Source organism: Lentzea sp. NPDC006480, from assembly GCF_040611995.1.
Taxonomy (GTDB): domain Bacteria; phylum Actinomycetota; class Actinomycetes; order Mycobacteriales; family Pseudonocardiaceae; genus Lentzea.
Map to the genome: position 1 here is coordinate 1 of NZ_JBEXPJ010000019.1, position 56,660 is coordinate 56,660.

The following is a 56,660-nucleotide window of genomic DNA, read 5'->3' on the forward strand; positions in this document are numbered from 1 at the left end:
GATGGACGATACTGGGATTGAACCAGTGACCCCTACCGTGTCAAGGTAGTGCTCTCCCGCTGAGCTAATCGTCCGTGCTTCGGACGAGATTCTAGCTCACGGTTTCGCAGGGCCGCGCACCCAGGGTCAGGTGCCGAACTTCACCCAGTTCACGCTGACGTACGGCGCGGGCTGACCGGACGTGAACGTCACGTACACGTCGTGCACCCCGCTGATGTTGGAGATGTTGGCGGGCACCGTTCTCCACGCGTCCCAGCCACCGGTGTTGCCGACCGCGAACGTGCCCACGGGAGACGCCGTCCGCGAGTCGAGCCGCACCTCGACCAGCCCGCTCACGCCACCGGAAGCGCCCGACGCCACGCGGGCGTAGAACTGCCGGGCCGGACCCGAGCCGAAGTCGACGCCGGAGAACTTCAGGTAGCCGCCGTTCGCGATCTGGTTCACCGCCGAACCGCCGTCACCGGCGCCCACCGAGCCCCCGGACCGTTCCGCCGCGCTCTCCGCCTGCAGTTCGGAGTAGGCCGAGCCGCCACCGCCGGGAGGGTTGGTCGTCGTGGTCGTGGTCGGGGGAGTGGTGGGACCGCCGCCAGCCGAGTAGACGGCCACGTAGTCCACGACCAGTGAATGCCCGGACTGGGTGGCCGCGACAGGGGTCGGCTGGCCTGGGTTCAGCGCGTCGGGGAACGCGCCGCCGATCGCGAGGTTCAGCAGTACGAAGTACCCCGCGTGCGACGTCATCTGGTTCCACACGGTCGTGCCGACGCGCGCCTGGGTGACCTGGTGGAACTGCTGGCCGTCGACGAACCAGGTGAACGTCTTGGCGGCGTCGTCCCACTCGAAGCGGTAGGTGTGGAAGGCCGACTGGCAGGACGCGCCGGGGCACGCCCGCGAGTTGCCGATGCCGGTGAACTCGCCGCAGGCACCGCCGGGAGCGACGTCGCAGTGCAGCACGCCCCACACGGAGTTGATGCCGTTGACGTTCTCCATGATGTCGAACTCGCCGATGCCCGGCCAGTTCCAGTAGTTGCCGCGGTACGGCGAGCCGAGCGCCCAGAACGCGGGCCAGTAGCCCAGCGCGGCCTGGCCGGTCACGTTCGGCATCTGGATGCGGCCCTCGATGGCGAGCTTGCCGCCTGGCGCCGGCTTGAAGTTCGAGCGCTGGGTCTCGATGCGCGACGACGTCCAGTTGCCCGCGCCGTCCTTCAGCGCGGTGATCCGCAGGTTGCCGGACCCGTCGAGCTTGATGTTCTGCGTGCTGTTCGTGTAGTTCTGGATCTCTCCGGTGCCCCAGTTCGCGGGGCCTCCCGGGTACGCGTGACCCAGGTCGAAGATCCAGTTGGAGCTCGACGGCAGCGAGCCGTTCGGGCCGTTGAAGTCGTCACCCCACACCTGCGTCCATCCCGCGGCAGGGGGTGGGATCGAAGCGTTGGCGGACATGGCGGCTATCGCCAGGGGTACCGCGGCAACAAGAGCTGTCGTGGCCGCGAGGATGCGGCGGCGTTGCCTCATGCGCGAGTGACCTCCTTGTCACGGGTGCAGTCCATTTATGAGAGCGCTCTCACGGGGTGCGGGGCAAGCGGCCAATCGGAGCAACGACGTCGAACGGCGCAGGTCGTGCCGCGTCTCGTTTGGACTTATTTCGCGTCGGCGTAGCAGGTCACGGGCACGGCCTTCATCGGGAACCGCACCGCTGTCCCACCGAACAGCAACCGGGTGGCGTGCCGTCCTGCCTCCGCGATCGCCTCGATCACCGCGTCGGCGTCCTCGCGCGGGCAGTGCACGAGCACCTCGTCGTGCTGGAAGAACACCAGGTGGGCGTCGGCCGGCAGCTTGTTCCGCAGCACGCCGAGCAACGCCGCCGTCCAGTCCGCCGCGCTGCCCTGCACCACGAAGTTGCGGGTGAACCTGCCCCAGTTGCGCGCCGCCTGCCGCGACGAGCTCGACACCTCGCCGGAGTCGTTCGCACCGCCGGTCAGCTCCTGCCAGGCCGCGGACGGTGCGGGGGAGGTGCGGCCGAGTCTCGTGCGCACCATCCGGCCCTGCTCGCCGGCCTGCGCGGCGGCTTCCACGTAGCCGATGGCCGTCGGAAACCTCTTGCGCAGCACGGCGAGCAGCGGCCCGGCCTCACCGGAGGTGCCGCCGTAGATCGCCGAGAGCATCCCGATCTTCGCCCGTGGCCGCTCGCCGTTGAACGAGTCCTCGGCCAGGGCGGAGTACAGATCGTCGTCCGTGCACACCTCGATCAACCGCTGATCTCCGGACAGGGCAGCGAGAATCCGCGGTTCGAGCTGCGAGGCGTCGGCCGCCACGAGGCACCAGCCGTCGTCCGCGATCACGGCCTGGCGCATCAACCGGGGAATCTGCAGCGCCGCACCGCCCTGTGACGCCCACCGCCCCGACACCACGCCGCCGACGACGTAGTCAGGCCGGAACCGCCCGTCGCTCACCCACGCGTCGAGCCACGTCCAGCCGTGCGCGACCCACAGCCGGGCGAGCTTCTTGTACTCCAGCAACGGTTCCACGGCCGGGTGGTCGATCTTCTCCAGCACCCACTTGCGCGCTGACGACACGTCGATGCCCTCGCGCGCGAAGGCGCGGACGATGCTCGCGGGCGCGTCCGGGTTGATCTCCTTGCCGCCGAACGCCTCCCGGATCTGGTCCGCCAGTGCCTGCAACAACTTCGGCCGCACGCCAGGTGCCGTTCGCGGCCCGAGCATCTCTTCGAGGATCGCGTTGTGCACGTCCTCCCGCCACGGCAACCCGTGGTGCGTCATCTCCGCCGCCACCAACGCCGACGCCGACTCGGCCGCGATCAGCAGCCCGAGCGCCGGATTCCGTTGCTGTGCCCGGAAAACCATCGACAACGCGGCCAGCTCGTCGGTGCCGCCGGGCAGCGACACGGGTTCCGGTTCGAACAACGTCAGCTCGACGTCCTTCTTGCGCGGCCCCAGATCGGGCGGGGCGGGCAGCCCCAGCTCGCGCGCCACCGCCGCGGCCAGCTCCTTGGGCTCGCGGTGCCTGCCGTCGGCGCCGAGCAGCAGCGACTCGGTCAGGTGCAGGTCCCAGCACCGGTCGACGCGCACCCCGGCGCCGAGCAGCAGCGGGTAGACCTCGGCCGTGTCCGCCCACACCCACCGCGGTCTGTGGGCGCGTTCAAGCGACGCGACGGCGGAGGCCAGTGACGAAGCTGCCATCTCGGGACCCGCGGGCGTCCCGTCGTCGTGCAGCTTCTGCCACCTGCCCGCACCGTCCGCGTCCGGGACGAGAGCAACCAGCACGTCCTGATTGTGCCTGGCGGGTCCGACAGTTTCAGTCCAGGCTGAAACCGAGTTGGGCCGGGAAATGTACCGGGATAATTTGGAAAGGTTTACAACAATCGTTTCTCAGCTGAAATCTATGAATTCACCCGAATTGGATGCACGAAAGGGCATCACCTAGTGGGAGCGCTGCCACAGTGCGGAACCTAAGGAACGCTCACCTTGGGAGAGCCTCATGACCAACGGCAACGCGGCTACCGGCCTGCGCGACCTCAACGCCGGCATCCCCGGCGCTGACCAGATCAAAGGTGCCGTCTCGGCGGTCTACGACGACGTGGCGTCGTGGTCGCGGACAGGCGGCTTCTGGAACTGGGGCATGCACTGCCCGGAACTGCTGAATGAACTGACCGATATTTGCCCGAACTTCAACGCGGGCGTGAGCGACGGTTTCTCCGAGCAGCTCTACTTCCAAACGCTGCGCGGCCTGCCGTACTCGAAAAACGACTTCAAAAGCCTCAACGTGCTGGAGGTCGGCTGCGGCATGGGCGAGGGCCTCAACTTCCTCTCCCGCCTCGTCGACCCTGCCCGAGCGGTCGGCCTCGACCTCTCCGGCGCCGCCATCCGCCGGGCCAACGCGCTGCTCGCCCGCGGCGACAGGCTCAGCTACGTCGAGGGTGACGCGGAGCGGCTGCCGTTCTCCGACGGCGAGTTCGACCTCGTGATCAACGTCGAGAGCTCGCACAACTACCCGGACGTCGAGCGGTTCTTCGGTGAGGTCGTCCGCGTGCTCAAGCCCGGCGGCCACTTCTCGATCATCGACGTGTACGACTCCCGCTCGTACGCGCGGTTCGGCGCGCTCCAGCAGGAGGTCGGCGAACTGACGTGGATCCACGAGCGCGACGTCACGGAGAACGTGAAGAGCTCGATCCGCCAGCGCATGGCACCGGGCAGCTTCTTCCGCAAGGAGTACGCCCGCAAGCAGATGCCCATCAGGGCCCGGATCATCGGCGGGCTCGGCGGCGCGCACTACGCCGGCGCGGACTTCATCGGCCACCGCGACGCGCTGTCCCGAGTCCTCGAACTGGCCAGGGTCCGCCCGAAGTTCGTCGGCCAGTACGAGAGCTACCGCCACCACCTGGCCCGCCGCGCGTAACCGTTGGAGGATCTCCAATCCAGTCAGCAAAGGAGTGAAGGAAAAACGGGAAGACTCCACGATGGTGTGGTCTTCCTACCCCTCGCCTGACCATTTGCCGACTATGAGGCTGTGGACCGAGCACTCAGCGTCGCCGCACTGCTGGACCCCACCCATCAGGTGGTCCCCTTTCACGGCAGAGAATCCGAACTGCAGGCACTCACGCAGTGGCGTGACAGCCCTGCTGCTCAGGCGTCCCTGCTGCTGCACGCACCGGCGGGCGCGGGCAAGACCAGGCTCCTCCAGCGCTTCCAGGAGGAACACGACGAGGAGCACGGCAGGCTGCTGCTCATCGACGACGCGGACCGCCTCACCTGGAACGACATCTTCCTGAGGCTGCAGGACACGCTCCGGCACGGCCCGGAGCGCACGCGGGTGCTGCTGGCGGCGAGGACCACGGGCTGGTGGTGGTCCTCGACCCGCCAGCGCATCGCGGACTTCGACCACGAGGTCACCGACCTGGCGCTCGAACCGACGCTGGCAGACCGCGCGGAGTCGTTCACGCTGGCCTGCCAGCACTTCGCCAAGCAGCTCAACGTCACGGCCCCGGACGAGCCGCCGCCCAACATCGCCCAGGAGACGGTCCTCGACCTGCACCTGGCCGCGTTGACCGCGGTGCACGGCGATCCGTGCGACGTGAACCGCACCCAGCTCGTCCGCCAGCTCCTCAAGCACGACAACGGCCCCAAAACCGGCCGCATCGCCGAGGACCACCTCGCGGTCGCCACCCCGGACACCCCCGACCCGGACCTGCTCGCCCGCGCCGCCCACCGCTGGCCGCACCTGCGTCCGAAGCTCGACGAACTGATCGACGCGAACCCGGAGATCGTGCTGGACATGCAGCGCGACAGCCTCCGGATCGCCGCCGAGATCGGCTCGTTCACGACGCTCGACCACATCGCCCGCCAGGTCTTCCGCGACGAGCGGTTCGCCACCTGCTCGATCCCCTCCATCCTCACCAGGCGCCTCGTCGAGCGCGCCCAGGACACCCTCGAACGCGCCGAGACGTACGGGATGCTCAGCGCCCGCACGTCCCTCTGCGGCCTGCGCGAAGAGGCCGTCGAAGCCTCGGAGGCCGAGGTCGGGTGCTACCGCGAGCTGGTCGAGCAGGACCACGAGAACCGGCCGTTGCTCGCGGACTCGTTGGGAGACCTGGGCCTGCGGCTCCTCGCCGTGCACCGCACCGAAGAAGTCCTGAAGGTCTCCGAGGAAGCCATCCAGCTCTGGCACGAGATCGCGATCGACGACCCGGAGACCGTCCCGCAGCTGGCCTCGGCCCTCGAACAGATCAGCTACCGCTACCAGGCGCTCGGCATGCCCGAGGAGTCGATGGACGCCATCAGCCGAGCCACCCTGATGTACCAGGAGCTCGCGAAGGACCACCCGGCGCTGTTCCGCGTCGACTTCGCCAGGGTCGCCGCCACTCTCGCCCGGCGCCATCACGCGGAGGGCGAGAACACCCGCGCCGCCGAGTCGATGCAGCTCTCGATCGCGAACTGGCGCATCCTCGCGCAGGAAGACCCGCGCTACGAACCGGAACTGGCCCGCAACCTCGCCGACGCGGGCTCCATGCTGGTCGAGCTGCGCCGGTCCGAAGCCGCGAACGAGACCCTCAAGGAAGCCGTCGAGGTCTTCCGCCGGCTCGCCGTGGTGAACCCGCAGACGTTCCGGGCTGAGCTGGCCGACGCGCTGATGCGGCACAGCCGGGCGTTGCGCGACCTGTGCGAGGACCCGGACGCCAAGCTCACCGCGCAGGAAGCCGTGATGCTGTGGCGGGAGACCGAGGACCGCAAGGGGCTCGGCACCGCGCTGCTCAACGTCGTCAAGGTCGCCCACGACTTCGACGCGGAGCTGCTCGCGGCACAGGAAGCCGTTGAGGTGTACCGGGAACTGGCCGCCGAGAACACCGTCTGGCACCAGGTCGACCTCGCGGTCGCCCTGGCCACGTTGACCGAGCAGCAGCTCATCCACGACGAGATCGACCTGGCGCTGACCACCGCGGCCGAGGTGTTCGACATCGTGCGGCGGCTGCCGTCCCAGCTCGTCGACTTCTTCGGCACCAAGCTCGCGATCGCCATGCAGCCCATGACGTCCACACTGTCCGAAATGGAGTATCACGCGCACGCGCTGGAAGCGTCCGAGCTGATGGTCGGCATCTGGCGGGCGCACAAGGACAAGGCGCCGGCCTCGTACATCAGTGCCGTGCAGCACCACGCGTGCAAACTCCGCGGCGCGGAACGACGCGTCGAGGCCAGGAACACCGCGCACACCGCCGTCGTCCTGTGGCACATGATGGGCAAGGACCTCGACCGCGAGGTCGGGTACGCCGACGCGCTGACGATCTACGCGCGGCTGTGCGCGGAGACGAAGTTCCAGCTGCAGAAAGCACTCCGGCTCACCCACCGCGCGGTGGAGATCATGCGCGCGGCGGATGAGCCGGTGAAGCTGGAGTTCGCCCTCGAAACGGTCGAGGCGCTCAGCTCTTCGTGAGCAGCGACCGCACGAAGAACGCGACGTTGGCCGGACGCTCCGCGAGACGGCGCATGAAGTAGCCGTACCACTCGTCGCCGTACGGCACGTACACGCGCATGCGGTTGCCCTCAGCGGCAATACGACGCTGCTCCTCGGGCCGGATGCCGTACAGCATCTGGAACTCGTAGGAGTCCTTCGAACGCGCGCTTGCCAGGTCGGCGGCGATCGCGATCAGGCGCGGGTCGTGCGATGCCACCATCGGGTAGCCGTCGCCCTCCATGAGCACCTTGAGGCAGCGCACGTACGACAGGTCGACGTCGTGCTTGTCCTGGTACGCAACGGAAGCAGGCTCCTGGTAAGCACCCTTGCACAGCCGCACGCGCGAACCGGAGTACGCGAGGTCGCGGCAGTCCTGCTCGGTGCGCTTCAGGTACGCCTGCAGCACCGCGCCGACCCACGGGAAGTCCACCCGCAGCTCACGCAGGATGCCCAGCGTGGAGTCCGTCGTCGTGTGGTCCTCCATGTCCAGCGTGACGGTCGTGCCGACGACCGCGGCCGCCGAGCAGATGCGCCGGGCGTTCTCCAGCGCGATCTTCTCGCCGTCGATCGCCAGCGACTGGCCGACCGCGGACAGCTTGACCGACACCTCGGCGCCCTCGGTGAGCCCGAACGAGTCCAGGCGCGACAGCAGCGTCAGGTACGCCTCGACGGTGTCGTTGGCCTGCGACTCCTCGAAGGTGTCCTCACCGAGGTGGTCGAGCGTCACGAGCCTGCCGTCGCCGAGCACCTCGGCGGTCGCCCGAATCGCCGCGTCGACGTCGTCCCCCGCCACAAACCGCTCAACCACCGGCCGCGTCAACGGCGTCGACTCGACGAGCTTGCGCGCACCCGCACTCCGGGACGCAGCGAGCAGCACACTACGCATCAAGATCACTTCCTCGGGTGAGTTCCATGAACGGCTCTTCCATGGACTTGTGGTCCACGAAAGAGCCGTTCATGGTTTTCGGGCTCGGTCAGCCCTGGTGCGGGTGGAGGTGGCTGGTGGGCGCCGCGAAGGTCTCCTTGATGGAGCGCGGGCTGACCCAGCGGAGCAGGTTGTGGACCGACCCCGCCTTGTCGTTCGTGCCGGACGCGCGGCCGCCGCCGAACGGCTGCTGGCCCACGACGGCACCGGTCGGCTTGTCGTTGACGTAGAAGTTGCCGGCGGCGAACCGCAGCTCCTCCTGCGCGTGCGCCACGGCGGCACGGTCACGAGAGATGATCGAGCCGGTCAGGCCGTACGGCGCCGCGCTCTCCATCTGCTTCAAGACCTTGAGGTAATCGGCGTCCTCGAACACGTGGATCGCGAGCACCGGGCCGAAGAACTCGGTGGTGAACACGGAGTTCGTCGGGTCCGAACCCAGCAGTACGGTCGGGCGGACGAAGAAGCCGTCGCTGTCGTCCGCGGTGCCACCGGCGGCGATCTCCAGCGAGGAGTCCGCCCGAGCGGCCTGCAGCACGCCCGACAGCTTGTCGAACGAGCGGCGGTCGATCACCGCGCCGCCGAAGTTGGAGAAGTCGGTGACGTCGCCGTAGGTCAGCGCGTCGACCTCGGCCAGGAACTGGTCCTTGATCTTGCTCCACACCGAGCGCGGCACGTAGGCGCGCGACGCGGCGGAGCACTTCTGGCCCTGGTACTCGAAAGCACCGCGGATCAGGGCGACGCGCAGCACGTCCGGGTCGGCCGACGGGTGCGCCAGGATGAAGTCCTTGCCACCGGTCTCGCCGACGATCCGCGGGTACGAGCGGTAGTTGGCGATGTTCGCGCCGACCTGCGCCCACAGCTTCTGGAACGTCGCGGTGGAACCGGTGAAGTGGATGCCCGCGAGGTCGGGGGAGTTGAGCGCGACCTCGGACACGGCCAGGCCGTCGCCGGGCAGCAGGTTGATCACGCCGGGCGGCATGCCCGCCTCTTCCAGCAGCCGCATGGTGAGGTGCGCGGCGAACGACTGGGTCGGCGACGGCTTCCACAGCACCACGTTGCCCATCAGCGCGGGCGCGGTCGGCAGGTTGCCGGCGATCGCGGTGAAGTTGAACGGCGTGATCGCGTAGACGAAGCCCTCGAGCGGGCGGTGGTCCGTGCGGTTCCACACGCCGGGGGAGGAGATCGGCTGCTCGGCCAGCAGGTTGCGGGCGAACTGCACGTTGAAGCGCCAGAAGTCGATCAGCTCGCACGCGGAGTCGATCTCGGCCTGGATCGCGGTCTTCGACTGGCCGAGCATCGTCGCGGCGTTGAGCGTCTGCCGCCACGGGCCGGCGAGCAGGTCGGCCGCGCGCAGGATGATCGCCGCGCGGTCGTCGAACGACATCGCGCGCCACGCCGGGGCAGCCTCGCGGGCCGCGCGCAGGGCGTCGGTGGTGTCCTGCTGGGTCGCGCCGGCGAGCGTGCCGAGGACGGAGCGGTGGTTGTGCGGCTGGACGACGTCGAAGCGCTCGCCACCACCCATGCGCTGCTCGCCACCGATGGTCAGCGTGAGGTCGAGCGGCTCCTTCTGCAGCTCGGCCAGCTTGGCCTGCAGTTCCGCGCGCTCCGGGGTGCCGGGGGCGTACTGCAGCACCGGCTCGTTGACCGGGGCGGGAACCTGGGTGACAGCGTCCACTCGGCAACTCCTCTTCGAGTACTTGGGTTGCCCAAACCGTAAGTCAGCTGCCTGGTCTGCCTGTTGTGCAACTGGCCAATATTCACCTGGTCAGATGTAGAATCGGCCAATGTTCAAAAGTACGCGGGGAGCTTTCGTACGGCAGGAGAGGACGCGGGGGCCCCGCGTGCCGAAAAGCAGCGGGCTATGAGTCTTCGGCACATGCTGATCGCGCTTGGCGATCCGCTCGTTGAGTTGCAGGTCGCGCCCCACGGGCTGGAAGTCGACGTGCGCGATGTCGTGATCATGGATCCGGATGACCCGCCGGACGTGGCCGCGGGTGATCTCGCGTTGCTGATCGGGGCTCGGGGAAGGGCCGCGTTGCCGCTGATCAGGGCGGCTGGACGGGCGAAGGCCACGGCTGTGGCGGTGAAGGAAAGTTCGCAGGCGCTTGAGCAGGCGGCGGTGGACGCGGGTGTGGCGTTGCTGGAGGTGCGGCCCGAGGTCCGGTGGGGGCACCTGGAGTCGTTGGCCAAGGGCGTGCTGAGCACGACGACCGACGACGGCGAGGTGCTCGGCGACCTGTTCGCGTTGGCGCAAACGATTGCGACCCTGACCGGCGGCATCGTCAGCATCGAGGACACCGCGAGCCGGGTGCTGGCGTACTCGCGGTCGTCCGACGAGGTGGACGAACTGCGCAGGTTGTCCATTCTCGGCCGGCAGGGACCCGAGCCGTACCTGAAGATGCTGCGCGAGTGGGGCGTCTACAACCTGCTGCGGTCGTCGGAGGAGGTCGTCCGGATCGACGAACGGCCCGAGCTGGGCATCCGGCGCCGGATCGCCGTCGGCATCCACGCGGGCTCCCAGCCGCTCGGGGCCATCTGGGTGCAGGAGGGTGACCAGCCGCTGACCGAGCAGGCCGAGCGGGCGTTGCTCGGCGCTGCCCGGGTCACCGCGCCGCACCTGATCCAGCAGCGCAACCAGCCGACGTCGAGGTTCCGCGAGAACCTCCTCGCCGCATTGCTCACCGGGCGGATGGACGCCGCGACCGTCGCCGGGCAGATCGGCGCCGACCCGTCGAAGCCTTGCGCCGTCGTGGTTTTCGCGTTGCGCGGTGGCGAGGGCGATCGCAGCGAGCACGAGCTGCGCCGTGCCGAGATGACCGGGTTGATCTCGGTGCACGCGGCCGCGTACCGGCGCAGCGCGCTGGTGAGCGAGTCCGGCGGACGCACCTACGTGTTGCTGCCCGATCTCGCCCCGAACGCCCAACTTCTCAGTCTGACCAAAGAAATCGTCACGACCGCCCGACGGCACCTGCACACTTCCGTCCAGGCCGCGGTCGGTTCGACCGTGTCCACATTGGACGACGCGCAGATCTCCCGGCAGGAAGCCGAACGCGTGCTCGACGCGATGGCCCGCGACCTCGACGCCGAGGTGGCGACGCTGGCCGACGTCCGGTCACAGGTGCTGGTGAGCGAGATCCTGGCTCTGCTGCAGGACAACCCCCGGATCCGCGATCCCCGGATCGACGCACTCGATCCGGAGCTCGCCAAGTCGTTGCTCGCCTACCTGGACGCGCTGGGGGACGTGCGCGCGGCCGCCGACCGGTTGCACGTCCACCCGAACACCTTGCGATACCGGCTGAAGCGGATCGACCTGGATCTGGACGACCCGCTCGTCCGGCTGATCGCGCAGCTTCAGCTCAGGATGCGGTAGAGCAGCGCCCGTTCCGCGATCGTCCACGTCGTCGTGGTGAGCAGGTACAGCCCGGCGGCCAGCGGCAGGTAGGCCGCGACCAGGATCGTCATGAACGGCATCACCTTGACCAGCCCGTTCATGAACCCGGGAGTGGGCGTCGGGGACGGGTTCGCGGCCATCCGGGACTGCTGCCAGCGCACGGTCAGGTAGGCGACCACGGCCAGCAGCCCGAACAGCACGAAGAACACCCACGCGAAAGTGCCCGTGAAATGAGCATTGAGCGAAATCCCGAAAATCGACCCCTCCAGGAGAGGACTGGGGGTCGTGGCCACCTGGTACATGACCATGAAGAACGGCATCGTCGCGAGCATCGGCAACATGCCCGCGAACATCGAGACGCCGTTGCGCTTGTAGACCTTCTGCGACTCCTCCGAGAGCCGCATGATGTCCTTGCCGTACTTCTGCTGCAGCTTCTGGATCTCCGGGGCGAGCTTGGCCTTGGCCTTCTCGCCGCGGACGGCCGCGCGAGCCAGCGGGTGCAGCATCAGCCGCACCGCCATGGTGAACAGGACGATGGCGAGCGCGGGCGCGCCGAAGCTCGCCAGGGCAGCGCCCAGGTCAGCGAACAAGGGATGTTTCTCCGTGTCGAGTTGGGATTTTCAGGGACGTCAGAACGTCCCGCATCCCGGTGCTCGAGGACGGGGTTTGCCCGCGGCGTCAGGGTTTCGCAGACGCAGCTGGGCTGATCGCTGGGCTCGTTCCCTGATCGCGAGCGACCGCGCCGGCGCCACCGAGAGCGGCACCAGCGCGACGACCACGATCAACGCGAGGGCGAGCGCGGTGACGGCCGCGACGACCTCGGTCGGAGACGAGAAGAGCGTGAAGGCGTAGAGGGCAGGCAGGAAGACAGCGAGCATCAACATCGCTCGGTTCCTGGTCTCCGACCGCCACATGCCGCCGAGGTTACTTGATTTCGGCGCTCTCCGTCCCGAGCACTTCGCCACCGCGGCCGTACAGCGTGATCGAGACCGCGCCCGCCCTGCCCGGCCACCACGCGACGATCCACCCGTTGCCGAGCGTCGCGGCCACCTGCTTGCCGTCCTCGGTGTTGACGACCGCCTTGGTCACGTCGGCGCCGACCTCGGCGAGCACCGTCCGGCGCGGCTCGCCGTAGCCGGGCTCGGGGTCGAGCGACTCCATGCCCCGCATGCGGAACCTCGCCGCGCCGAGTGGCGGAATCGGCGTGCTGTTGCGGCCGCCGCCACCCGACTCGATTCCCTTCGGCGACCTCAGGCAGGACTGGTCGCCGTACGGGCCGGTGAACAACACCATGGTGAGATCACCACGCTGGTCGATGAGCGTCAGGTCGGCCGGCATCGGCGGGAAGTCGGGGAAGTCCCTCCGGTTGACCCGGTCGCGCTCGGCCATCTTCTCGCGGCAGGTCGCGATCAGACCGTCCACGTTCTGGCCGGGTGCGCGCGGTTCGGCGGTCCACGACGCGTACGCGGACGGGTTCGTCGGCGTCCACAACACGGTCGTCGCGACAGCCGCCGCGGCCAGCAAGGTCGCGGGCACGGCGATGCGCCACCAGCGACGGCGCGGCTTCGTGCTGATCTCGTTGAGCAGCGCGTGCTTGCGGACCTGCAGGCGCAACGGGTCGAGCTGTGGGATTTCAGGGGTGATGTTCCCAGGGGTGATGTTCACAGTGCCTCCTCAACCAGTGCGCCGCGGACCGTCCGTTGCGCACGAGCGAGTCGGGACTTCACCGTGCCGACCGGGATGCCGAGCAGCTCGGCGATCTGCGCCTGGCTCAGGTCCGACCACGCGGACATCTCCAGCACCTCCCGATCCCCCGCGGGCAGCTTCTCCAGCTGCGCGATCACCGCCTTGGTCCTGGTCTCCGCGTCCACCCGGCGCGCCACGTCATCCGCGTGGTCAGCGTCCGGATCGGGCAGCGGAACCTTGCCGAGTGCGGCCTTGTACCGCGTGCGCGAGCGTTGGTGGTTGCGGGTGACACCCAGTGCGACGCCGTACAGCCACGGCAGCAATGTCCCGTCGACCGTCACGGACGTGCGCTTGCGCCACGTCTCCATGAACACGACGGACATCAGGTCCTCGGCCACCGCCCAGACGCCGGTGCGGCGCAGGCAGTAGGCGAACACGGCTGGGGCGTGGCGTTCGAACAGCTGCCCGAACGCCGCGTCCTCACCGGCCCGTACCCGCCCCCAGAGTTCTTCGTCGGTCACGGACCCTCCTCTCTCCCCGTCTATGTCCGCGACGGGAGAGTTGGTTCACGACTCGACGAGACCTGGCCGATCCGGGTGGTCGTAGCGGACGAAGAGGTCTGCCACCGGCTCGTAGTCGTCGAACGCGGGCAGCGTCCACTGCTCGGTGGTCTTGCGTTTCAAAGCACCGGGGGAGAGCCACAGGTGGACGGTCAGCTCGGCCGGGAGCCAGCGGTCCAGCAGCAGCGTGCCGTCGACGATCACCACGCCGTTCTCGGGCACGTCGACGTACTCGGCGCGGCTGGCCCGGTCCGTCTCCGCGTTCCACAGCGACGGCAGCACCTTGCCGTCGAGCGCCGGGTCGAGCACCTCGCGCTGCAGGCCGTTCAGGTCGAACCAGTCGTGGCGGTAGGAGTACGGGTCGGTGCGGCCGTGTTCGAGCCGCACGGACGCCGGGCGCAGGAAGTCCTCAGTGGACACCCGATGCACCGCGCGACCCAAGGCGCGCAACGGTTCCACGATCGCGTCGGCGAGCTTGCCCGGTTCGGCGGCGGGTGCGCCGTCGATCAGCACCCGCACCCGGCCGGGCTGGTCGGAAATCCGGTCGACGATCTCTGCGACGAGCGTGTCGAACGTGAGGGGGCGAACCTTCACGGGTGCCAGTCCGCCCAGGCCGTGTCCCACCAGATGTCGCCGGACGCCAGCATCTTCTCGATCTTGACGCCCTCCGCCCGGATCGCCTCGGCCTCCTCCGCGGAGTACTTGCCGGACGCGACCTGCTCCTCGAACTCGTCGAGGTCGCGCTGTTCCCACGTGCCGTCGGGCGCCATGGTGTAGTCGAGCGCGTGGTCGAGAGTCTCGAACCCGTCCTCGACGCGGCGGTACGGCGCCTGGAGGTTGAGGTAGTAGTTGCCGAACACCCGGTCGTCGCCCTTCCAGAACAGGTCGACCGAGTAGGCGTCGTCCGGGCGGTGCAGCATGAGCTTGCCGTGGCCGCGCCAGAACCCGCGTTCGGGCTTGTCCCACGGGTGCGGATGGTGGTGGTCGGGGTAGGTGAGCCGGGTGCCCGGTTCCACGAACACCGCGAGCAACCCCGGCTCGTCCACGACCACCCTGGTCGGCATCTCGGACCAGACCTTGCCGTGCAGCACCTCCCGCCGCACGACCACCTCACCCGGCGTGAACAACCTCATGGGCTGAATTTACGTGATCACGGTGGGCGGCGTCGTCGGCCAGCATCTTCCGCTTGAGCGCCGGCACGGCGTTGGTGACGCGCAGGAACGTCCGCAGGAACGCCAGCACGATCCGGCCGATCACGGGCTTGTGGATCGCGCCGTTGCCGTCCATCTGCTCACGCGACGCCAGCACCGCCTCGAAGCCGTACTTGACCATCTCCTGCTCGTACTCGGAGATCGCCTGCACTGTGCCCTTCAACGAGGCTGGGTTGCCGTGGTGGGCCTCGGTCAGCTTGCGGCACAACAGTTCCGCGTCGCGCAGTGCCGTGTTCGCGCCGATGCCGCGGCCCGGTGTCATGAGGTGCACCGAGTCGCCGATCAGCGTCACGTTGCTCGACTCCCACGGCTCCAGGGGCTCCGACGTGCGGACCTTGATCTCGAACACCGTCTCCGGGTCGGCCAGCCGGAAGAGCTCGCGCAGGTTCGGGTGGAACTTCGGGGTCATGCTCAGCACGACCTCCTTGAGCTGCTCCTGGCTCAGGCCCTTCAGGTCCGGGAACTTGTCGTGCGAGGCCGCGTAGCCCCACATGATGTAGTCGTCCTCGACACCCTCGCCGTCGAACCGCATCACGTGGATGATCACGAACGCGCCCTTGGGTCCGTAAAGCAGCGTGACCCCGCCATCGGCGTATGGCGGCAGCAACTGCACGTTCTCCGGCGTGAGCGGCAGCTTGCCCGCGATCGTGGTGATGCCGGTGTCCGCGATCTTGGCGTGCGGCAGGTACTGCCTGCGCACCCTGGACTGCGCGCCGTCCGCGCCGACCAGCACGTCGCCGGTCTCGGACGTGCCGTCGTCGAAGAACGCGGTGACCGAGCCGTCGTCGTTGCGGCTGAAGCGGGTGAACGTCTTGTCGAACTGGACGACGTCCTCCAGGCCACCCAGCAACGCCGTGCGCATCGCGATGCGGCTGACCGACTTCTCGCTGCGGGTCTCGTCGGTGCCTGGCGCGAACTCGCCGACCAGCAGCTCCTTGTACTTCTCGGTGCGCATGTTGATGTAGCGCGGCGGCCTGGCGGTGGTGCGGACGAACTCGGCGAACACGTCCGGGGGTAAGCAGCTGTGCAGTGCCTTGCTGCCGTCCGGGCTGATGCCGACCCGGTAGCCGATCAGCATGCTGCGCGGCGTGCGGTCGCGTTCGAACAACGCCACGTCCACGCCGGCCTTCTTCAGCCCGTGCGCCAGGCACAGGCCGCCGGTCCCTGCTCCGATGATGAGTACGCGCATGAAATCCCCCTCAACTAAGTCTCTTAGCAAGGAAGATATTCAGTGGGTGAGACTCTTGTCAATCGTCTTGGCTGAGTCTCCTGAGTCGTGCCGAGCCGATGGCGCGCCTCACGTCGTCCACCGGAAGCAGCCTCACCAGCTGTTCCAGGGCTTCGACGTCGTGTTCGCCCGAGTCGGTCTGGGTGAACGTCCAGAGGGCGTTCGCGTCGCCGCGGGACAGCACGGCCTTGCGCACGCCAGTTGCGAGGTCGTCCCGTTCGGCCAGCACGACGGGCGCCTCGGAGCGTCTGAGCAAAGAGCCGCGGTAGCGGGAAGCGGCGAGCGGCACGTCGCCGTCCTTGAGCGCGGCCCGCACCGCGAGGAAGTCGGCCTCGACGTCAGCGGTGAGCCGGTACGGCCTGGTCGCGAGCACATCAGTGCCGAGCTGGGCGCGCAGGCGGTGCAGCTCCGCGCGCACGGTCGTGGGATTGCCGCGCTCGCCGTAGAGCCGCAACGCGAGCTGGTCGGCGGACAGCCTGCCGTGCAACGCCAGCGCGAACAGGATCTCCGCGTGTCTGAGCGAGATCGGCACCTCGCGGCCGTCGAGCACGACCTTGGGTTCGGGCAGCAGGAACGACAGCGACAGCACGGATCTGCGCACATGTCGTTGTCTGGGGATGCGCAGCAGGTAGCCCTGGGCGAGGGTTTCCAGCACGGCTTCGCGGCCGTCCGGCAGCAGGATCCGGTCGCTGGACACGTCGACGCGGGACGGCAGCAGCCCGTACGGCTCGACCGCGACGACCCGGCCGGTGGGGCTGAGCAACGCGCCCGGTTCGCCTCGCAACGCGATCAGGTGGCGCATGTTGCGCGCCCGCAGCTCCTCGTCCTGCGCGTGCATCCGGGCGAGCATCTCCGACTCGGCGAGCCTGGCCGAGGCGGACACCAGGGCCACCATCGACGGGTGGACCGTCTCGATCGGGCCGCTCAGGTCGACGACGCCGATCGTCGAGCCGCTGTCGGGGTCGCGGATCGGGCTCGCCGCGCACGTCCAGTGGTGGTAGGTCCGCACGAGGTGCTCGGCCGAGTGCACCGTGACGGGTGAGTTGACCGCCAGCGCGGTGCCCATCCCGTTCGTTCCCGCGGCGTCCTCGGACCAGCGCGTTCCCTCGGCCAGGCCGACGTCTTCAGCGCTGGTACGGGTGTCGTGGGAGCCCTCGCACCACAGGATGTGGCCCTGTGCGTCGGCGACGATCATGATGTGCTTCGCCTCCTGCGCGAAGCCCAGCAGGGTTTCCCGCAGCAGCGGCAGGCTCGGGTGCAGCGGATGCCGTTCGCGCAGGTCTGGGAGCTCGTCCTGGGCGAACACGGTCGGCGCGGTGTGCAGGTCGGGATTCACGTTGGCGGCGAGTGACCGTTGCCACGACGCGGAAATCACCGAGCGTGGCGAATCAGCCGTGCGAGTACCACTCAACACGGCATCTCTGATTCGGCTCAGCAACAGTGCGTGTTGCCCGGGTTCGTGGGTCACTGATCCATCCACGGCTTGCAACGAGCATGCAACGTTCTGCGGCCTACTTTCTCATTTCCTCCACCCATGACTTGCAGCGGGAGTCGAGAATGACGCAGTACGCGGCGCCGGGTCAGCCCGGCAGCGTGGTCGCGTACCGGCCGAGGTACGACCACTTCATCGGCGGCGACTACGTGCCGCCGGTCTCCGGTGAGTACTTCGAGAACGTCACGCCGGTGACCGGTGAGGTCTTCACGGAGGTCGCGCGCGGCACCGACGCCGACCGGGCCCGTGCGCTGCACGCGGCCAGTGGCGCCGCACGCGCGTGGGGGAGCACCACGCCCCGAGAGCGCGCCACGGTCCTGGTCGAGATCGCGGACCGGGTGGAGGAGCACGCGACCGAGCTCGCGGTCGCCGAGACGTGGGACAACGGCAAGCCGGTCCGCGAGGCCCTGGTCGCCGACGTGCCGTTGCTGATCGAGCAGTTCCGCCAGTTCGCCGCCGTCATCCGCACCGAGGTGGGCCAGGTCGAGCAGCTCGGCCGCAACACCTGCGACTACCGGTCGTTCCAGCCGCTCGGCGTCGTGCACGAGCGCGTGCCGTGGACGTTCCCGCTGATGGCCGCCTCCCGCGTGCTGGCGCCTGCGCTGGCCGCCGGCAACGCCGTGGTGCTGGAGCCCGCGCTGCAGACACCGGCGTCGATCCACGTGCTGCTCGGCGTGATCGCCGACCTGCTGCCGCCCGGCGTGGTGAACGTGGTCACCGGCTCCGCTGATCACCGCGTGCCCTCCGGCCGTTGCCCCAACATCTTCTTCTCCGACGTCACGGCCCAGCGCGACAGCTTCCTGGACAAGGCCCTCGAAGGCTTCGCGATGTTCGCGGCCAACCAGGGAGAGGTCTCCACGGCTCCGTCGCGGGCCCTGATCCAGACCGCCGCGTACGAGGAACTGCTGCACCTGGCGACTGTGCGCACGGAACAGCTGCGGCTGGGCGACCCGCTCAACACGGACACGATGGTCGGCGCGGTGGTGTCGCTGGAGCAGCGCGATCGTGTGCTGGCGTACATCTCGCGCGGCAAGGAAGAAGGCGCGCGGCTGGTGACCGGCGGCGAGGCCTCCGGCCACTACGTCCAGCCCACGATCTTCGAAGGTGATCACCGCTCCGCCGTGTTCGCCGACGACGTGCTCGGCCCGATCGTCTCGGTGACCCGCTTCGACGACCGCGACGACGCGGTGAAGATCGCCAACGAGACTGCCCACCAGCTCGGCGCGGGTCTGTGGTGCCGCGACGTGGCGATGGCGCACAACGTCGGGGCTGAGCTTCTTGCCGAGCGCGTGTGGGTCAACAACTACTACGCGTACCCGGCGAACACCGCAGTGCTCGCCGAGTACCGCCGCGTGAAGCACCTGCTGGTCAGCTACTCCGACCGCGCGCAGGGGTATTTCTAGGCCTTACTTCTTCTTCCAGGGCACCTGGGTGGACGCGTAGTAGTTGATGCCCTGGACCTTCCACCGCGGGGCCTGTGCGCCCAGCCGCGGTGCGAACTTGTCCCAGTTGTGGCTCGCGGCCGTCGACCAGCCGAGCTCGGCGGCCACCGGGAGCCTCGGGAACGCCATGTACTCGATGTCGGCGGAGGTCCTGATGGTCTCCGTCCACAGTGGAGCCTCAACGCCGCGGACGCTCGCCTCGCCGACGCCGTTCAGGTACGCGCCGGGGTTCCAGCCGTACGCGGTCTTGACCTCGACCAGCCCGGCCCAGTCCTGGCCCAGCTTGGTGTTCTTGTTGTACTTCATGTCGAGGTAGATCCGGTTCGCCGGCGACATCAGCACCTTGTTGCCGCGCTTGGCGGCCGCGGCCACGTTGGCGTCGGACGTCTCCGTGCCCCAGAACTGCGGCACGAGCGTGGTGTCCGTGGTGGTCTTGATGAACTCGTGCCAGCCGGTCGTGGTCTTGCCGTACTTCTTGACGATCGGCAGCACCCGGTTCATGAACTTCACGAAGTCCGCGTCCGGTGTCGAGAGTGCTTCGTCGCCGCCGATGTGGAAGTACTGGCCGGGCGTGATGGCCGAGACCTCCTTGACGACGTCCTCGATGAACTTGTAGGTGACGTCCTTGCTGATGCAGAGGCTGGAGAAGCCGACGTCGGTGCCGGTGTAGAGCGGGCGCTTCTTGCCGTCGCAGTTGAGCTCGGCGTAGCTCGCCAGGGCGGCATTGGTGTGGCCCGGCATGTCGAACTCGGGGATGACGGTGACGCCGCGGTTTGCCGCGTACGCGACCAGGTCCTTGTACTGGTCCTGGGTGTAGAAGAGGTTGCCCTTGCGGCCGCCCACCTCGGTGCTGCCGCCGATCTTGGTCAGCTCCGGCCAGCTCTTGATCTCCAGTCGCCAGCCCTGGTCGTCGCTGAGGTGGAGGTGGAAGTAGTTGATCTTGAACGCGGCGATCTGGTCGATGTAGCGCTTGACCTGGTCCGGGGTGAAGAAGTGCCGGGCCACGTCGAGCATGGCGCCGCGGTGCTGGTACCTCGGGTAGTCGAGGATGCTCGCGCCGGGGACGGTCCAGGGGCCCGGTTGCTTCGTCTTCGCTTCGGCCTTAGGTGGCAGGAGTTGGCGGAGAGAGGCGATGCCGTTGAAGTGGCCCGCTGCCGAGTTCGCTCGGATGATCACTTGCTTCGGGGTCACGTCGAGCTGGTAGCCCTCGTTGCCGACTTTGGGGTCGGCGTTGTTGAGGAGGACTATGCCGTCGCCGGTCACGCCGTCGGTGATCTGGAGCGGGAAGCCGGTGGAGGGGCGGAGGACTGACGCCAGTGCCTCGGCGGGCTTGCGGGCCGAGTCTGCCGCGATCTGGATCTTGGCGTCTTGGGTGAGGGTGAAGGTGATGTCTGTGCGGGGCTGGATCTGGACTGGCTGGGGGACCAGTTCCTGCAGCGGGGCTGCGGCGTCCGCGGTCGGTCCGGTCACCATGACTCCTGATCCGGCCAGCACCAGGGCTGTGAGTGCGGTGCGCACTCTGTTCGTGTTCACGCCAATCCTCCAAGGGCAAGGGGGGACCTTGTGGTGGCGGCGAAGGGATTACGGTTTCAGCCTCGGTGGTGGGTGTCAAGGTTCAGACCAATGCGCCGCCTGTCGGCGGGCGCGTCGGGTTCTGCCTCACCCGGTGGGGCTAGAGGTGTTCCTTGCTCAGCTTGTTCCACAGGGCGGGGAGCTCTGCCTCGGTCTTGTGGGCCAGCTCCACTTCCCTGCCGTAGAGGAGGCCGAAGGTGAAGCCGTTCTCGTCGCCACGGCCCAGTTCGAGGAGGACGGGGCGGGCCACCACCGAGTCCTGGTGTTCGCCCAGGAGTGTTTGGACGTCCTTGGCCCGCTTGCGGAGGGCCTTGGCGTGCTTGCCGAGTGCCGGTTCGGCTACTTCGGCGGAGTAGCGGAGGCGTTTGGCTGCTTTGCGGGCCTCGTGGAGAGGTTCGTCGCTGTTGTGGGCGTCCAGGGCCGCTTGTACACGGACGTCCAGGCGGTGGCGGGCCTTTTCCACCAGGCGGGGGAGGACCTCGCGTGCCTTGCCTGAGGCCGGCTTGGTCAGAGGAGGCGTGGCCAGCAAGGAGTCGATCGAGTTCAGCAAGGCGAAGTAGCGCCTGTTGTCGAGGGCGGCCACGGAGTCCTTGTGGGCCTTGGCTTCCAGCGGGGCGAAGTGACGGGTCATGCGGGCCGCTACGTCGCCCAGGGCCAGTTCTGGGGGAAGGGAGTGGAGAGCGTCCTCGAAGCGCATGCGGAGGACTTCCAGGTCGCGGGAGGTGCCCAGGACGGCGGCCAGCCACTTGAGTTCGTCGGTCAGTTCGCGGGTGGCGTCGCGGTCGACGATCTTGCCGAAGGCTTGCAGGGCCGAGCGCATGCGGCGGGTGGCCACCCGCATCTGGTGGATGGCGTCGTGTTCGTTGCGGCGGACTCGGGGGTCCTGGTTCTGGAGGGCCGCGCGTTGTTCGTGGAGGTAGGCGAGGACCACTTCGCCCGCGGTGGATTTCTTGCCGACGGACGGGATGGCGTCTCGTTTCACGCCGATCACCTGGGAGAGCTTGGACTTCGAGGCGGAGGGGTGGATGCCCGCGGTGCCCAGGTGTTGTTCGACGGTGTCGAGGAGCTTGCGGTCGCCGCTCGAGCCCAGCTCGACTTCGATCTCGCGCCACGAGGTGGTGGTCGTCGAGGAGCCCATGGTTTGGGCGGTGACCACGTCGTCCACCACTTCGGCGAGGAGTTCGCCGTTGCCGTTGGTGAGTTGCCAGCGGCGGCGGTTGGTGTGGATTTCGGCGATCGGGCCCAGGCCGGAGCCGCGGGTGTGGGCGCGGACGAGGGAGGAGAGGTCTTTCGGGGGCTGTTTCACGGAGCGGCCCAGTGGGGCTCGGACTTCCTGGCGGGAGTCGGCGTCGTCGGCCGGGAGTTTGAGGTGCCAGCCTTCGTCGTCGCCGCCCACTCGGCGGCGGAGTGTCACGCCGGCTCGGGCCAGGCGGTAGTCGTCGGTGTCGAAGTAGGTGGCTGCCAGGTCGAACTCCTCCGGGCCCGTCGCCACACCGGTGATGGTGGAGAGGTCCGGCAGACTCGCGTCCGATGGTGCCTCGTACTTGCGTTCGGTCTCAGTAACAGAGGTCGCCATTTACTAGTAATACCTCGTTTCTGCGCAGTTCACCCACTGTGGTGACGGTGCGTGAGGGGTCGTTGCCACGGCCGGGCGGAATCCCGACCTCGAATGCGTGTAATCAGTGGTGACCGCCTTGGCCGTGGTCGGTGTGTCCGGTTCGCTGGTCGGGTGCCCACGGAGAAGGAACGGCTTGAGGTCGTCGAGCCGCAGGTCGCCACGTTGATCAGTCACGTCGGTCAGCTCGCGGCGGAGCTGGAACGAGTCACAGCCCGGCTGACTGTGCTCGAACGGCGGTTGTCGGGGGCCGGGGACGGGCCGCTGGTGGATCTCGACGCGGTGGCGGGCGACATCGCGCCGCTGGTCGAGGCGTTGCGCAAGGCCTGGGACGCCGAGCAGGAGATCCTCGCCGATCCCGCGCGGGTCGAGCTGAAGCAAGAGGTGCTGGAGTTCGAAGGGCTCAAAGCTCGCCGGGACGACGCCAGGTCCAAGCTGGACGGTGGGAGGGTGCCCCGGTTCGAACGGGATGCGCTGTCGCACGAGGTGCGGCAGATGGAGTGGCTGATCAACGCCAACGAGGCGAGTGCGCGGCGGGCGGCCGAGCGGCTGGAGGCCGACGAGGACGCCGCCGGTGAACAGTGGCGGACCGAGGCGGTGCTCGCCGGGGACAAGGCTCGGGGAGAGATCAAGGACGCGGCCGAGCGGCGCATCTCGGAGGCGCTCTCGCAGTACGCGCGCATGCCCGTGTGGTTCCGGGTGGGGCTCGGGGAGATTCCGACGCCGGATCCGTCGTTCTGGCTGGAGTCGGCGATCGCGGTGCTCGCGTACCGGCTGGAGTACGGGGTGACGGACGCCGTCACGCCGCTCGGGGCGCCGCCGTCGGCCAAGAGCGGGTGTCAGAACTGGGTGCGCCGGACGAACGTCCACTCGGACATCACGGACCGGCTCACGACGCTGGCCGCCACGTTCCACCTGCAGTAGTCTTTCTGCAACCGCTCGGTTGCAGGAGGGCTCGATGGACCGGATCGAACGTGACGTGGTGATCAACGCGTCGCCGCGGCGCGTCTGGAACGCGCTGACCTCGGCCGAGCACCTCGGCACGTGGTTCGGCGACGCGGGTGCGACGGTGTCGGCGCTCGAGCCCGGCGGCGAGATCACGCTGACGTGGGCGGAGCACGGCACCGGGCGTGCGATCATCGAGAAGGTCGAGCCCGAGTCGTTCCTCTCGTGGCGCTGGTCCGGTCCGCTCGGGCCGGAGCCAGTACCGGGCAACGCGACGCTGGTCGAGTTCACGCTCACACCGCAGGACGGCGGCACGTTGCTGCAGGTCGTGGAGAGCGGGTTCACGCGGCTCGACCTGCCGTCGGAGGAGCAGGAGAAGTACGCGTCCGGCAACGTCGACGGCTGGGGCCATGAGCTGGACGAGCTGCGGGAGTACCTGGAGAAGTGAGTCAGGTCGACGATGTCTTGGCCGCGCTCGCCGATCCGATGCGCAGACGGATTCTCGATCTCGTGGCGGCGAGGGGCGCGGTGTCGGCGTCCGCGCTCGCGGGCGAGCTGCCGGTGAGCCGTCAGGCGATCGTGAAGCACCTCGGTGTGCTGGAGAAGGCCGGGCTGGTGGCCTCCGAGCGGGCCGGCCGGGAGAACAACTTCTCCGTGCGGGCCGAGGCGCTGGACGCCACCGCCACCTGGATGGCCTCGCTCGCCTCGCAGTGGGACAAGCGGCTGGCCGCGATCAAGAAGATCGCCGAGAGCTAGTTCAACGCTGAGCCATGAGGTTTCCGCCGACCATCGTCGCGAGCACCGGGATGTCCGCGATGGCGTCGCTCGTGCGCGGGTCGTCGCCGAGCACCACGAGGTCCGCGAGCTTGCCGGGCGTGAGGCTACCCAGCACGTGCTCCTTGCGGCACGCGTAGGCGCTGCCGAGCGTGTACGCACGGATCGCCTCCTCGACGGTGATCGCCTCGTCCGGTCCGACCGCCCGGCCGCCAGAAGATCGCCTGCGCACCATGAACTCGATGGCGCGCAACGGTGATCCGTCCGCCACCGGCCGGTCCGAGCTGCCCGCGACGGTGATCCCGTGGTCGAGGAACGACCTGCCGCGGTACATCCAGGGTGCCCGCTTTTCGCCCATGATCACGCTGTAGTCGTCGCCGTACGCCCAGAGGAACGTCGGCTGGACGACGGGTATCAGCCCTAGGGCCGCGATCCGTTCGAGTTGATCAGGCCGAACGAGACCGCAGTGCTCGATCCGGTGCCGCGCATCGTGGCGTGGTCGTTGCTGCTGCGCTTCGGCCACGGCGTCCAGTGCGAAGTCGATCGCGCGGTCGCCGATCGCGTGGATCGCGAGCTGCCACCCGGCGTGGTGCCCGTCGAGGATCGCCGCCCGCATGAACTCCTCGGTGTCGGCGAGCTGGCCCGCGTTGTCGCTACCGGCATAAGGCTCTGTCAACGCTGCCGTGCGCGCCATCATGCCGCCGTCGGTCCACAGCTTGAGGGCGCCCAACGACAGCATGTCGTCGCCGAATCCGGTGTGCAGACCGAGGTCGATCGCTCGTGAGATGCCATCGGCAGGATCCGCGTCAACGGGGTGAAGCACGTGCGCGGAGACCATCAGCTGCACGCGAATCGGGAGCTGAGCACGTTGGTACGCGGCGGCTTCCAGCGGGCTGCTCGCGATCAGTCCGGCGCCGATGCCCGCCTCGGCGCACATCGTCACGCCCTCGGCCAGCACCTGCCGCGCGCTCTCGTGCAGCTCGGCGACGATCTCGTCGAGCGAGTACGGCAGCCGCAACGAACGGGCGGCCAGCTGCTCGTTCTCGGTGAGCCAGCCGTCGCTCGTGATGCCCGGGAGTTGCTTGAGCACCACGGAGTTCACCACGCACGCGTGCCCGGAGAGGTCCGCGAGGTAGAGGGGCCGGTCGCCCAGGGCGTCCAGGTCCGCTGCCGTCAGCGGCCGGTCCATGATCCGCCGGTCGTAGCCGGACGCCTCGATCCACCCGTTGCCGGGCGCTTGAGCCAGCCGTTCAACGACCTGGGCGACCGTGGTCAGCCCGGTGACGTCGATCGTGCGGCGGCCGTTCCACGCGAGGTGCGTGTGGGCGTCGATGAAACCTGGTAGCACCACGGCGTTGCCGAGATCAACGGTCTCGGCGGCGGGCAGGTCGGCGACCTGCTCGTCCAGCCCGGCGACGCGGCCCTGCCAGATGCCGATCGTGTGCGCGGCGGGGTGTGCCGGGTCCATCGTGAGGGCCCGGCAGCCCGTCAGCTTGAGATCAAGTCTCATGCCGTCGCTAGGACGGGCACAGGAGTGTTGGTCAGCACGGACGCCAGGATCTCACCCGACCGCACCGCGACGTTGGACAGCAACGACGACGTGATGCCGTGCGAGTGCTCGGTGCCGCCCTGCAGGTAGATGCCGCCGCGCAACGACGACTGCACGCGGTAGTCCCGCCCCACGACCAGACGGCCTGCCTCGTCGCGTGCACAGGTGCCGTCCAACGAACCCAGCATCGGCGCGGCCTCGTCGTAGCCGGTCGCGAGCAGCACGAGGTCGGTCTCGATCAGGTCCTGCTCACCGGTGACGAGCGACTGGACCACCGCACGCGCGCCGCTCGAAGACTCCTCGACCGCGACGAGCCGGGTCATCTTCATCATCTTCAAGCGTTCCGTGCCGAGCACCTTCTCCTGGTACACGGTCCGGTAGAGCTGCGCGATGAGGTCGACGTCGACGACCGAGTAGTTCGTGTTGCGGTGGTAGTCCATCAACCGCTGCTTCACCGCGTCCGGTGCGTCGTAGTAGTGGTCGACGGCCTCGGGGTCGAAGATCCGGTTCGCGAACGAGCTGTCGTCGGCGGGGGAGTAGCCGTAGCGGGAGAACACCGAGCACACCTCGGCGTTCGGATACTCGCGGTGCAGGTACGCCACGGCCTCAGCGGCGCTCTGCCCGGCGCCGACGACGACGCAGCGCTTCGGGTCCTGCAGCTCGCTGATGCGGTGCAGGAACTGGCTGTTGTGCCACACGCGGTCCGACAGCTCGACGCCGGCCGGCACGGTGGGCCGCAGTCCGGTGGCGAAGACCAGGTTGCGTGCGTGGTACACGTCACCGGTGGCCGTGATCACCTCGAACAGGTCGTCCTCGATCGCTGCCACGCCAACGGCTTCCGTGCCGTACGCGACCAGGTCGTCGACCTGCGCGGCGGCCCACTCGAAGTAGTCGTGGAACTCGACCCGCAGCGGGAACAGGTTCTTGTGGTTCACGAAGTCGATCAACCGGCCGCGGTCGTCCAGGTAGCAGAGGAACGAGAAACGGCTGGTCGGGTTGCGCATCGTGACCAGGTCCTTGAGGAACGACACCTGCATGGTGGCGTCGTCGAGCAGCATGCCCCGATGCCAGCCGAACGCGTCCTGGCGTTCGAGAAACACCGCGGTGACAGGGGTTTCGGCCTGCTCGTTGTGCTCGGTGAGAGCGATGGCGAGCGCCAGGTTCGAGGGGCCGAACCCGATGCCGACGATGTCGTAGATCGGATGCATGAGCACCTAACTTAGGGAAGCCTAAGCTTGCTTTGCAAGCCCTTGGTTAGGTTAGCCTGACCGTATCGCATCTGAGTAGAGGAGGGCTCCCCCATGAGGGTCGTCATGTTCGGGTTCCAGACCTGGGGTCATCGCACCCTGCAGGCACTTTTGGCGTCCGAGCACGAGGTCGTCCTGGTGGTGACCCATCCCAGGGGTGAAGGTGCGTACGAGAAGATCTGGAGCGATTCGGTCGAGGACCTGGCTGTCGAGCACGGCGTCGAGGTCGTCGTCCGCGAACGCCCGGAGGACCAGGAGCTGCTCGACAAGCTGAAGGCCGCCGAGCCGGACGTGATCGTCGCCTGCAACTGGCGCACCTGGATCCCGCCGCAGGTCTTCGCGTTGCCCAAGCACGGCACGCTGAACGTGCACGACTCGTTGCTGCCGAAGTACGCGGGCTTCTCGCCGTTGATCTGGGCGCTGCTCAACGACGAGAAGGAAGTCGGCGTGACAGCGCACATGATGGACGACACCCTCGACGCGGGCGACATCGTGTTGCAGCGCTCGGTTCCGGTCGGTCCCCGTGACACGACGGCTGACCTGTTCGAGAAGACGCTGGAGCTCTTCGGCCCGATCACGGTCGACGGCCTGGCCGAGATCGCCTCCGGCCGCACGGACTTCACGAAGCAGGACCGTTCGCAGGCCTCGTTCTTCCACAAGCGAGCCGAGGAGGACCTGCGAATCGACTTCACCTGGACCGCCGAGGAGCTGGACCGCCTGGTGCGCGCGCAGTGTGCGCCGTATCCGAGCGCGTTCTGCTTCCACCGCGGTCAGCGCCTGGAGATCATCGAGGCGGAGGTCTCATCCGAGGTCTACGGCGGCACTCCCGGCCGGATCTTCTACCGCGAGGGCGACGGCGTGACGATCGTCTCCGGCGCCGAGGCCCGCCGCGGCCGCAGCAAGGCGTTGCTGGTCAAGAAGGTTCGCACCGCCGACGGGGTCGAGCTCAAGGCGCACGAGTACTTCAAGACGATGGGTGGATATCTCACCTCGCGGCCCTAACTGTGACGTGTCGATCGCGGGTCGGTAGATCGATCCGTGATCGGCATGCCCGATCATGGGCGCATGAATCGCGCGGCGGTGACGTCACTGGTGGTCTTCGTGCTGCTCGTGGCACTGGGCTGGTACCTCACGGAAGTCCAGTCCCGCAAGGAGAATTCACCGTCGACCCCGGTGCCCACCGGGTCCGCTCCTGCCGGTTCGTCCGATCTCGGCGCCCTGCGGATCGCGCCGGAGGGCAAGATGGCCGGCTACAGCCGCGACCGCTTCCCGCACTGGGCCTCGCAGGGAAACTCCTGCGACACCAGGGAGCTCGTGCTGCAGCGCCAGGGCACCGACGTGAAGACGGACAAGGACTGCAAGGCGGTGTCCGGGACCTGGAACAGCGCCTACGACGGCGTGGTGATCAAGGACGGCGGCGAGGTCGACATCGACCACACCGTGCCGCTGGCCGAGGCCTGGCGTTCCGGCGCGGACAAGTGGACCGACGACGAGCGCAAGGCGTTCGCCAACGACCTGGGTGGCATCCAGCTGCTCGCGGTGACCGCGAAGTCCAACCGCTCCAAGGGTGACCAGGACCCGGCGAAGTGGAAGCCGCCGGTCGAGTCGTACTGGTGCACCTACGCGCAGCACTGGATCGCGGTGAAGATCACCTACAAGCTCACCGTCGACCAGGCCGAGCACGACGCGCTGGCCGTGATGCTCAAGGCGTGCTGATCAAGGCGTGCTGATCACGGTCACGGTGACCGGCTCGGCGTAGGTGTCGGCACGCAACGCCTCGCGGAGCTTCTCGCGGAACAGCGGACGATCCGGCGGCGACGGCAGGGTCTCCGGTGACATCGCGGAGAACAGGCTGCCTGCCAGCTCGTCGATCGTGTGCACGTGGGTGTGGCCGACCGTCCACTCGTGCGGTGTGAACCCGGCCGCTGCCAGGGCCTTGGCATACCGGTGGCGGGCAACGGCATCCGTTCCGCAGCCGGCCGTCATCGGGCGGCCGAACCAGTCTTCGAGGACCTCGCGGATCGCCGGGTGCTGGAGCCACAGCGGTGTCCCGTTCGCGACGATCGCGAACTTCGCCGTGTCCGCCTCGCGGAACAGCCGTTCGTGGTCCATCCAGTGCAGCGCCTGCCCGACCACGACCGCGTCGAACCGGCCGAGCTCCGGCACGTCCGCGTCCGAGCCGAGGCGCCACTCGACGTTCGGCCGTCTCGGTCCGTGCGCGAGCATGTCCGGCTCCGGATCGACCGCGACCACTCGCCCGACGTGCTCCGACAGCGGCACGGCGAGCTGACCGGTGCCGCAGCCGAGGTCGAGCACCCGGTGTTCGGAGGTCAGCCCGAGCTTCTGGACGAGCGCGTCGATGACCTGCCTCGGGTAGCCAGGACGGAACCTCGCGTAGTGGTCCGCCACCTCACCGCTGAAGCCCAGCCCCGTCGTGCTCATGGCTTCGACTCTGCCCTGGCCGGCACGGTCGCGCCGGGCACTCTGCCGACAGCGGAACGACACGGCCCGACCCCCCGGACGGGCCGCGTCGCCCATCTCGCTAGACCGCGCGCACCGACTCGAACAGCCCGGACAGCTGCCAGTGCGTCACGTACCCCATCGCCTCAGCCGCGATCAGCACGTCGAGCTTCCCCAAGTTCGTCCGCACCGGCATCTGATAAGCCTTGCCGCGTCGCACGTCCAGCAGCATCGGCGTCGCCCCCGGCAACGTGTCGGAGATCGTGTGCTGCAGGATCCGCAGCCCGACGTTCGCCGCCTCGCGGGTCAGCGGCACCTCCTTGGTGTGCACGAGCACCGCGTAGGCCGAGCCGTCCTTCTTGCGCAGCCCCAGGTGCGGGCGGACCTTCAACGTGAGGTCGCCGACGCGGTAGGTGGCCCCTTCCACCTGCACGCCGGTGGCCTTGAACGACGCGAGCCACGGCAGGAACCCGTCCGCGATCTCCTCGAACGCCCGCGGCTGCCCCGTCCGGTTGGCGTTCAGAACCGCCTTCTTCAGCTCCAGTTCAGGTTCGGTGGAGTTGACCGCTCGTCGCATGGCGTCGCGGATCGGGTTGTAGAACCCGCACACCCTGGGGTCGTCGGTCAGGTACATCCCCCGCTGTTCCGACACGATGTTGATGCGTCCACGCTGGCCGCTCATGACGTACTCGGTGAACGACAGTGCGGTGACGCTGACGTTGTTGTCCGGCAACGCTTTCTCCCCTCGTACCGCGATCTTCACCTGACGTTATCCGAGGGGTCTGACAAAAACGGCGCTGCTCCGAACGGTGTAACGACTACGCAGGGTTGAGCGACTCCCCAACTGGCCGCCACTCAATGTGGTGGTCTGGGCCTCATTCGGTAAACGGAAGGTGACGGACCGGCGGCTGATCACGCGGATGACCGTTCGTCTGCCGTTCGCCGACGCTCACGCAACGCTTACCGCACGACAAGCGGAAGTCACCCTCCGTAGAAGATCAACTCAGGAGAATGGGTCCAGCAGGAGGAATTCCGGAGAGGGAGTGAGATGGCGGTCAAGGCGGAGCGTTCACCCGATAGTGCGGGTGACGTGGAGGTTCCGCAGCCGCGGCAGCCCACGAGGTGGCTCGTCCACCCGGACCAGTGGCCGCACGCCGCGCAGGTGACGGTCATCCTGGTGCTCATCGCCCTGCTGCTGTGGGCCATCGCCCTCACGCTCGGCCCCGACCAGGCGTTCATCGTCGGTTCGGCGGGCGTCGCGGCCAAGCTCATCTGCATGTACCTCGACACCCGCGTCCGCAGCTAACGTCCGTAGCGCTCCGCCGAACGCGCTTTCGCCTTGGCCGCCTCGATCTCGCGGTCCTTGGGCGGCGCCGTCGTCACCAGCGCGTCGAGCAGTTCCTGCGTGGCCGCTGCCACCGCCGCGACAGCGTGGTCGAACGCGGCCTGGTTCGCCACCGACGGCTTCGCCGCCCCGCTCACCTTCCGCACGTACTGCAGCGCCGCGGCCTGCACCTCGCTGGAGGTCGCCGGCGGTTCGAAGTTGTGGAGCACCCGGATGTTTCGGCACATGACTACACTATGACTGCTTCGGCGGCGCCGCGCGGGTGTGGATGCGTTCTCCCTGCTTGCCGAACAGGCTGATGATCTCGGCCGGGTTGCCGTCCGCGCTGCCCAGCGCGTGCGGCTGGCGGCAGTCGAACTCCGCCACCTCGCCCGCGCGCAGCACGACCTCCTTGTCGCCGAGCCGCAGCTTGATCCGCCCGCTGAGCACGTAGAACCACTCGTAGCCCTCGTGCACGCGCGGTTCGTGCAGCCCGGTGTCCTTGATGATCATCTTCCACGCCTGCAACGGCCCGATCGACCTGGTCAGCGGGATGCCGACGCGGCCGTGCCCGACCTCGCGCGGCTTCATCACCACGCGCGGGTCTCCGACCTCGGGTGCGCCGACCAGATCGTCCAGCGTCACCTGGTAGGTCCGCGACAACGGCAGCAGCAGCTCCAGCGTCGGCTTGCGCTGGTCGGTCTCCAGCCGGGACAACGTCGACTTCGAGATGCCTGTCATCTCGGACAACGCCGCCAGCGTCAGGTCGTGCTCGGCTCGCAGCGCGGCAAGCCGCTGCCCCACGGAAGTTGCCATAACAGCAACTTACTTTGCCAAAACTGGACTGTCGACCGCAGGGTTGAGCCATGAGATACGAAGTGGTGATCATCGGAGGAGGAGCGGCCGGGTTGAGTGCCGCCCTGATGCTGACCAGGGCGCGCCGCAGCGTGCTCGTGGTCGACGGTGCCGAGCCGCGCAACAAGCCGGCCGCGCACATGCACAACTACCTCTCTCGCGACGGCCAATCACCGTTGGATCTGCTCAAGCACGGTCGCGCCGAGGTCGAGGGCTACGGCGGAGAGATCGTCAACGACACGGTCCACGGCGTCACGAAGATCGACGACGGGTTCGTGGTCGAGCTTTCCGGCCGCACGGTGCACGCTCAGCGGCTGCTGTTCGCGACCGGCCTGGTCGACGAGGTGCCGGAGATCCTGCGCTCGCGGTGGGGCAGGGACGTCTTCAGCTGCCCGTACTGCCACGGCTACGAGGTCCGCGACCAGAAGCTCGTCGTGTTCGGCGAGGAGATGAAGGTCGCGCTGGTCCGGCAGTGGTCCGGCGACGTCACGCACGTCCCGTCGGTCGACGGCATCGAGGTGGAGGACGACCGGCTGGTCGCGGTGATCTCCGGTGCTGACCGCGTTCCGGCCGACGCGCTCGTGTACTCGGCGCAGGTCAAGCCGCGCGACGAGTTCCTGCTGGCGTTGGGTGCCGAAACAGCGGAAACACCCATGGGCGCGTTCGTGCGCACCGACGACAAGGGGCGCACCAGCGTGCCGGGCGTCTACGCGGCGGGCAACGTCACGGACCCGGCGGCCATCGTGATCGTCGCCGCCGCGCAGGGTGCCCAAGCCGCCGGAATGATCAACATGGACCTCATCCTCGCCGGTACCTGAGCATCACGACGTGGCCGTCGAACACCTTCGACTCGGCCAGCTTCAGGTCGAACCGCTTGGGGTGCTGGAAGACGGGCTTGCCGCCGCCGAGCACGACCGGGTGGACGAAGATCAGGTACTCGTCGATCATGTCCAGCTCGGTCAGGCTCGCGGCCAGCGTCGATCCGCCGAACAGGACCATCCGCGCGTCCGGCAGGTCCGCCGGGTCGGTGTAGACCTGCGTGTTCCAGCCGGGGTCGGTGAGGGTCCGCGACACGACGGCCTTGCGCGCCTCGCGCCAGAGCGGTGCGTACCGCAGCGTGTGCTCGGACTGGTCGAGCTGCTCGGCCTGCGGCCACCAGTACGCCATCATGTCCCAGACCTTGCGCCCGTACAGCAGCAAGTCGGCTTGGCCGGAGAGCTCCAGCGAGTGGTCGGACATCTCCTCGCCCATTCTCGGCCAGTCGAACTCGCCGTTCGGGCCCTCGATGAAGCCGTCGGCGGACTGGTGGACGAAGTGCGTGATCATGACTGCCTCCCGTGGTCGTGCTCAGGTAGACCGTCGTGCTGCGGAGAACTCATCGGCAGGGTGATCCGGAACGTCGAGCCTTCGTTCAGCCGGCTCGTCACCGACACCGTGCCGCCGTGAGCCTCCACCAGGTGCCGCGTGATCGCGAGCCCGAGCCCGCTGCCACCGGTGCGGCGGCTGCGCGACTTGTCTGCGCGCCAGAACCTGTCGAACACGTGCGGGACGTCGTCCGGTGCGATGCCGGAGCCGGTGTCGCGCACCTCCAGGACCGCGTTGTCCTTGTCCCGGAACAGTTTCACCACGACCTCGCCACCGGGAGGCGTGTACCGCACGGCGTTCGCGACGAGGTTGCCGAGCGCTTGCCGCAGCCGCACCGGGTCGGCGGTGAGGTGGAGGGGCGTGGTTTCGGCGCGCAGCAGGATCTCGCGGTTCTGCTGCGCGTTGACGACCTGGTCGACGACGTCTTCGAGCGCGATCGGTTCGGGGTGCAGTCTCAGCGTCCCGGCGTCGGCCTGGGCGAGGTCGTGCAGGTCGTCCACCAGCCGTTGCAGCAGCAGGGATTCCTCCAGCAGCATGTCGATCAGGTGCGGATCGGGTTCGGCCAGCCCGTCCTGCGTCGCCTCCAGCCAGCCGGTGATGTTGCCCAGCGGTGTGCGCAGCTCGTGCGCCACGTCGCTCACCATCGCCTGCCGCTGGCGTTCAGTCTCGGCGAGCTTCTCGGACATCGCGTTGAACGACTTGGCGAGCTCGCCGATCTCGCCCGCGCCGCCGTCCACCCGTGCCGTCCGGTCGCCCTCCGCGGTGCGCTTGGTGGCTGCCGTGAGCGCGCGGATCGGCCGCACCAGCTGCGTCGCGGTGATCCACGACGCGAACCCGGCCAGCGCGAGAATTCCCAGCGCCACCAACGTGATCCGCGTGACGCCCGTCGTCGACAGGTCGATCGTCTGCGGCTCCTGCCCGGTCGGCGAGGTGAGGTAGAGCTGCGCCTGCTCGGCGACGTAGGGCTGCAGCTGCGTTCGGCGCGCGCTGTCCATGCACGCCGCGATCTCGGGTGGGGCGTAGCGAGCGGTGGTGATCTCCCAGTCGAACTGGACGCGGCCGGGCGCCTTGCCGAGGATCTGCTCGTTTCCGGGGATCTTGGCGGTGCACTGCGTGAACAGTCGTTGCAGCTCCTCGTAGGCGACTGTCTCGGTCCTCGTCAGCGTGTAGAGCTGATTGCCGACCTCGCAGCTGTCCCACACCGAGAGGTTGCCCGGCTCATCGGTGGACAGTCGCGGCCGGCCGTTCGGGGCGTCCACGATCTGGATGGAACGGTTGCAGTGCTTGAGATCCGCGGCGAACGCGTGCAGCTTGTCGGACTCGTCCTGGGTGAGCTTGAACGGCCCGACCGCCCTCGGATCGATCTTGCCGTTGACGTTGAGCGGGTCGACGATCGCCTTGGGCGTGATGGGCAACGGCGGTGAGTTCGCGTCGCCGGTGTCCACGAGCTTCTTGCCGTTGTGGTCGGTCAACGCGATGCGCCGGTTGTACTTGCGCGCGATCTTGTCCATTTCGGACTTCCCCTGCGACCAGTTCTGGTGTGTGGCCGCGTACCCCACCACGTCGTCGAAGATCTGCGTCTCCGTGGCGAGCGCTTCTCCTTGCTCCTGCCGGATCGTGCCGGTCGTGGCCTGGCTCGCGAGCCAGGCCGTCACGGCGATCGAGCAGGCCGCGATCACCACGGAGAACAGGAAGAACCGGACCAGCAGGCTTTTCATACGAGCTTGTACCCGATGCCGTAGACGGTGAGGAGTCGTTCGGGTCTGCGCGGATCCTTCTCGATCTTGCGGCGCAGTTTCATCATGTGCACGTCGACCGTGCGCGCGGTGATGAACCCGTCCTCCAGCAGCTGTTCGCGCGTGAACACCCGTTGCGGCTGCGCGGCCATCCTCGCCAGCAACCGGAACTCGGCGGGCGTGAGGCTGACGGTCTCGTCGCTGATGTGGACCTCGTGCCGGATGGGGTCGACGACCAGGTCACCGACCTTGAGCACGGTCGCGTTGGCCTCGCGCGCCCGCCCGGTGCGCCGCAGGATCGTCCGCACCCGCGCCACCATCTGCCGCGGCCGGAACGGTTTGGTGATGTAGTCGTCCGCGCCGAGGTCGAAGCCGAGCAGCACGTCGTCCTCTGTGGACCGTGCGGTGAGCAGCACGATCGGCACGTCCGACTCGGTCCTGATCGCCCGCATCACGTCGATGCCGTCCACCAGCGGCATCATCACGTCGAGCACGAGCAGGTCGGGGTTCCTCCGGCGCGTCTCGTCGATCGCCGCACGCCCGTCGTGCACGACCACCACGGAATGCCCGTCGTGCTCGAGGTACCGGCGCACGAGCTCCGCCTGGTGAACGTTGTCCTCGGCCACGAGGATGTGGGCACACACCACTGCAGTATGCAGTCCTTCACGACAGTCAAGCGGGACGTAAACAGGTTCTTCATCAGTTACGGCGAGCGTTGCCGGCATGAAGGTGCACCTGGTTCTGGGGGCGGTGGCACTGACCGCCCTGATGCTCACGACATCGCAACTAGCAGGTGAAACGTCCCCGGCGGCGGCGCCGACCGTGCCGACCTCCGCGGTTTCGTCCTCGTCGGTCGTGCCACCTCCACCTCCTCCTGCACGTGTGTACACGTCCAGCTCGGACCTGCCCGACGGCCCGGATTTCCCGGCCGCCGGTGCCGGCACGTTCCACGTGGTCCCGGGTTCGGGCCCGGTGGTCGGCACCGGCGGCCCGTTGCGCGCCTATGCCGTCGAGATCGAGGACGGCATCACCGTCGATGAACAGGCGTTCGCGTCCTTCGTGGACGCCACTCTCGCCGACCCGCGCGGCTGGACGGCCCGCGGCAGCTTGTCGGTCCAGCGGGTGTCGGGTCCTGCGTCGATGCGCGTGCGGCTGACCTCACAACAGACCGCGCGTTCCGTCTGCGGCTACGAGATCCCGGTCGACGTCTCGTGCCGCGACGGCAACTTCGTGTTCCTGAGCGCGGCCCGCTGGTTCCGCGGCGCCGTCGCCTACCTGCCCGACCTGACCTCGTACCGCCAGTACATGGTCAACCACGAGACCGGCCACGCCTTCGGTCAGGGCCACCGCCCATGCAGCGCGGCAGGCGGCCCGGCTCCGGTGATGATGCAGCAGACGTTCAGCGTCTCGAACGACGAGATCGTCCGCATCACTCAAGGTGCACCTCAGGGCGTGGTCATCCCGCAGGACGGGAAGGTGTGCACGCCGAATCCCTGGCCGTATCCGTGACCTTCGTGGCCATCACCACGGTCGTCGTTTCCCCTTCTGCCTTGAAGACGGGCTCCACCTGCGCGAACACCTTCCGGAGCTCGTGGACGACATCGGCTCCGCTGAACCCGGCGACCTTCCGGTAGGCCGCCCTCAGGAACCTCGTGGTCCGGGTCTTCTTGGCCAGCCGCACGTCGAACACGAACAACCGCCCGCCCGGCTTGAGCGCGTCGGCAGCGTTGGCGATCGCTCCCGGCACGTCCGGCATCGCGCTGAACGCTCCTAGCGCTGTGGCCGCGTCGAACTGGTCGGCCCCGTGATCGGTGGCGCACGCATCCGCTTGGCGCACCTCGACGTTCGGCCACCGCCTGCCCCGCTTCCTGGCGATGGCAACCATCCGCGGGCTGAAGTCCATCGCGACCACACGTCCTTGTGGCCCAACGGCTTCCGCGAGCGCAGGGATCAACGCCCCGGTCCCGCACCCGATGTCGAGCACCGCGTCTCCTGGCTTCAGCTCAAGCTTCTTGATCGCGAGTGCGTTGAGCGTCCCCGAGAACAGGTCGAGCACGCGGTAGTAGGTGAGCGCGGCAATGTCCCACAGCTGCATGACGTCCCCCTCTGTTTTGCAATGCGATCGCATCGTAAAACACTCGCCGGATATGATGCAATGCGATCGCATTGGAGATGCGCACATGCCGAAGCAGGTAGACCACGACGAACGCCGCCGCGAGATCGGCGAGGCTGTGTGCCGCGTGCTGGCCACCCGCGGCCTGGACGCGGTGTCGCTGCGCCACGTGGCCGCCGAGGCAGGCGTGTCGATGGGCCGCGTGCAGCACTACTTCGCGACCAAGGACGAGATGCTCCTGTTCGCGTTCAACCAGATCAGCGCCCGCGTAGGTGCTCGCATGGGCGCGGTGCACTCGCCCGATCCGCACACGTACCTGCGCGCGTTGTTGCTGGAGCTCCTGCCGCTGAGCACGGCGGCCCGCTCGGAGGCTCCGGTGCTGGCCGCGTTCCTGGCCCAAGCTGTCGTCGAACCCCGCCTCGCGGCACCGTTGCGCGAGGGCGCTCCGCAGATGGTGGCCTTCGTGGCGAGCCTGATCTCGCAGGTGCGTCCAGGCGGCGATGCGGAACGGGACGCGATGGCGCTGCTGGCGTTCGTGGACGGCCTGATGATGCAGATGCTGATCGGCCAGGTGGACGCACTTGTGGCGGTCGAGCTTGTAGATCACCAACTCGACCGCGTGCTCACTTCTGGTTGATGCCCGGCTCCATAACCTGGCGGCATGGACGTGGACACGAGACTGCTGCGGTACTTCGCCGCCATCGCCGAGGAGGGCAACCTCACGCGCGCGGCGCATCGGCTCTTCGTGTCCCAACCGTCGCTCACAAAGCAGCTCAAACACCTGGAGTCACAGCTGGGCGTGCGGCTCTTCACCAGGTCCAGCACCGGCATGACGCTGACCGACGCCGGCCACGCCCTCGCTCGGCGGGTGCCGTCAGTGCTCGCGGACTGGGACGTCGCGGTGCGCGATACGAGGAGCGCTGCCCGTGTGTTGCGCGTCGGATTCCTGGCCAGTGCGGCAAGCGAGGCCACTGACGACATCCTCGCTGCGTTCCGCGAACGGCGACCTGGCTGGCGGGTCGACCTGCGGCAGTCGCCGTGGTCCGATCCGACCGCGGGCCTCGCCCACGCCGAGGTGCCGGTCGCGTTGCTGCGTCTGCCGTTCCCGGCCGAGGACAAGTTCGCCATCCGTACGCTGTTCAGCGAACCTCGTTGCGTGGCTTTGTCTTCGTCGCACCGACTGGCCGGGCGACGGGAGATCGCCTTCCCGGAGCTGTGGGACGACCCTGTCGTCGTCGCGCCCGCCTTGAAGGGAACCTGGCGCGACCACTGGCTCGCAACGTCCGAAAGGGACGGTCGCAACGCGCGGATCGGTGCTGTCGCCGAACAACCCGAGGACTTCCTCAACGCCATCGCCCGCGGCCACGGCATCGCGCTGGTACCGGCGTCGACGTCGCTGCTCTACGAAAGACCTGGTGTGGTCTACATCCCGGTGACCGGTGTGAGCCCGAGCGAGGTGGGTGTCGCGTGGTTGCCGGAAGCCGGCGAGGCGGTGGCCGACTTCGTCCAGTGCTGCCTCGACGTCACGCAGACGCGGCGCACCGGCTGCGGCACTCGCTGGGACTGACTCCTTGCACGCGCTCGAACGCGTCCGCGTACCCGACCTGCCGCGCCACCGAGCCCACCGCCACGTCCGACTCGGCCAGCAGGCCGCCGCCACGGCCATCCGCCACTCCGTCAGGTACGTCAACGGCGGCGCCCCGACGAGCTTCGCGAACCTGCTCGCGAGCGTCGTCCGAGCGCCCCCGGCCTCCTTCGCCAGCAACGCCAACGTCCAGGACATCGCCGAAGTGGCCGCCCTGATCCTGACCTCGACCGGCGAGCACGACGACCTAACCGGCCCCTCGGGCGTCACGTTCGCCGAAGCCCTCGGAAAGATCTCCGCGGCAACCGGTCACCCCATCGAACTGATCGAGCCCGCCCCGGCCGACTACCGCGAAAGCCTGCTCTCCCACGGAGTTCCCGAAGAAGTGGTAGCCGACCTGAACGGCATGCACGAATCCATGTGCAACGGCCTGCTGGCCACCCCGACCGACGACATCGCCCGTCTCCTCGGCCGCCCCGCCACCAGCTTCGACGCCTCCGTGGCCAGGACCTGGCACTAACGCCGCGGCAACAACAGGTGCACGGCAAACCCAGCCGCCGTGGCCAGCACGGCCTGGTAGACGACCGACAACTGGTAGCTCGCCGCCACGAGGAACGCCGCGTCCAGCCCGGTCGTCCACCAGCCCGCCAACTCCCCGAGCCCCACCACATGCCACCCGAAGAACCCGGCACACCACCCGGCCACCACCCACGCAGCCCGCCCACCACGCCGCACCAACAACCCCAACGACACCGCGGCGACGGCGTTGAAGGCCAGCGCGACACCGGTCAACGTCGCGTCAGCACTCCACACCAAGCTCGCCAGCGTCTGCACCACGAGCACACCGGCCACCAGCCCGATGCCCAACCGCGTCTTGTCCACGCGGCAGGGTAACCAGCGGCGCACCTCAGCTCGTGCGTGGCCATTAGGCCGTTTGGTAGATGCCTGGTTCGTTTGTGCTTGAAACTGTTCCATAGGTGGGAGTCCAGGACATCACCGCTGAGGCGGTGCGCACGGCAATCGCAGAGTACGACCAGGCGGGGCTGGGGGATTTCTGCGACAGGTACGGCTTCGACAGGCTCCGCAACTACCTGATCGCGATCGGCAAGAGCAGGTACGGAACACGAGTGATCGTTGCCGCGGCTCACGGCCACCTGCCGGGCGAGTCGCCGCTGCGACCCGACGACGTCGCCGACGAGGAGCTCGTCAACGAGACGTTGAAAGCGCTGGGTTTCGAGGTCAAGGAGCTGCGGCCGCCGACGTGGTCGCGCGAGGAGCTGATCCTGGCCTGCGCGCAGCTGTTCTCGAACAACCGCGTCGCGCAGCGTGCCACCGACCCCGCTGTCAAGGACTTCGCGGCGCTGCTGCAGCGGATGCCGTTCCACGCCCCGGAGAAACGTGGGCACAACTTCCGCTCGGTCAACAGCGTGCAGCTCAAGCTCTACAACCTCGCGACCGCTTTGCCCGACTACGAGAAGAAGGAAACTCGCGGTGGAAGCGAGGACCTCGTCGTACTGGGGGAGTTTCTCGCCGACGAGGCCAGCATGCAACGTCAAGCCGCGAGGATCCGAGCTGAGCACGCGTCGTTCACGGCTTGGGCGATGTACTCAGCCGAGGGGGACAGGAAGTACGGCGGCAACACCGGCTATCCGGACGTGCTGGGTTCCACGTACGTCTACGACAACAACGTCGGCAACTCGCAACAGGTCCGCGAAGGCCACGTGATCGTCATCCGGGACGGCGAGGACGTCCAGGGCATCGGGCGAATCAGCCGCATCGCGCACAAGGACGGCGTCGAGAAGTGGCAGAGGGTGTGCCCCGAGTGCAAGGGCGGCCGTTTCGACCAGCGCAAAGTCCAGGAGCCGCGCTATCGATGCCGCCGTGAGACGTGCAACCACGAGTTCGATGAGCCCGAGAACAAGCTGACGACCGTCCGGCAGTTCGCCGCCTATTACGGTGCCACTTGGCGCGCACTCGATGGCGCGATCACCGCCGACGACCTGAAAGAGGCATGCACCGACAGGGCGGTGCAGAACGCGATTCGGCCGCTCGACGTCGACAAGCTGGAGGCGTTGCTGGCGCGGGTGGACGTGCAGTTGCCCTCTCCAGAAGCGGAAGCAAGCACCGCCGTGAAGGTAAAAGCGGCACGCAGCACCGTCACCGCTGGTAGCCCGAGCGGCGACGCGAAGACCCCCAAGGGCGGTCGCACCGAACGGACCACGAACGTCCGCATCGGACAACCCGAGTTCCGCAAAGCGTTGATCCGCACCTACGGCCACGTGTGCGCCGTCACCGGCCGTTGCCCAGCGGAAGTGCTGGAAGCGGCACACCTGCGGAGCTTCGCCGAGTACGAGACACACTTCTTGGACGAGGGCGTCCTACTACGTGCAGACGTCCACAAGCTCTTCGACAAGAAACTGCTGGCCGTCGACCCAACCACCTGGCGAGTAGTCCTGGCCCCATCGCTGAGCAGCTACCCCGCCTACGAGGACCTCGACGGCGTGAAGTTCGCCGAGGGCCCTTCCCTCGCAGCGATCACCGACCACTTCATCGCCGTAACCGCCACCTGGATCTAACCGAGCCAGTTTCGCGGCGCAGCCACCATGCTTGGGGGTCGGGGGCTTGCCCCCCGGCGGAGGCCTGGGGGCTCGGCCCCCAGAGAGAAATCGAGGGGCGAGGCACGGTCTGCGCTGTCCACAGACACACCTCACCCCTCGCCACGAGCGCCCCCGGCAGGATTCGAACCTGCGACCTCGGGATTAGAAGTCCCTCGCTCTCTCCACTGAGCTACGGAGGCTTGAGGAGTCCGCGCGGCCACGAACCGTGGTCGCCGGTGCCCCCACCGGACACATCGTCCGGAGTCGATCGACCGTTTCCGCCCTACGACCGAACGGGTGACGAAAACGGGCTAAACGTGAGGTGTATCACGTCCGTGGGGCGGTCGAGGCTCTCTGCACGAGCGAAACGTCGAGTCTCGTGGGCCGCGGCGGTCTGCCCCCGGCCAGTAACTTCAGTGCCAGCTCGCCCGCGCGCCGGCCCTTCTCGGCCAGGGGTTGACGCACAGTAGTCAGCGGCGGGTCGCTGTAGGCCGCTTCGGGGACGTCGTCGAAGCCGACGACGGAGACGTCCGACGGCACGCTCAGGCCCAGGTCGCGGGCGGCTTGCAGGCAACCGAAGGCGAGTTGGTCCGACGCGCACAGCAGAGCACTCGGGCGCGGCGTGCGGGTGAGCAACCACCGCGCGCCGAGACGTCCGAGTTCGCGATCACTGCCGCGCGCCTCCCACACCGGAACATTGTCCGGTTCCACCCCGGCTTTTGCCAAAGTGTCGAGGTAGCCGCCCAGGCGGTCGCGGCTCACGCGGAACGGCACGGCTGAACGGCGGTCAGCGGAAACTGGGCCGGATACGCCGTCCGGGCGTAGTGCGAACGTCAGGATGCCGAAACGCGAATGTCCCTGGTCCAGCAGGAACGAGGCGGCGAGCGAGGCGCCCAGGAAGTCCTGCACCTCGACGCGTGCGGAGCCCGGCAGCACTGGCTGGTCGATCACCACGAGCGGCAGCCCGCGGGCGGCCACGGCGTCCAGCGCGGGGGCTGAGTCCGGCAGTGAGTAGGCCACCATCACGTCCGCCTGCGCGCGCGTAACGATCGAGGGGCGCGGTCCGCCCGTGGCGTCGCCTGGGAGCAGCACCAGAACGTGGTCGTGGCCGTCGACGGTGGACGCCAGGCCGTCGAGCACGATCGACAGCGCCGGATCCGAGAACGCGCCGGACAACCCCTGCGGCAGCATGAAACCCACGGCCGCCGACGAGCGTGTGGCCAGAGAGCGTGCAACGGGATCGGGGCCTGCGTAGCCCAGAGAGCGCGCCGTCTCGAGGATGCGTTCGCGCAACGACGACGACAGCTGGTCCGGCCGGTTGTAGGCGTTCGACACCGTTGCCCGGGAAACTCCTACCGCGGCGGCGACGGTGTCCAGCGTCGGCCTGCGTCGGCGGTCGGAGTCCACGGAAAGCATCGTATGCGACAGATCGCACCCGAATCACTGGCGTGTCTGAAGCGCTTCAGTCATGCTGGAGCGCATGTCCCCACGCCTGGCCACCTTCATCGTCTTCCTGTTGAACGGCGGCGTCTTCGGCACCTGGGCCTCCCGCGTGCCGGCGCTTGCCGAGCAGATCGGCGCCGAACCGGGCAGTCTCGGCCTGGCGTTGCTCGGGGCGAGCACCGGACTGGCGTTCACGGCACCACTTGCCGCACGGATCTGTGCGGTTCACGGGTCGCGCATGGTGCTGATAGCCAGCAGCCTCCTCAGTCCGCTCCTCCTGCCCGTGCTCGCGCTCTCGCAGTCACCGGTGCAGTTCGGACTGACGCTCATCGCACTCGGCGCGAGCGTCGCGGCGATGGACGTGTCGATGAACATCGCCGCGGTCGTTGTCGTCCGCGACCTGCAACGGCCGTTGATGCCGCAGTTCCACGCGGGCTTCAGTGTCGGTGGGCTGATCGGGTCGCTGGGCAGCGCCGCCGCAGCTCAAGCCCACTGGTCACCGATGAAGCACTTCGTCCTGGCAGCGCTGATCGGCCTGCTAACGATCGCTCTCATCGCGAAGACCGTCCCCGGAGGAGTAGGGGAGCGCCATAGGGAGGAGGAGACCGAACGCGTCAACGTGCTCAAGAGCCCGGTCCTCTGGCTGTTGGCGAGCGTCGCGCTGTGCAGTGCCATCGCGGAAGGGGCGGCGGCGGACTGGTCGGCGTTGTTCATGGTGCGTGAGCGGGGCATGGGGGACGCGGCGGGTGCATACGCCTATGCGGGCTTCTCCGTCACGATGGCGCTCGCACGGTGGTTCGGCGAACCGATCCAACGCACGCTCGGCCCGCACCGCCTGCTCGCAGCGGGTGGAGGTCTTGCGGCAACGGGCCTGGCCCTGACCGTCCTGGTACCTGTGCCGGCCGCCGGCTACCTCGGGTTCGGCCTGGCCGGACTGGGGCTCGCGTTCTCGTTCCCCGTGGTCATGGACCTGGCGAGCGAGACCGGCAAACGCGCGGACGGCAGCGGCGGCGAACGTGAGCTGGGGCTGGTGACGACGATCGCTTACACGGGCTTCCTCGCGGGCCCACCGATCGTGGGCGGGCTGGCGCACGTCAGCTCTCTCGTGGTGTCCCTCGGGTTCGTGGCGCTCGTCACCGCACTGATCATCCCCGCGACGTGGTTCGCCAAGAAAGCAGCTAAGCAGCCGGCATCCGTTTGAGCGCTTCCTGCGCGATCGGCTCCAGCAGGTCACGCGCCTTCGGCTCCGTGCCGCCGTTCATTCCGATCGCGACCAACAACGACTCGTTGCGCGTCACGGCGATGGTCGCCGTGCACACCATGTCCTTCTCCTGCTGGCCGCAACTGAGCCACGTGGCGTGCTTGCCGGTCTGGACCTCGTGGCCGTTCTTCTGGTTCTCCTTCGACTGGTCGAACGACCGATAAGGGACCGCCACCAGCACGTATGCGTTCTCTTTCACCGTGTAGAGGCATGAGTTCTGCATCTCGGTGCGAGGCGCGGCCGGGAACTTGAGCGTCCCGACGGGCTTGAGGTCCTTCTCCGAGACCAGCTTGCACGGATCGACGCCCTCGGTCTTGCGCGGCGTGGCGATGGCGAGTGGCGGCAGCGGAGCCGCGATGGGTTCGCCCTGGACGTGGTACGCGCAGCCGGACACGCTCAAGAGAGCGAACAGGAGGAGGAGAGAACGTCTCACACGGCGCAACACTAGAGGGTCGTAGGCTCCTGGACGTGGCAATCGAACGCTCCACCAGAACGGGATTGGTCCCCCTTGTCGTCATCGGGTTCGCGGTGGCGGCATTTGTCGCCGTCGCGTTCAGTGCGCTCTCACGCAACCCTCCGGTGGGGCTGCAGATCGTGCGTGTGCTGACCGAGACAGGCGCAGTGGTGACCATCGGCTCGTTGCTGCTGGCGGCGTTCCTCGTGCCACCGCAGAAGTCCGGCACTCTCGCAGCCGACGGTTACGCCGCGATGCGCACCGCCGGGTGGTTCGCACTCGTGTGGCTCGTGGGCACGCTTCTCTCCGTGCCGTTCACCACAGCGGCCGCGATCGACCGGCCGGTCAGCTCGTTCGGCTTCAGCCAGATGATCGCGACGGCGATGGTGGTGGAGCAGTCGAAGGCGTGGCTGCTGACAGCGATCATCGTGGCGTTGCTCGCGTTGGGCTGCCGTCTGGTGCTGACGTGGGGATGGACCACGGTCCTGCTGTTCCTGGCCATCTTCGCGTTGGTGCCGGTCGCGGTCACCGGTCACTCGTCGTCGGGCGGCTCCCACGACATGGCGACGAACAGCCTGTTGTTCCACCTCATCGCCGCCGTGTTGTGGGTGGGCGGCCTCATCGCGTTGCTCGCGCACGGCAGGCGTGGCGGCGCTCACCTGCCGCTGGCCGCGGCGCGGTTCTCGAAGCTGGCGCTGGTCTGCTGGATCGTCATGGCGGTCTCGGGTGTGGTCAACGCGCTCGTGCGCATCACGCCGACTGACCTCGTGACGTCGACCTACGGCTGGCTGACGCTCGGCAAGGTGGCCTGCCTGCTGCTGCTCGGCGTGTTCGGCTACTTCCAGCGCGAGCGCGGCGTGAAGGGCGTGGCCGACGGGAAGCCGCAGGCGTTGCTCAAGCTCGCGGGCCTCGAAGTGCTGCTGATGATGTTCACGATCGGCCTGGCGGTGGCGCTGGCCCGCACGCCTCCTCCCAGCGGCAGCTTCGAACTGCCCAGCCGCACGGAGCTCGCCATCGGGTACGACCTCGACGGGCCGCCGACGCTGGCGCGCATCCTGTTCGACTGGCGCTTCGACCTGATCTACGGCACCGCGGCACTGGCACTCGCCGTGCTCTACGTGGTGGGTGTGCGCAAGCTCGTCAAGCGCGGCGACAAGTGGCCGGTCGGACGCACGGTCGCGTGGCTGTGCGGCTGTTTCTCTCTCTTGTTCGCCACGTCGTCGGGCATGGGCCGGTACTCGCCCGCGATGTTCAGCATCCACATGGAAGCGCACATGGTGCTTTCGATGCTGACGCCGATCCTGTTCGTCCTGGGTGGACCGGTCACGTTGGCATTGCGCGCGTTGCCTGTGAGCAAAGAGGTGCCGGGGCCGCGAGAGTGGGTGTTGGCCTTTGTGCACTCACCGCTCGCACGGCTGCTCACGAACCCCTTTGTGGCGCTGGCTTTGTTCGTCGGCTCCTTCTACGCCCTGTACTTCTCGGGGCTGTTCGAGGCCGCGCTGCCGTTCCACTGGGCGCACCTCGCGATGAACGCCCACTTCATCCTCGTCGGCTACGTCTTCTACTGGCCCGTGATCGGCGTGGACCCGTCACCGAACAAGCTGCCGCCGCTCGGCCGCCTCGGTTTGCTGTTCGCGTCGATCCCGTTCCACGCGTTCTTCGGCATCGTGCTGATGAGCTCGCAGACCGTCATCGGCGAGCAGTTCTACCGCGGGCTCGCGCTGCCGTGGGTGCAGAACCTGCTGGAGGACCAGCGACTCGGCGGCGGCATCGCGTGGGCGGCGGGGGAGATCCCGTTGCTGGTGGTGATGGTCGCCCTGCTCGCGCAGTGGGCGCGGCAGGACGGCCGTGACGCCAAGCGGTACGACCGCAAGGCCGACGCCGATGGGGACGCCGACCTCGAGGCCTACAACGCGATGCTCCGCAAGATTGCCGGAAAGAGTTAGCGCAGCAAGGACAAGAAATCAGATGGCGAGCGGCCGGCGGAACCCGCGGACCGCGAAGAACGCTCCCACAGCGGCGATCACGCCGCTCGTGACCAGCGCGCCTGCCACACCGGTGACCGGGTGGGCGAGGGCGAGGCTGCGGGCGGCGTCGACCGCGTAGGTCAGCGGGTTGATCTTCGCGACCGCCTGCAGCCAGCCGGGCAGGCCGCCCACCGGCACGAACGCGCTGGACGCGAACATCAGCGGGAACATCGCCAGGAAGCCGACGGTCTGCATCAGTTCGGCCTTGCGCACCCACGCGGCGATCGCGATGAACACCCAGCTCAGCGCCCAGCCGACGACCAGCGCGAGGCCGAGTGCGGCGAGGGTGCCGAGCATGCCGCCGTCGGGCCTGAAGCCGAACACCAGCACGCCGAACGCGATCATCAGCACGAGCTGGAACGCCGTCCTGACCGCGTCGGAGAGGTTGCGCGCCAACAGAACCGTGCTCGGCCTGATGGGCAGTGAACGGAACCGTGCGAGCACACCGTTCGACATGTCCTGCACGAGTCCGATGCCGGACGCGAGAGAGGACTGCATCGCGGTGTTCACCAAGATCGCGGGCAGCAGGTAGTCGATGTAGCTCATGCCCGGCGGGAAGTTCGCGGTGCCGGTGATGCTGCCGAAGATCTGGCTGAACAGCGTCAGCATGATCAACGGCTGCAGCACGCTGAAGAAGACGAGCGCGGGCGTGCGCAGCAAGGCTCTGAGTGAACGGCCGGTCAGCACCAGCACCTGTGTCGGGTAGCTGCTGCCGTGCCAGGTCAATGTCGCCATGATGTCCCCCTAGTTCGCGGCGAGAGTGAGGTAGACGTCGTCCAAAGTGGGCTCCGCGAGGCCGATTTCGTGCGCCTCCAAGCCGTTGTCGTCCAGCGCGCGCACGACCGTCGCCAGGTCGCGTGACGCGCTGACGGGCGTGGTGAGCGTGAGGCCCTCGGCGACGGGGTGGAGGCCCACCGCGTTGATCGCCTTCAGCGCGATGTCCACATCGGACACCGTGTCGAGCGTGACGGTCACGGTGCGCTGGCCGACCTGGGACTTGAGCTCGGAGCTGGTGCCGGACGCGACGACCTTGCCGTGGGACAGCACGGTGATCGTGTCGGCGAGCCGGTCGGCCTCGTCCAGGTACTGCGTCGTGAGCAGGACGGTCGTGCCGTCCGCGGCGAGCTTCTCGACGATCTCCCACATCGCCAGGCGGCTCGCTGGGTCGAGGCCGGTGGTCGGCTCGTCCAGGAACAGCACCTCCGGGTTGCCGACCAGGGACGCGGCCAGGTCGAGCCGGCGCCGCATGCCGCCGGAGTAGGTCTTGGCGTTGCGCTTGGCGGCGTCGGTGAGGTCGAACTGTTCCAGCAGGTCGTCCGCGCGCTGGTGGGCCTGCTTGCGGCTGGCGCCCAGCAGCCGGGCGATGAGCACGAGGTTGTCGTGGCCGCTGAGCTGCTCGTCGACGGCGGCGAACTGGCCGGTCAGGCCGATGCGGCGGCGCACCTCGTGGCTCTGCTTCGAGACGTCGAAGCCGGCGATGCTCGCGCTGCCGCCGGACAGCGGGAGCATCGTGGTGAGGATGTTGATCAGCGTGGTCTTGCCGGCGCCGTTGTGGCCCAGCAGGCCGAGCACGGAGCCCTTCTTCGCGGTGACGCTGACGCCGTCGAGGGCGTGCACGTCACCGAATCTCTTGCTCACCTCGGTGGCTTCGATCATGAGCTCAGACATCTGCTCCCCCTGATTTGAGTGCGCCGTGCAGGAACAGTTCGACGAGTTGCGCCGGCTCGACGGTCGTCTCGCCGAAACCCTTGCCCTGCAGGCGGTTGGTGAAGACGAAACCGAGCAGCAGCCGGGCGGCGTGCTCGGGACTGGTGCGGAGGTCCGCGTCGCGGAACAGCTCGGCGATCGCGTTCGAGACGCGCAGCATGCCTTCCGGCGGGCCCTTGTGCTTCTCGTGGTCCTCTTGGCTCGGCTGGTAACCGGACTCGCGCAGTGCGCCCATGACGCTCCACATGCGGTCGAGGTAGCCGGTCACCGTGCCGGTCGCCTCCACGAGCCGCTGCTCGATCGGCAGGTCGGTGGGCACCGCTTCGATGCGGGCCACTTCGTCGTCGGCGAGCAACGCGCGCTGGATGACCGCGGTGAGCAGTTCGGCCTTGTCCTTGAAGACGCGGAACACCGTGCCTTCCGCGATGCCGGCCGCGGCGGCGATCTGGCTGGTGGTGACGTTCGCGCCGTCCTTCACGACGAGCGGCAGCGTGGCCTGGACGATCGCTTCGCGGCGATCTTCCGGGCTCATCGCGGGGGCGCGGCGGCGGCGTGGTTCCTCTGACACGTCCGCAACTGTATGAGTGAGTCCTCACTCATGTCAATGAGTGGGCGCTCACTCATTCGCTCGGCTCGAGCGCGCCTCTAGCAGACAGGTCTGACAATTTCGCGGTTCGAGGTGCCCGAAGATCGCGACCTGTCCACAACCCGCGAGTAATCCACAGATCCCCGTCCGCCCCGGTTCCGGCCCCGCCTCCCGGAGCAACCTGGACCAGCACACCCGCGACCTGGAGGCGAACCCGATGTCCTGGAATTCCACCGTGATCACCGTTGTTGGCACTGTCACCGGCGACATCACGTACCGGCACGGCGAGGACGGCAAGACGAACGCGTTCTTCCGCGTCGCGTCGACCGAGCGGCGCTACAACACGTCGCTGGGTGACTGGGAGGACGGCGAGACCGTCTACCTCGGCGTCTCGTGCTGGCGCAAGCTCGCCGACAGCGTCAAGACCACGCTGTCCAAGGGTGATCCCGTGATCGTCCAGGGCAAGCTGCGCATGCGGTACTACGAGAAGGACGACGTGAAACGATCATCGCTCCTCCTCGACGCGCTGCACGTGGGGCTGGACTTGAGTCGCGTGCAGTCACTGGGGTCCGCTCCCGTCGTTGAACCGCGGGTCGGCGAGGATCTCGTCGAAGAGGCGATCCCGTTCTGACTCGGCTCCGTTTTGATCTTGCGACTTTCGGGGCAACCGCGCACAGGACTTCGGGAACCCGCCCGATCCGGCAGCGCCGCCGGAGATGATGTGCCCACCGCAATCCACGAAGGAGGGAAGCTCGTAGATCGGGGCCGCTGAGGCCCGGTCGCCGACAGTCGTTCACGTTCGAACGGAACGGGCTGGTCACCGAGTCGCGTGACGCTCGATCCAGGGGTGGACGGCCGCTTGTCGGCAACCGAGGTCAGGAGCCTCTGAGCACCGCTCTACGATCGCCGCCATGGCCGAGTTCATCTACACCATGAAAAAGGTGCGCAAGGCGCACGGTGACAAGGTCATCCTCGATGACGTCACGATCATGTTCTACCCCGGCGCGAAGATCGGTGTGGTCGGTCCCAACGGCGCCGGCAAGTCGAGCGTGCTCAAGATCATGGCGGGGTTGGACACGCCGAACAACGGCGAGGCGTACCTGTCTCCCGGTTACACTGTGGGGATCCTGCAGCAGGAACCGCCGCTCAACGAGGAGAAGACCGTCCTCGGCAACGTCCAGGAGGGCCTGGGCGAGATCAAGGTGAAGCTGGACCGCTTCAACGAGATCGCCGAGCTGATGGCGACCGACTACTCCGACGAGCTGATGGAGGAGATGGGCAAGCTCCAGGAGGAGCTCGACCACGCCGACGCGTGGGACCTCGACTCCCAGCTGGAGCAGGCGATGGACGCTCTGCGGTGCCCGCCGCCGGACGCCGACGTCACCAAGCTCTCCGGTGGTGAGCGCCGCCGCGTCGCGCTGTGCAAGCTCCTGCTGAGCAAGCCCGACCTGCTGCTGCTCGACGAGCCCACCAACCACCTGGACGCGGAGAGCGTCCTGTGGCTGGAGCAGCACCTCGCGCAGTACAGCGGCGCCGTGCTCGCCGTGACCCACGACCGGTACTTCCTGGACAACCTGGCCGAGTGGATCCTCGAGATCGACCGCGGCCGGACCCACCCGTACGAGGGCAACTACTCCACCTACCTGGAGAAGAAGGCCGAGCGTCTCGCGGTCCAGGGCAAGAAGGACCAGAAGCTGCAGAAGCGCCTCAAGGACGAGCTGGACTGGGTGCGTTCCGGCGCCAAGGCCCGCCAGGCCAAGTCCAAGGCGCGTCTCGACCGCTACGAGGAGATGGCGGCCGAGGCGGAGAAGACCCGCAAGCTCGACTTCGAGGAGATCCAGATCCCGCCGGGCCCGCGTCTGGGCAACGTCGTGGTCGAGGCCGAGAAGCTGAAGAAGGGCTTCGGCGACCGGGTTCTGATCGACAACCTCTCGTTCACGTTGCCGCGCAACGGCATCGTGGGTGTCATCGGCCCGAACGGTGTCGGCAAGACGACGCTGTTCAAGACCATCGTGGGTCTCGAGAAGCCGGACGCCGGCGAGGTGAAGGTCGGCGAGACGGTGCTGCTGTCCTACGTCGACCAGAACCGCGGTGGCATCGACCCCAAGAAGAACGTGTGGGAGGTCGTGTCCGGCGGACTCGACTACATCCACGTCGGCAACGTCGAGATGCCGTCGCGCGCGTACGTCAGCGCGTTCGGCTTCAAGGGCCCGGACCAGCAGAAGCCCGCTGGTGTGCTGTCCGGTGGTGAGCGCAACCGCCTGAACCTCGCGCTCACGCTCAAGCTCGGCGGCAACCTGATCCTGCTGGACGAGCCGACCAACGACCTGGACGTCGAGACCCTCGGCTCGCTGGAGAACGCTCTCGAGCAGTTCCCCGGCTGCGCCGTCGTGATCTCCCACGACCGGTGGTTCCTCGACCGCGTCGCCACGCACATCCTCGCGTGGGAGGGCACGGACGAGGACCCGTCGAAGTGGTACTGGTTCGAGGGCAACTTCGAGGGCTACGAGAAGAACAAGCTCGAGCGCCTGGGTGCCGACGCGGCCCGCCCGCACCGTGTCACGTACCGCAAGCTGACACGGGACTGAGAGGGCAACGGCGACGTCGTGGCGGCGAGGGGCGAGACGCAGGCGAACGTCGAGGTGAGCACGCTGGTCGTGCCCGCCTGGATGCTGCGTTGGCGGGCACCGGAGCTCGCTCTGGTGCTCGGTGAGCGGGCGGTCGCGCTCGCCTCCACCCGTCGCGACGAGGCCGACCGGCTCCGGGCCGAGTCGCTGGTGGTCTTCGCGGGCAACCGCGTGGGCCGCGGCGTTCGCATCGCCGACCGGGCGATCGACGCGCTGAAGGCGGCCGAGGCCGCCGGCGAACACGAGACCGCGTGGCTGCTGCGGGTGGAGCTCGCGGCGTGCGCGCGGTCCGTGGGCGCACCGCTCACGGGCTTCGCCGCGGTGACGCCCGTGCTGGAAGCGCCGGACGTGCCCGCGGAACTGCGGGCCTCCGCTCTGGTGCAGGCCAGCGAATGCCTCGTCACGGTCGGCCGCGGCGACGAGCCCACGCGGGCGCTCGCCGAGGCGGACCAGCTCTACGTCGCGGACACGACGCTCGACGACGACACCCGTCTGCTGCTGCGCGGCCTGATCCGCGCGGTGCAGGCGGCCCAGCACCGCCGGTGGGGCGACATCGCCGCCGCCATCGGTGCCGCGCGCGAAGGCCTCGACCTGCTCGGCAGGTTCGCCGACCCGTCGGCGGACAGCGGCCAGGGCATGGGCCGGCTCACGCTGGAACTGGTGCTGGCGTTGATGGACGCGAACCGCCTGCTCGACGCGAGCGAGGTCGGCACGCCGCTGCTCGATCGCCCGGTGCGCGCCCCGTCAGCCTCCACCACGGGCTGGCTGCGCCTGGCTCTCGCGACGCGCGTCCACCTCCCGGCGGGCCGCGTGGCGCTCGCTCGCGAGATGCTGCGCGAGGCCGCGGCCAGTGCCGAACGCCACCAGCTCGACACGTTGCTGGCGGAAAGCCTGCTGGCGCTGGCCCACGTGCACGAGGTGTCCGGCGAACTGGCCGACGCGCTGACGAACCTGCGCTCCGCCCACGCCGCCGAACGCCGCAGAGCCCGCGCCGTCTACGCGGTGCGCGCCAGACTCGCGGCCGAGTTCGCGGGCGTCCACCGCCAGCCCGCGGACCTGCACCAGCAGCTGGCGAGCCTGCTCCGCCCGGTCGAGGGCATGCAGATCGTGACCGACGGCGTCCTGTCCGCCGCTTTGAAGCAACAGCTCCGCACGTGGCGCCCGGTCCAGGTCCGCAAGGGCGACGGGCTGAAGGTCAAGCGCGTCCGCAGAGCTGCCGAAGACATGACCGTGGAGGGTTTGTCCGCGGCACGCCAGCACGCCGCCGAGAGGTGGCGCACGGTCCAGCCGTTCGGCGAACCCGACGACAAGACACCGGAACCCTTGGAACCCCCACCCCCTGTCGTGCCTTCTTCCGACCGCACAGTCCCCGCCTCAGGTCTGATCGCCTCCGCCGGTGCCATGGTGAGCGGCCGCCGCCGCGCAGCCCGAGTGGCCGCGGGCGAGATCGACGAAGACCAGCCGTCCACCGTCGCCGAGACCCCCGCGCCAGCGCCCGCGACCCCGCAGCTGAGCCCGGACCAGGAACGCAAGCGCAAGGTCGAAGAACAGCTCATGGAGCTGCAGCGCGAGGCCCGCCGCCAGATCGAGGCGGAACGCCAGGCCCGCGCCGAGCAACGCGCCCAGGCAGAACGCGAAGCGGCGGAAGCAGCCGCTCGCGAAGCCGCCGAACGCGAGGCCGCCGCCCGTGAAGCCACAGCTCGCGAGGAACTGGCCCGTGCGGCCGCCGCCCGTGAAGCCGCGGAACGCGAGGCCGCGGCCCGCGAGGAAGCGGCTCGCCGGGAAGCCGCAGCCCGCGAGGAGGCGTCCAGAGCCCAGCCGGAGAGCGTCCTGGAGATGCTCAAGGCCCAGGGCCTGCGAGCAGGCGGCCGCCGCCGTGCCCGCGACGCCGAGGCACCCCCGAACACGGACACCCCGTCGTGGCGAGTGGAACCGCCGTCCCGCCCGCGCCAGGACGACCCGACACCGCCGTCCTTCTTCGGCGGCCAGGACCACCCGGACGCACCGAACTACTTCGCCGACCCGAACACGCCGGACCCCCCGTCCCGCTCCGGCCTGGCAGCAGCGTTCTCGCGCCCGCCGGCCGCCCCGGACTTCGGCCCTCACCTGGACGACCCGCCGCCGGCCTACCCGCTGCACACCCCGGCCGCGGGCTTCCCCGCGACCCCGGCCGACGAGCGCACCCTCCCGGAGCGCGACTACACCAACCTCGACTTCACCGGTCAGCGCTGGTCGACGTCCTCGATCCCGTCCCCGGACCCGGCCGAGCGCCCGGCCTCCGACCCGGACCCGGAGCACAAGCCGCTCCCACCGCTCCCGGACCCGGTCCCGTCGGTGCCGGTTCCCGACGAGATCCCGCAGTCCCCGGAGCCGGACCTGCTCTCGAACACGTTCCTGAGCGCGGCGGACGTCGAGGACGACCCGTCGGACGTCCCCACCACCCCGGTCCGCCTGCCCACACCTCCCGGCCAGTCCACGACACCGGGCCAGCCAGGCTTCGGCACCCAGCAGGGTTCCGGCGCCGACACGGGGTTCGGTGCGCGGCCAAGCTTCGGCACCGACCAGAGCTCCGCGAGCGAGCGTGCGTTCGGCGGTGAGTCCGGCTCGGGGAGCGAGCGCGGGTTCGGTGCTGGGCCCGGCTCCGGCAATGAACGCGGCTTTGGCGGTGAGTCCGGCTCCGGCAATGAACGCGGCTTTGGCGGTGAGTCCGGCTCCGGCAATGAACGCGGCTTTGGCGGTGAGTCCGGCTCCGACGATGAGCGCAGGTTCGGCAGTGAGTCCGGCGGCTCTCGTAGTGAGCGTGCGTTCGGCGGTGAGCCCGGCTCGGCGAGCGAGCGCGGGTTCGGTCCCGGTTCTGGCGATGAGCGTCGGTTCGGCGGTGAGTCCGGCTCTCGTAGCGAGCCTGGATCGGCGAGCGAGCAAGGGTTTGGTGCTGCTGGGCCTGGCTTCGGTGGCGAGCGCGGGTTCGGTGCGGAGCCTGGTTCTGACGGCGAGCGCGGGTTCGGTGCGGAGCCTGGTTCTGACGGCGAGCGAGGGTTCGGTGGTGAGCCTGGTTCTGAGAGCGCGCGTGGGTTCGGTGGCCAGCCCGGATTTGGTGCTGAGTCCAGCTCGGGCAATCCGGCAGACGCGGGCACTGAGTCGGGGTTCGGCGGTCAGCCCAACGCCGGCGGACAGCCGACGTTCGGCACTCAGTCCGGGTTCGGTGGCCAGCCGAGCTTCGGGACGCAGACCAGCTTCGGCACCCAGAACTTCGGCACCCAGAACTTCGGTTCCGAGCCCACCTTCGGCGCTCAGACGGGGTTCGGCGCCCAGCCCGACTCGTCCCCGCAGGCTGATCCGGCGTCGTCCAGCCAGGCGGCTCAGTCGGATCCGAGCGGCTGGGCCAACTTCGAGATCGGCGACGACTTCGACGTCGACCCCATCGTGACCATGTCGGTCCGGGAGTCCGCCGAGCCGTCCCCGGCCGCAGATGCCGGTCCGGCGTCCGGCTCGGCCGTGCCCGATGCCACCGGCACCGGCTTCGACCCGGCGACGTCCGCGGTCCCTGCGTCCGGTGCGGGGCTCGATTCGCCGCCGCAGTACGACTTCTTCGCCACGGAGTCCGAGCCGCCGGCTGAACAGGTCCCTGCTACCGAGCCGGTGCAAGCCGAGATCGTCGCGCCGGATGCTGCCGCGCCGACCGCCTACGAGGCCGCGGGCATCGTCCAGCCCACCGAGACGAAGGACGAGCCCGGTGCGCGTACGGGTCGCCCGAGCAGCCGTCGTAAGCCCAGCGACCTGAGCCTCGCTGATCTGCTGGCGGAAGCACTGGTCGCCTACGAGACTGGTCGCCGCTCCGACGAGGAACAGATGGACGCCGCCGACCTGGGTGTCCCGGAATGGTCGGCCTCCGCACCTGAGCAGCCGTCCAGCACTGATTCGCTCTTCAGCCCCGGCCAGTCCGCGGGTTCGCCACAGCCGGAGCCGGCTGCCGAAGCAGGCTCAGGCGCCGACCACCTGGTCCGTCCAGGGGAGTCGTTCGGTTCCCGGCAAGCTCCCACGGGGTCCGGCCCAGGCGCCGACTTCCACGTTCGTCCGGGTGAGTCGTTCGGTACCTCGCAGACACCTGCCCCGGGATCCGAGGCAGGTGCCGATTCCACGGGTCGTCCCGCTGGGGCGTTCGGTTCCTCGCTGTCGTCGGAGTCCGCTACCGGATCCGGGCCAGGCGCCGACGCCCCAGGTCATCCAAGTGGGGCGTTCGGTTCTCCGCTTTTGTCGGAACCCGCTGCGGGATCCGGAGCAGACGCCGGCTTCCAGGTTCGTCCCGGTGAGTCGTCCGGTTCTCGGCCTGCGCTGGAGTCCGCCACGGGATCCGGGCCAGGCGCTGACTTCGCGGTTCGTCCCGGTGAGTCGTTCGGGTCCCACCAGGCGCCGGAATCCACCACGGGATCCGGGGCCGGCGGTGACTTCCCCTTTCGGCCCGGGCAGTCGTTCGGTTCCCATCAGGCGCCCGAGTCGACCGCACCGGGCGCGGACTCGCTGTTTCGGCCGGGGTCGTCGTTCGGTTCCCAGCAGTTCCCTGCGGCCTCAGAGGGCCGGTCGGGCCTGGAGCCGGCGTTCGGTTCGGGCCAGTCGTTCGAGACATCGCAGCCCGCGGCCGACTCCCTGTTCAACCCGAGCCAGTCCTTCGGTGAGCAGTCCCCCGCCTCGGGACCGGGCAGGCGGGCGGCGGAGTCCGAGCAGGAGAGGACCGGCCCGATCGTCCCCGTGGGCGCCGCGCCGGACAGCGAGACGACCGGCCCGATCCGTCCGGTTTCGCCGGATGGCCCTCCTGGCTGGACCTTGCCCGGTACGTGAGCCGGGCTCGGACCAGGCGATCCGGCGCGCCGGGGTGGTCAGCGCCACACCTCAAGCCTTGCCCAAGCCACCCGTGCCGCCGCCCCGCCCGCCACGCCCGACGTGGGCTGGTGAGGCGGGCGGGGCGGTGTGCTGCGCAAGAGCGGTCGGCGCCTCGCGTGGGGCGGCGGAACTGGGTGGTGGGCTTGAGCGTCCATCATGCGAAATGCCTTGGAGCCACTGATTATGTGACTCGATTCAGCCCACGATTCAGTGGTCTGTCAGTGCCCCTCCCGTTGCCGGTGACGGCCGCCACCCCATCTAGGGTGGGGGCGGACCCGGCACACAGAGGTGCCGGATAGCGTGGAGTCGCCTGAAGATGACCTCGACTGGAGCCCCGACCCGTACCGACGACGCCTCCGCGGCCCCGACCGCGGACGGTGGCGCTCGACCGGCCAGTCCTGAGCAGGTCCGTGACGAGCTGATCGAACGGGCCGCCGCCAATGCCCCCGAACTCGCTGATCTGATCCGCCTCTTCTACCGGCACGTGCCCGCCGAGGAAGTCAACGACGACGACCCGGTGGACCTGGTCGGAGCGGTGCGGTCGAACTACCAGCTCGCCGAGAGCCGCGTTCCCGGACGCGCCGCGGTGCGCATCCTGAACCCGACACGGGCCACTGATGGGTGGCAGTGTCCGGTCACCGTGGTCCAGGTCGTCACGGACGACATGCCGTACCTCGTGGACTCGGTCGCGTCCGAGCTCACGCGTGGTGGCGTGCAGGTGCAGCGCGTTGTGCACCCCATCGTCGTCGTGCGGCGCGACCCGGTGACGGGTGAGCGCACCGAGGTGCTGCCCACGGCCGACCCGGCCGACCCGCCCGGCGACGCGCTGGCGGAGTCGTGGATGAACATCGAGGTCGACCTGATCACGGACGCCGATCGGGCGCGTGAGCTGGAGACCCGGCTGCTGACGGTGCTGACCGACGTCCGCGAGGTCGTCGAGGACACCGACCGCATGGTCACCACGGCGACGCAGCTGGCCGACGAGCTGGAGAAGGACTCGTCCGAGGCCACCACGGACGCCGCGAAGCTCCTCAAGTGGCTCGCG

At 68.5% G+C, this 56,660-nt stretch carries 52 protein-coding genes and 2 tRNA genes (1 of these 54 running past the window's edge); 22 read left to right on the top strand and 32 right to left on the bottom strand.

The annotated features are described in order from the left end of the window. Nucleotides 1–2: 2 nt before the first annotated feature. The 3 genes from ABZX92_RS10480 to ABZX92_RS10490 form a co-directional block, all read right to left on the bottom strand. Nucleotides 3–74, bottom strand: a tRNA-Val gene (locus ABZX92_RS10480). 52 nt (nucleotides 75–126) lie between these two features. Beyond that, complete coding sequence (locus tag ABZX92_RS10485; protein WP_355556250.1) at nucleotides 127–1,509, bottom strand: carbohydrate-binding protein; 1,383 nt, start codon at nucleotides 1,507–1,509, stop codon at nucleotides 127–129. Nucleotides 1,510–1,634: 125 nt separating this feature from the next. After that, the gene (locus ABZX92_RS10490; protein ID WP_355556253.1) at nucleotides 1,635–3,278 is read right to left on the bottom strand and encodes a bifunctional 3'-5' exonuclease/DNA polymerase; all 1,644 of its coding nucleotides are present in this window, start codon (nucleotides 3,276–3,278) and stop codon (nucleotides 1,635–1,637) included. A 214-nt stretch (nucleotides 3,279–3,492) separates the two neighbouring features. Here ABZX92_RS10490 and ABZX92_RS10495 point away from each other — a divergent pair, with 214 nt between their 5' ends. Both ABZX92_RS10495 and ABZX92_RS10500 read left to right on the top strand, forming a co-directional pair. Then, the gene (locus tag ABZX92_RS10495; protein WP_355556255.1) at nucleotides 3,493–4,410 is read left to right on the top strand and encodes a class I SAM-dependent methyltransferase; all 918 of its coding nucleotides are present in this window, start codon (nucleotides 3,493–3,495) and stop codon (nucleotides 4,408–4,410) included. Between the two features lie 111 nt (nucleotides 4,411–4,521). Beyond that, nucleotides 4,522–6,939 carry a hypothetical protein gene (locus tag ABZX92_RS10500; RefSeq protein ID WP_355556258.1) on the top strand — a complete coding sequence of 806 codons (2,418 nt, stop codon included), beginning with the start codon at nucleotides 4,522–4,524 and terminating at the stop codon, nucleotides 6,937–6,939. Here the strand turns inward: ABZX92_RS10500 and ABZX92_RS10505 are convergent. Beyond that, nucleotides 6,926–7,849, bottom strand: coding sequence for a proline dehydrogenase family protein (locus ABZX92_RS10505; protein WP_355556261.1), 924 nt, complete (start codon nucleotides 7,847–7,849; stop codon nucleotides 6,926–6,928). The two genes, ABZX92_RS10500 and ABZX92_RS10505, sit on opposite strands and share 14 nt — an antisense overlap. Before the next feature lie 85 nt (nucleotides 7,850–7,934). Next, a complete protein-coding gene (gene pruA / locus ABZX92_RS10510; protein ID WP_355556264.1) occupies nucleotides 7,935–9,560 on the bottom strand; it encodes an L-glutamate gamma-semialdehyde dehydrogenase in 1,626 nt (541 codons plus the stop codon). Between the two features lie 186 nt (nucleotides 9,561–9,746). Here pruA and ABZX92_RS10515 point away from each other — a divergent pair, with 186 nt between their 5' ends. Then, nucleotides 9,747–11,255: a helix-turn-helix domain-containing protein gene (locus tag ABZX92_RS10515; protein ID WP_355556267.1), complete on the top strand. Its 1,509-nt coding sequence runs from the start codon at nucleotides 9,747–9,749 to the stop codon at nucleotides 11,253–11,255. Here the strand turns inward: ABZX92_RS10515 and yidC are convergent. Genes yidC through ABZX92_RS10555 form a run of 8 tightly spaced genes read right to left on the bottom strand, consistent with a single transcriptional unit; the run spans nucleotide 11,237 to nucleotide 17,336 of the window. Next, nucleotides 11,237–11,866: a membrane protein insertase YidC gene (gene yidC, locus ABZX92_RS10520; protein ID WP_355556270.1), complete on the bottom strand. Its 630-nt coding sequence runs from the start codon at nucleotides 11,864–11,866 to the stop codon at nucleotides 11,237–11,239. The genes ABZX92_RS10515 and yidC overlap by 19 nt on opposite strands. Before the next feature lie 39 nt (nucleotides 11,867–11,905). Beyond that, nucleotides 11,906–12,160, bottom strand: a complete 255-nt coding sequence (locus tag ABZX92_RS10525; RefSeq protein WP_355556273.1) for a DUF6412 domain-containing protein — start codon at nucleotides 12,158–12,160, stop codon at nucleotides 11,906–11,908. A 40-nt stretch (nucleotides 12,161–12,200) separates the two neighbouring features. Beyond that, nucleotides 12,201–12,941: a hypothetical protein gene (locus tag ABZX92_RS10530; protein ID WP_355556276.1), complete on the bottom strand. Its 741-nt coding sequence runs from the start codon at nucleotides 12,939–12,941 to the stop codon at nucleotides 12,201–12,203. Then, on the bottom strand, nucleotides 12,938–13,483 hold the full coding sequence (locus tag ABZX92_RS10535) for an RNA polymerase sigma factor (RefSeq protein ID WP_355556279.1): 546 nt from the start codon (nucleotides 13,481–13,483) through the stop codon (nucleotides 12,938–12,940). Before ABZX92_RS10535 ends, ABZX92_RS10530 begins: the two co-directional genes overlap by 4 nt. A gap of 45 nt (nucleotides 13,484–13,528) precedes the next feature. Further along, nucleotides 13,529–14,116, bottom strand: a complete 588-nt coding sequence (locus ABZX92_RS10540) for a uridine kinase (RefSeq protein ID WP_355556282.1) — start codon at nucleotides 14,114–14,116, stop codon at nucleotides 13,529–13,531. Beyond that, a complete protein-coding gene (locus ABZX92_RS10545) occupies nucleotides 14,113–14,655 on the bottom strand; it encodes a DUF402 domain-containing protein (protein ID WP_355556285.1) in 543 nt (180 codons plus the stop codon). The genes ABZX92_RS10540 and ABZX92_RS10545 overlap by 4 nt, the downstream gene beginning before the upstream one ends. After that, nucleotides 14,633–15,922, bottom strand: a complete 1,290-nt coding sequence (locus ABZX92_RS10550) for an NAD(P)/FAD-dependent oxidoreductase (RefSeq protein ID WP_355556288.1) — start codon at nucleotides 15,920–15,922, stop codon at nucleotides 14,633–14,635. Before ABZX92_RS10550 ends, ABZX92_RS10545 begins: the two co-directional genes overlap by 23 nt. A 58-nt stretch (nucleotides 15,923–15,980) precedes the next feature. Beyond that, nucleotides 15,981–17,336 carry a GAF domain-containing protein gene (locus tag ABZX92_RS10555; RefSeq protein ID WP_355556291.1) on the bottom strand — a complete coding sequence of 452 codons (1,356 nt, stop codon included), beginning with the start codon at nucleotides 17,334–17,336 and terminating at the stop codon, nucleotides 15,981–15,983. Between the two features lie 182 nt (nucleotides 17,337–17,518). Here ABZX92_RS10555 and ABZX92_RS10560 point away from each other — a divergent pair, with 182 nt between their 5' ends. After that, nucleotides 17,519–18,856, top strand: coding sequence for an aldehyde dehydrogenase family protein (locus ABZX92_RS10560; RefSeq protein WP_355556294.1), 1,338 nt, complete (start codon nucleotides 17,519–17,521; stop codon nucleotides 18,854–18,856). Between the two features lie 3 nt (nucleotides 18,857–18,859). Here the strand turns inward: ABZX92_RS10560 and ABZX92_RS10565 are convergent, their stop codons facing one another. Next, nucleotides 18,860–20,428, bottom strand: coding sequence for a beta-N-acetylhexosaminidase (locus tag ABZX92_RS10565; RefSeq protein WP_355556297.1), 1,569 nt, complete (start codon nucleotides 20,426–20,428; stop codon nucleotides 18,860–18,862). A gap of 139 nt (nucleotides 20,429–20,567) precedes the next feature. Further along, nucleotides 20,568–22,043: a CYTH and CHAD domain-containing protein gene (locus ABZX92_RS10570; protein ID WP_355556300.1), complete on the bottom strand. Its 1,476-nt coding sequence runs from the start codon at nucleotides 22,041–22,043 to the stop codon at nucleotides 20,568–20,570. A gap of 153 nt (nucleotides 22,044–22,196) precedes the next feature. Here ABZX92_RS10570 and ABZX92_RS10575 point away from each other — a divergent pair, with 153 nt between their 5' ends. From ABZX92_RS10575 to ABZX92_RS10585, 3 genes are read left to right on the top strand one after another with little or no spacing between them, the layout of a single operon-like run. Then, nucleotides 22,197–23,006: a hypothetical protein gene (locus ABZX92_RS10575; protein WP_355556303.1), complete on the top strand. Its 810-nt coding sequence runs from the start codon at nucleotides 22,197–22,199 to the stop codon at nucleotides 23,004–23,006. Between the two features lie 34 nt (nucleotides 23,007–23,040). Beyond that, on the top strand, nucleotides 23,041–23,475 hold the full coding sequence (locus ABZX92_RS10580; RefSeq protein WP_355556305.1) for an SRPBCC family protein: 435 nt from the start codon (nucleotides 23,041–23,043) through the stop codon (nucleotides 23,473–23,475). Beyond that, complete coding sequence (locus ABZX92_RS10585) at nucleotides 23,472–23,783, top strand: metalloregulator ArsR/SmtB family transcription factor (RefSeq protein ID WP_355556308.1); 312 nt, start codon at nucleotides 23,472–23,474, stop codon at nucleotides 23,781–23,783. Before ABZX92_RS10580 ends, ABZX92_RS10585 begins: the two co-directional genes overlap by 4 nt. Nucleotide 23,784: 1 nt before the next feature. On the opposite strand, the gene ABZX92_RS10590 is transcribed toward ABZX92_RS10585, so the two are convergent. Together ABZX92_RS10590 and ABZX92_RS10595 are read right to left on the bottom strand one after the other, a co-directional pair. Beyond that, nucleotides 23,785–25,311 (bottom strand): amidohydrolase, encoded by a 1,527-nt coding sequence (locus ABZX92_RS10590; protein ID WP_355556311.1) that lies wholly within the window; start codon nucleotides 25,309–25,311, stop codon nucleotides 23,785–23,787. Further along, nucleotides 25,308–26,558 carry a lysine N(6)-hydroxylase/L-ornithine N(5)-oxygenase family protein gene (locus ABZX92_RS10595; RefSeq protein WP_355556470.1) on the bottom strand — a complete coding sequence of 417 codons (1,251 nt, stop codon included), beginning with the start codon at nucleotides 26,556–26,558 and terminating at the stop codon, nucleotides 25,308–25,310. The genes ABZX92_RS10590 and ABZX92_RS10595 overlap by 4 nt, the downstream gene beginning before the upstream one ends. A 93-nt stretch (nucleotides 26,559–26,651) precedes the next feature. Between ABZX92_RS10595 and ABZX92_RS10600 the strand changes: the two genes are divergently transcribed. Then, complete coding sequence (locus ABZX92_RS10600; protein ID WP_355556314.1) at nucleotides 26,652–27,599, top strand: methionyl-tRNA formyltransferase; 948 nt, start codon at nucleotides 26,652–26,654, stop codon at nucleotides 27,597–27,599. 63 nt (nucleotides 27,600–27,662) lie between these two features. Continuing rightward, the gene (locus ABZX92_RS10605) at nucleotides 27,663–28,313 is read left to right on the top strand and encodes an HNH endonuclease family protein (protein WP_355556317.1); all 651 of its coding nucleotides are present in this window, start codon (nucleotides 27,663–27,665) and stop codon (nucleotides 28,311–28,313) included. On the opposite strand, the gene ABZX92_RS10610 is transcribed toward ABZX92_RS10605, so the two are convergent. Both ABZX92_RS10610 and ABZX92_RS10615 read right to left on the bottom strand, forming a co-directional pair. Beyond that, nucleotides 28,314–29,039, bottom strand: coding sequence for a class I SAM-dependent methyltransferase (locus ABZX92_RS10610; protein WP_355556320.1), 726 nt, complete (start codon nucleotides 29,037–29,039; stop codon nucleotides 28,314–28,316). 100 nt (nucleotides 29,040–29,139) lie between these two features. Further along, complete coding sequence (locus ABZX92_RS10615) at nucleotides 29,140–29,820, bottom strand: hypothetical protein (RefSeq protein ID WP_355556322.1); 681 nt, start codon at nucleotides 29,818–29,820, stop codon at nucleotides 29,140–29,142. A gap of 327 nt (nucleotides 29,821–30,147) precedes the next feature. Between ABZX92_RS10615 and ABZX92_RS10620 the strand changes: the two genes are divergently transcribed. Beyond that, on the top strand, nucleotides 30,148–30,363 hold the full coding sequence (locus tag ABZX92_RS10620) for a hypothetical protein (protein ID WP_355556325.1): 216 nt from the start codon (nucleotides 30,148–30,150) through the stop codon (nucleotides 30,361–30,363). On the opposite strand, the gene ABZX92_RS10625 is transcribed toward ABZX92_RS10620, so the two are convergent. After that, nucleotides 30,360–30,629: a DUF2277 domain-containing protein gene (locus ABZX92_RS10625; protein ID WP_355556328.1), complete on the bottom strand. Its 270-nt coding sequence runs from the start codon at nucleotides 30,627–30,629 to the stop codon at nucleotides 30,360–30,362. The genes ABZX92_RS10620 and ABZX92_RS10625 overlap by 4 nt on opposite strands. 7 nt (nucleotides 30,630–30,636) lie before the next feature. Next, entirely contained in the window at nucleotides 30,637–31,197 is a 561-nt protein-coding gene (locus ABZX92_RS10630; RefSeq protein ID WP_355556329.1) for a helix-turn-helix domain-containing protein, read from the bottom strand. A gap of 50 nt (nucleotides 31,198–31,247) precedes the next feature. Between ABZX92_RS10630 and ABZX92_RS10635 the strand changes: the two genes are divergently transcribed. Continuing rightward, nucleotides 31,248–32,054 carry an NAD(P)/FAD-dependent oxidoreductase gene (locus ABZX92_RS10635; protein WP_355556332.1) on the top strand — a complete coding sequence of 269 codons (807 nt, stop codon included), beginning with the start codon at nucleotides 31,248–31,250 and terminating at the stop codon, nucleotides 32,052–32,054. Here ABZX92_RS10635 and ABZX92_RS10640 read toward each other — a convergent pair. The 3 genes from ABZX92_RS10640 to ABZX92_RS10650 are packed head-to-tail and all read right to left on the bottom strand — an operon-like array spanning nucleotide 32,035 to nucleotide 34,981. After that, nucleotides 32,035–32,562 (bottom strand): dihydrofolate reductase family protein, encoded by a 528-nt coding sequence (locus ABZX92_RS10640; RefSeq protein ID WP_355556335.1) that lies wholly within the window; start codon nucleotides 32,560–32,562, stop codon nucleotides 32,035–32,037. The genes ABZX92_RS10635 and ABZX92_RS10640 overlap by 20 nt on opposite strands. Then, entirely contained in the window at nucleotides 32,559–34,319 is a 1,761-nt protein-coding gene (locus tag ABZX92_RS10645; protein ID WP_355556338.1) for a HAMP domain-containing sensor histidine kinase, read from the bottom strand. The genes ABZX92_RS10640 and ABZX92_RS10645 overlap by 4 nt, the downstream gene beginning before the upstream one ends. Next, the gene (locus tag ABZX92_RS10650; protein WP_355556341.1) at nucleotides 34,316–34,981 is read right to left on the bottom strand and encodes a response regulator transcription factor; all 666 of its coding nucleotides are present in this window, start codon (nucleotides 34,979–34,981) and stop codon (nucleotides 34,316–34,318) included. The genes ABZX92_RS10645 and ABZX92_RS10650 overlap by 4 nt, the downstream gene beginning before the upstream one ends. Nucleotides 34,982–35,060: 79 nt before the next feature. Between ABZX92_RS10650 and ABZX92_RS10655 the strand changes: the two genes are divergently transcribed. Continuing rightward, a complete protein-coding gene (locus tag ABZX92_RS10655) occupies nucleotides 35,061–35,846 on the top strand; it encodes a DUF3152 domain-containing protein (RefSeq protein ID WP_355556344.1) in 786 nt (261 codons plus the stop codon). Here the strand turns inward: ABZX92_RS10655 and ABZX92_RS10660 are convergent. Continuing rightward, nucleotides 35,794–36,432, bottom strand: a complete 639-nt coding sequence (locus tag ABZX92_RS10660; protein WP_355556346.1) for a class I SAM-dependent methyltransferase — start codon at nucleotides 36,430–36,432, stop codon at nucleotides 35,794–35,796. The genes ABZX92_RS10655 and ABZX92_RS10660 overlap by 53 nt on opposite strands. 85 nt (nucleotides 36,433–36,517) lie before the next feature. Here ABZX92_RS10660 and ABZX92_RS10665 point away from each other — a divergent pair, with 85 nt between their 5' ends. From ABZX92_RS10665 to ABZX92_RS10675, 3 genes are read left to right on the top strand one after another with little or no spacing between them, the layout of a single operon-like run. Continuing rightward, complete coding sequence (locus ABZX92_RS10665; RefSeq protein ID WP_355556348.1) at nucleotides 36,518–37,087, top strand: TetR/AcrR family transcriptional regulator; 570 nt, start codon at nucleotides 36,518–36,520, stop codon at nucleotides 37,085–37,087. A 24-nt stretch (nucleotides 37,088–37,111) separates the two neighbouring features. Beyond that, entirely contained in the window at nucleotides 37,112–38,017 is a 906-nt protein-coding gene (locus ABZX92_RS10670; RefSeq protein ID WP_355556349.1) for a LysR family transcriptional regulator, read from the top strand. Nucleotides 38,018–38,021: 4 nt separating this feature from the next. Beyond that, complete coding sequence (locus ABZX92_RS10675) at nucleotides 38,022–38,555, top strand: hypothetical protein (RefSeq protein WP_355556352.1); 534 nt, start codon at nucleotides 38,022–38,024, stop codon at nucleotides 38,553–38,555. On the opposite strand, the gene ABZX92_RS10680 is transcribed toward ABZX92_RS10675, so the two are convergent. Further along, nucleotides 38,552–38,917 carry a hypothetical protein gene (locus ABZX92_RS10680; RefSeq protein ID WP_355556355.1) on the bottom strand — a complete coding sequence of 122 codons (366 nt, stop codon included), beginning with the start codon at nucleotides 38,915–38,917 and terminating at the stop codon, nucleotides 38,552–38,554. The two genes, ABZX92_RS10675 and ABZX92_RS10680, sit on opposite strands and share 4 nt — an antisense overlap. 95 nt (nucleotides 38,918–39,012) lie before the next feature. Between ABZX92_RS10680 and ABZX92_RS10685 the strand changes: the two genes are divergently transcribed. Then, on the top strand, nucleotides 39,013–40,611 hold the full coding sequence (locus ABZX92_RS10685; protein WP_355556358.1) for an HNH endonuclease signature motif containing protein: 1,599 nt from the start codon (nucleotides 39,013–39,015) through the stop codon (nucleotides 40,609–40,611). 148 nt (nucleotides 40,612–40,759) lie between these two features. Here the strand turns inward: ABZX92_RS10685 and ABZX92_RS10690 are convergent. Further along, a tRNA-Arg gene (locus ABZX92_RS10690) sits at nucleotides 40,760–40,832 on the bottom strand. A 127-nt stretch (nucleotides 40,833–40,959) separates the two neighbouring features. Beyond that, the gene (locus ABZX92_RS10695; RefSeq protein WP_355556361.1) at nucleotides 40,960–42,039 is read right to left on the bottom strand and encodes a LacI family DNA-binding transcriptional regulator; all 1,080 of its coding nucleotides are present in this window, start codon (nucleotides 42,037–42,039) and stop codon (nucleotides 40,960–40,962) included. A 73-nt stretch (nucleotides 42,040–42,112) separates the two neighbouring features. Between ABZX92_RS10695 and ABZX92_RS10700 the strand changes: the two genes are divergently transcribed. Next, nucleotides 42,113–43,276: an MFS transporter gene (locus ABZX92_RS10700; RefSeq protein WP_355556364.1), complete on the top strand. Its 1,164-nt coding sequence runs from the start codon at nucleotides 42,113–42,115 to the stop codon at nucleotides 43,274–43,276. Here the strand turns inward: ABZX92_RS10700 and ABZX92_RS10705 are convergent. Next, nucleotides 43,254–43,769, bottom strand: coding sequence for a hypothetical protein (locus ABZX92_RS10705; RefSeq protein WP_355556367.1), 516 nt, complete (start codon nucleotides 43,767–43,769; stop codon nucleotides 43,254–43,256). The two genes, ABZX92_RS10700 and ABZX92_RS10705, sit on opposite strands and share 23 nt — an antisense overlap. Nucleotides 43,770–43,804: 35 nt before the next feature. Here ABZX92_RS10705 and ABZX92_RS10710 point away from each other — a divergent pair, with 35 nt between their 5' ends. Continuing rightward, entirely contained in the window at nucleotides 43,805–45,736 is a 1,932-nt protein-coding gene (locus tag ABZX92_RS10710; RefSeq protein WP_355556370.1) for a cytochrome c oxidase assembly protein, read from the top strand. Nucleotides 45,737–45,754: 18 nt separating this feature from the next. Here ABZX92_RS10710 and ABZX92_RS10715 read toward each other — a convergent pair whose 3' ends face one another. The 3 genes from ABZX92_RS10715 to ABZX92_RS10725 are packed head-to-tail and all read right to left on the bottom strand — an operon-like array spanning nucleotide 45,755 to nucleotide 48,092. Next, nucleotides 45,755–46,552 (bottom strand): ABC transporter permease, encoded by a 798-nt coding sequence (locus ABZX92_RS10715; RefSeq protein WP_355556373.1) that lies wholly within the window; start codon nucleotides 46,550–46,552, stop codon nucleotides 45,755–45,757. 9 nt (nucleotides 46,553–46,561) lie between these two features. Then, entirely contained in the window at nucleotides 46,562–47,485 is a 924-nt protein-coding gene (locus tag ABZX92_RS10720; RefSeq protein WP_355556376.1) for an ATP-binding cassette domain-containing protein, read from the bottom strand. Next, a complete protein-coding gene (locus ABZX92_RS10725; protein WP_355556379.1) occupies nucleotides 47,478–48,092 on the bottom strand; it encodes a TetR family transcriptional regulator in 615 nt (204 codons plus the stop codon). The genes ABZX92_RS10720 and ABZX92_RS10725 overlap by 8 nt, the downstream gene beginning before the upstream one ends. Before the next feature lie 253 nt (nucleotides 48,093–48,345). Between ABZX92_RS10725 and ssb the strand changes: the two genes are divergently transcribed. The 4 genes from ssb to ABZX92_RS10745 all read left to right on the top strand — a co-directional run. Further along, nucleotides 48,346–48,741, top strand: a complete 396-nt coding sequence (gene ssb, locus ABZX92_RS10730; protein WP_355556382.1) for a single-stranded DNA-binding protein — start codon at nucleotides 48,346–48,348, stop codon at nucleotides 48,739–48,741. Nucleotides 48,742–49,021: 280 nt separating this feature from the next. After that, nucleotides 49,022–50,698, top strand: a complete 1,677-nt coding sequence (gene ettA, locus ABZX92_RS10735; protein WP_355556385.1) for an energy-dependent translational throttle protein EttA — start codon at nucleotides 49,022–49,024, stop codon at nucleotides 50,696–50,698. Between the two features lie 18 nt (nucleotides 50,699–50,716). Beyond that, on the top strand, nucleotides 50,717–55,573 hold the full coding sequence (locus ABZX92_RS10740) for a hypothetical protein (protein WP_355556388.1): 4,857 nt from the start codon (nucleotides 50,717–50,719) through the stop codon (nucleotides 55,571–55,573). Nucleotides 55,574–55,931: 358 nt separating this feature from the next. Further along, nucleotides 55,932–56,660, top strand: the beginning of a protein-coding gene (locus tag ABZX92_RS10745) for an NAD-glutamate dehydrogenase (RefSeq protein WP_355556391.1). Its footprint extends 4,215 nt past the window's final position; the window shows 729 of its 4,944 coding nt (coding positions 1–729); the start codon lies at nucleotides 55,932–55,934; its stop codon lies beyond the right edge, outside the window.

Coding starts and splice junctions, on each gene's coding strand:
- ABZX92_RS10600 (WP_355556314.1), top strand. CDS start 26,652: ATGAGGGTCGTCATGTTCGGGTTCCAGACCTGGGGTCATCGCACCCTG.
- ABZX92_RS10590 (WP_355556311.1), bottom strand. CDS start 25,311: ATGAGACTTGATCTCAAGCTGACGGGCTGCCGGGCCCTCACGATGGAC.
- ABZX92_RS10495 (WP_355556255.1), top strand. CDS start 3,493: ATGACCAACGGCAACGCGGCTACCGGCCTGCGCGACCTCAACGCCGGC.
- ABZX92_RS10665 (WP_355556348.1), top strand. CDS start 36,518: ATGCCGAAGCAGGTAGACCACGACGAACGCCGCCGCGAGATCGGCGAG.
- ABZX92_RS10550 (WP_355556288.1), bottom strand. CDS start 15,922: ATGCGCGTACTCATCATCGGAGCAGGGACCGGCGGCCTGTGCCTGGCG.
- ABZX92_RS10640 (WP_355556335.1), bottom strand. CDS start 32,562: ATGATCACGCACTTCGTCCACCAGTCCGCCGACGGCTTCATCGAGGGC.
- ABZX92_RS10625 (WP_355556328.1), bottom strand. CDS start 30,629: ATGTGCCGAAACATCCGGGTGCTCCACAACTTCGAACCGCCGGCGACC.
- ABZX92_RS10670 (WP_355556349.1), top strand. CDS start 37,112: ATGGACGTGGACACGAGACTGCTGCGGTACTTCGCCGCCATCGCCGAG.
- ABZX92_RS10605 (WP_355556317.1), top strand. CDS start 27,663: ATGAATCGCGCGGCGGTGACGTCACTGGTGGTCTTCGTGCTGCTCGTG.
- ABZX92_RS10580 (WP_355556305.1), top strand. CDS start 23,041: ATGGACCGGATCGAACGTGACGTGGTGATCAACGCGTCGCCGCGGCGC.
- ABZX92_RS10655 (WP_355556344.1), top strand. CDS start 35,061: ATGAAGGTGCACCTGGTTCTGGGGGCGGTGGCACTGACCGCCCTGATG.
- ABZX92_RS10525 (WP_355556273.1), bottom strand. CDS start 12,160: ATGTTGATGCTCGCTGTCTTCCTGCCTGCCCTCTACGCCTTCACGCTC.
- ABZX92_RS10595 (WP_355556470.1), bottom strand. CDS start 26,558: ATGCATCCGATCTACGACATCGTCGGCATCGGGTTCGGCCCCTCGAAC.
- ABZX92_RS10720 (WP_355556376.1), bottom strand. CDS start 47,485: ATGTCTGAGCTCATGATCGAAGCCACCGAGGTGAGCAAGAGATTCGGT.
- ABZX92_RS10715 (WP_355556373.1), bottom strand. CDS start 46,552: ATGGCGACATTGACCTGGCACGGCAGCAGCTACCCGACACAGGTGCTG.
- ABZX92_RS10485 (WP_355556250.1), bottom strand. CDS start 1,509: ATGAGGCAACGCCGCCGCATCCTCGCGGCCACGACAGCTCTTGTTGCC.
- ABZX92_RS10645 (WP_355556338.1), bottom strand. CDS start 34,319: ATGAAAAGCCTGCTGGTCCGGTTCTTCCTGTTCTCCGTGGTGATCGCG.
- ABZX92_RS10570 (WP_355556300.1), bottom strand. CDS start 22,043: ATGGCGACCTCTGTTACTGAGACCGAACGCAAGTACGAGGCACCATCG.
- ABZX92_RS10700 (WP_355556364.1), top strand. CDS start 42,113: ATGTCCCCACGCCTGGCCACCTTCATCGTCTTCCTGTTGAACGGCGGC.
- ABZX92_RS10515 (WP_355556267.1), top strand. CDS start 9,747: ATGAGTCTTCGGCACATGCTGATCGCGCTTGGCGATCCGCTCGTTGAG.
- ABZX92_RS10560 (WP_355556294.1), top strand. CDS start 17,519: ATGACGCAGTACGCGGCGCCGGGTCAGCCCGGCAGCGTGGTCGCGTAC.
- ABZX92_RS10635 (WP_355556332.1), top strand. CDS start 31,248: ATGAGATACGAAGTGGTGATCATCGGAGGAGGAGCGGCCGGGTTGAGT.
- ABZX92_RS10630 (WP_355556329.1), bottom strand. CDS start 31,197: ATGGCAACTTCCGTGGGGCAGCGGCTTGCCGCGCTGCGAGCCGAGCAC.
- ettA (WP_355556385.1), top strand. CDS start 49,022: ATGGCCGAGTTCATCTACACCATGAAAAAGGTGCGCAAGGCGCACGGT.
- ABZX92_RS10545 (WP_355556285.1), bottom strand. CDS start 14,655: ATGAGGTTGTTCACGCCGGGTGAGGTGGTCGTGCGGCGGGAGGTGCTG.
- ABZX92_RS10610 (WP_355556320.1), bottom strand. CDS start 29,039: ATGAGCACGACGGGGCTGGGCTTCAGCGGTGAGGTGGCGGACCACTAC.
- ABZX92_RS10660 (WP_355556346.1), bottom strand. CDS start 36,432: ATGCAGCTGTGGGACATTGCCGCGCTCACCTACTACCGCGTGCTCGAC.